50 protein-coding genes (1 of these 50 only partly in view) are annotated in these 57,671 nt (G+C 53.8%); 26 read left to right on the top strand and 24 right to left on the bottom strand.

The genetic code is table 11. The features are described from left to right. Positions 1 to 214: 214 nt before the first annotated feature. The 9 genes from J2I47_RS07335 to J2I47_RS07295 form a co-directional block, all read right to left on the bottom strand. Positions 215 to 937 carry a LytR/AlgR family response regulator transcription factor gene (locus J2I47_RS07335; RefSeq protein WP_229374379.1) on the bottom strand — a complete coding sequence of 241 codons (723 nt, stop codon included), beginning with the start codon at positions 935 to 937 and terminating at the stop codon, positions 215 to 217. Positions 938 to 942: 5 nt separating this feature from the next. After that, positions 943 to 2,352, bottom strand: coding sequence for a sensor histidine kinase (locus tag J2I47_RS07330; RefSeq protein WP_207363923.1), 1,410 nt, complete (start codon positions 2,350 to 2,352; stop codon positions 943 to 945). A gap of 68 nt (positions 2,353 to 2,420) precedes the next feature. Next, entirely contained in the window at positions 2,421 to 3,488 is a 1,068-nt protein-coding gene (locus J2I47_RS07325; RefSeq protein ID WP_207363922.1) for a GNAT family N-acetyltransferase, read from the bottom strand. 690 nt (positions 3,489 to 4,178) lie between these two features. Beyond that, complete coding sequence (locus tag J2I47_RS07320; protein WP_207363921.1) at positions 4,179 to 4,685, bottom strand: hypothetical protein; 507 nt, start codon at positions 4,683 to 4,685, stop codon at positions 4,179 to 4,181. A 449-nt stretch (positions 4,686 to 5,134) separates the two neighbouring features. Beyond that, positions 5,135 to 5,692 (bottom strand): DUF4256 domain-containing protein, encoded by a 558-nt coding sequence (locus J2I47_RS07315; protein ID WP_207363920.1) that lies wholly within the window; start codon positions 5,690 to 5,692, stop codon positions 5,135 to 5,137. After that, a complete protein-coding gene (locus J2I47_RS07310; protein WP_207363919.1) occupies positions 5,661 to 6,083 on the bottom strand; it encodes a DoxX family protein in 423 nt (140 codons plus the stop codon). Before J2I47_RS07310 ends, J2I47_RS07315 begins: the two co-directional genes overlap by 32 nt. A 99-nt stretch (positions 6,084 to 6,182) precedes the next feature. Beyond that, a complete protein-coding gene (locus J2I47_RS07305; protein ID WP_310587638.1) occupies positions 6,183 to 6,563 on the bottom strand; it encodes an SRPBCC domain-containing protein in 381 nt (126 codons plus the stop codon). A 6-nt stretch (positions 6,564 to 6,569) separates the two neighbouring features. Then, positions 6,570 to 6,893 carry an ArsR/SmtB family transcription factor gene (locus tag J2I47_RS07300; RefSeq protein ID WP_207363918.1) on the bottom strand — a complete coding sequence of 108 codons (324 nt, stop codon included), beginning with the start codon at positions 6,891 to 6,893 and terminating at the stop codon, positions 6,570 to 6,572. A 582-nt stretch (positions 6,894 to 7,475) separates the two neighbouring features. Continuing rightward, positions 7,476 to 7,868 (bottom strand): molybdopterin-binding protein, encoded by a 393-nt coding sequence (locus J2I47_RS07295; protein ID WP_207363917.1) that lies wholly within the window; start codon positions 7,866 to 7,868, stop codon positions 7,476 to 7,478. 432 nt (positions 7,869 to 8,300) lie between these two features. On the opposite strand from J2I47_RS07295, the gene J2I47_RS07290 reads away from it, so the two are divergent. The 8 genes from J2I47_RS07290 (at position 8,301) to J2I47_RS26840 (ending at position 21,876) form a co-directional block, all read left to right on the top strand. Continuing rightward, the gene (locus J2I47_RS07290; RefSeq protein WP_207363916.1) at positions 8,301 to 8,651 is read left to right on the top strand and encodes a winged helix-turn-helix domain-containing protein; all 351 of its coding nucleotides are present in this window, start codon (positions 8,301 to 8,303) and stop codon (positions 8,649 to 8,651) included. Positions 8,652 to 8,747: 96 nt separating this feature from the next. Further along, on the top strand, positions 8,748 to 11,309 hold the full coding sequence (locus J2I47_RS07285; protein WP_207363915.1) for a TonB-dependent receptor: 2,562 nt from the start codon (positions 8,748 to 8,750) through the stop codon (positions 11,307 to 11,309). A 773-nt stretch (positions 11,310 to 12,082) separates the two neighbouring features. Continuing rightward, entirely contained in the window at positions 12,083 to 15,298 is a 3,216-nt protein-coding gene (locus J2I47_RS07280) for a SusC/RagA family TonB-linked outer membrane protein (protein WP_207363914.1), read from the top strand. Positions 15,299 to 15,349: 51 nt separating this feature from the next. Continuing rightward, a complete protein-coding gene (locus tag J2I47_RS07275; RefSeq protein ID WP_207363913.1) occupies positions 15,350 to 16,801 on the top strand; it encodes a SusD/RagB family nutrient-binding outer membrane lipoprotein in 1,452 nt (483 codons plus the stop codon). 10 nt (positions 16,802 to 16,811) lie between these two features. Next, positions 16,812 to 18,164, top strand: coding sequence for a sodium:solute symporter family transporter (locus J2I47_RS07270; RefSeq protein WP_207363912.1), 1,353 nt, complete (start codon positions 16,812 to 16,814; stop codon positions 18,162 to 18,164). Beyond that, a complete protein-coding gene (locus tag J2I47_RS07265) occupies positions 18,157 to 19,071 on the top strand; it encodes a metallophosphoesterase family protein (RefSeq protein ID WP_207363911.1) in 915 nt (304 codons plus the stop codon). The genes J2I47_RS07270 and J2I47_RS07265 overlap by 8 nt, the downstream gene beginning before the upstream one ends. 445 nt (positions 19,072 to 19,516) lie before the next feature. Beyond that, positions 19,517 to 19,894 carry a response regulator gene (locus J2I47_RS07260; protein WP_207363910.1) on the top strand — a complete coding sequence of 126 codons (378 nt, stop codon included), beginning with the start codon at positions 19,517 to 19,519 and terminating at the stop codon, positions 19,892 to 19,894. An 806-nt stretch (positions 19,895 to 20,700) separates the two neighbouring features. After that, positions 20,701 to 21,876 carry a sensor histidine kinase gene (locus J2I47_RS26840; protein ID WP_207363909.1) on the top strand — a complete coding sequence of 392 codons (1,176 nt, stop codon included), beginning with the start codon at positions 20,701 to 20,703 and terminating at the stop codon, positions 21,874 to 21,876. Positions 21,877 to 23,234: 1,358 nt separating this feature from the next. On the opposite strand, the gene J2I47_RS07250 is transcribed toward J2I47_RS26840, so the two are convergent. Continuing rightward, complete coding sequence (locus tag J2I47_RS07250; protein ID WP_207363908.1) at positions 23,235 to 23,546, bottom strand: hypothetical protein; 312 nt, start codon at positions 23,544 to 23,546, stop codon at positions 23,235 to 23,237. Positions 23,547 to 23,866: 320 nt separating this feature from the next. Here J2I47_RS07250 and J2I47_RS07245 point away from each other — a divergent pair, with 320 nt between their 5' ends. Both J2I47_RS07245 and J2I47_RS07240 read left to right on the top strand, forming a co-directional pair. Next, complete coding sequence (locus tag J2I47_RS07245) at positions 23,867 to 24,301, top strand: Xre family toxin-antitoxin system antitoxin (protein ID WP_207363907.1); 435 nt, start codon at positions 23,867 to 23,869, stop codon at positions 24,299 to 24,301. Beyond that, positions 24,301 to 24,792, top strand: coding sequence for an RES family NAD+ phosphorylase (locus J2I47_RS07240; RefSeq protein WP_207363906.1), 492 nt, complete (start codon positions 24,301 to 24,303; stop codon positions 24,790 to 24,792). The genes J2I47_RS07245 and J2I47_RS07240 overlap by 1 nt, the downstream gene beginning before the upstream one ends. A gap of 202 nt (positions 24,793 to 24,994) precedes the next feature. Here J2I47_RS07240 and J2I47_RS07235 read toward each other — a convergent pair whose 3' ends face one another. Beyond that, on the bottom strand, positions 24,995 to 26,566 hold the full coding sequence (locus J2I47_RS07235) for a sensor histidine kinase (RefSeq protein WP_207363905.1): 1,572 nt from the start codon (positions 26,564 to 26,566) through the stop codon (positions 24,995 to 24,997). 238 nt (positions 26,567 to 26,804) lie between these two features. Between J2I47_RS07235 and J2I47_RS07230 the strand changes: the two genes are divergently transcribed. After that, positions 26,805 to 27,602, top strand: a complete 798-nt coding sequence (locus J2I47_RS07230; protein WP_207363904.1) for an IS5 family transposase — start codon at positions 26,805 to 26,807, stop codon at positions 27,600 to 27,602. A 138-nt stretch (positions 27,603 to 27,740) separates the two neighbouring features. Here J2I47_RS07230 and J2I47_RS07225 read toward each other — a convergent pair whose 3' ends face one another. The 5 genes from J2I47_RS07225 to J2I47_RS07205 form a co-directional block, all read right to left on the bottom strand. Continuing rightward, positions 27,741 to 28,193 carry a QcrA and Rieske domain-containing protein gene (locus J2I47_RS07225; protein ID WP_207363903.1) on the bottom strand — a complete coding sequence of 151 codons (453 nt, stop codon included), beginning with the start codon at positions 28,191 to 28,193 and terminating at the stop codon, positions 27,741 to 27,743. Positions 28,194 to 28,214: 21 nt separating this feature from the next. Next, positions 28,215 to 29,552 (bottom strand): ethylbenzene dehydrogenase-related protein, encoded by a 1,338-nt coding sequence (locus tag J2I47_RS07220; RefSeq protein WP_207363902.1) that lies wholly within the window; start codon positions 29,550 to 29,552, stop codon positions 28,215 to 28,217. A gap of 377 nt (positions 29,553 to 29,929) precedes the next feature. Continuing rightward, on the bottom strand, positions 29,930 to 30,724 hold the full coding sequence (locus J2I47_RS07215) for a polyprenol monophosphomannose synthase (RefSeq protein WP_207363901.1): 795 nt from the start codon (positions 30,722 to 30,724) through the stop codon (positions 29,930 to 29,932). Positions 30,725 to 30,826: 102 nt separating this feature from the next. Next, positions 30,827 to 32,149: a protoporphyrinogen oxidase gene (gene hemG / locus J2I47_RS07210; RefSeq protein WP_207363900.1), complete on the bottom strand. Its 1,323-nt coding sequence runs from the start codon at positions 32,147 to 32,149 to the stop codon at positions 30,827 to 30,829. Next, positions 32,149 to 32,544 carry a DUF4296 domain-containing protein gene (locus tag J2I47_RS07205; RefSeq protein WP_207363899.1) on the bottom strand — a complete coding sequence of 132 codons (396 nt, stop codon included), beginning with the start codon at positions 32,542 to 32,544 and terminating at the stop codon, positions 32,149 to 32,151. Before J2I47_RS07205 ends, hemG begins: the two co-directional genes overlap by 1 nt. Before the next feature lie 190 nt (positions 32,545 to 32,734). On the opposite strand from J2I47_RS07205, the gene J2I47_RS07200 reads away from it, so the two are divergent. From J2I47_RS07200 to rnhB, 4 genes are all read left to right on the top strand, one after another. Continuing rightward, a complete protein-coding gene (locus tag J2I47_RS07200) occupies positions 32,735 to 33,610 on the top strand; it encodes a DUF58 domain-containing protein (protein ID WP_207363898.1) in 876 nt (291 codons plus the stop codon). Positions 33,611 to 33,872: 262 nt separating this feature from the next. Continuing rightward, the gene (locus tag J2I47_RS07195) at positions 33,873 to 34,613 is read left to right on the top strand and encodes a hypothetical protein (protein ID WP_207363897.1); all 741 of its coding nucleotides are present in this window, start codon (positions 33,873 to 33,875) and stop codon (positions 34,611 to 34,613) included. Positions 34,614 to 34,655: 42 nt separating this feature from the next. Next, positions 34,656 to 35,678: a vWA domain-containing protein gene (locus J2I47_RS07190; RefSeq protein ID WP_207363896.1), complete on the top strand. Its 1,023-nt coding sequence runs from the start codon at positions 34,656 to 34,658 to the stop codon at positions 35,676 to 35,678. A gap of 102 nt (positions 35,679 to 35,780) precedes the next feature. Further along, positions 35,781 to 36,356 (top strand): ribonuclease HII, encoded by a 576-nt coding sequence (gene rnhB / locus J2I47_RS07185; protein ID WP_207363895.1) that lies wholly within the window; start codon positions 35,781 to 35,783, stop codon positions 36,354 to 36,356. A gap of 28 nt (positions 36,357 to 36,384) precedes the next feature. On the opposite strand, the gene J2I47_RS07180 is transcribed toward rnhB, so the two are convergent. From J2I47_RS07180 to J2I47_RS07165, 4 genes are all read right to left on the bottom strand, one after another. Then, positions 36,385 to 38,868: a hypothetical protein gene (locus tag J2I47_RS07180; RefSeq protein ID WP_207363894.1), complete on the bottom strand. Its 2,484-nt coding sequence runs from the start codon at positions 38,866 to 38,868 to the stop codon at positions 36,385 to 36,387. After that, on the bottom strand, positions 38,792 to 39,616 hold the full coding sequence (locus J2I47_RS07175) for a hypothetical protein (protein WP_207363893.1): 825 nt from the start codon (positions 39,614 to 39,616) through the stop codon (positions 38,792 to 38,794). The genes J2I47_RS07180 and J2I47_RS07175 overlap by 77 nt, the downstream gene beginning before the upstream one ends. 293 nt (positions 39,617 to 39,909) lie before the next feature. Continuing rightward, positions 39,910 to 40,560: a DUF4230 domain-containing protein gene (locus J2I47_RS07170; RefSeq protein ID WP_207363892.1), complete on the bottom strand. Its 651-nt coding sequence runs from the start codon at positions 40,558 to 40,560 to the stop codon at positions 39,910 to 39,912. Positions 40,561 to 40,662: 102 nt separating this feature from the next. Continuing rightward, positions 40,663 to 42,135, bottom strand: a complete 1,473-nt coding sequence (locus J2I47_RS07165; RefSeq protein ID WP_207363891.1) for a gluconokinase — start codon at positions 42,133 to 42,135, stop codon at positions 40,663 to 40,665. 72 nt (positions 42,136 to 42,207) lie between these two features. Here J2I47_RS07165 and J2I47_RS07160 point away from each other — a divergent pair, with 72 nt between their 5' ends. Both J2I47_RS07160 and J2I47_RS07155 read left to right on the top strand, forming a co-directional pair. Continuing rightward, complete coding sequence (locus J2I47_RS07160; protein WP_207363890.1) at positions 42,208 to 42,744, top strand: DinB family protein; 537 nt, start codon at positions 42,208 to 42,210, stop codon at positions 42,742 to 42,744. Then, the gene (locus J2I47_RS07155) at positions 42,741 to 43,526 is read left to right on the top strand and encodes an alpha/beta fold hydrolase (RefSeq protein WP_207363889.1); all 786 of its coding nucleotides are present in this window, start codon (positions 42,741 to 42,743) and stop codon (positions 43,524 to 43,526) included. The genes J2I47_RS07160 and J2I47_RS07155 overlap by 4 nt, the downstream gene beginning before the upstream one ends. A 57-nt stretch (positions 43,527 to 43,583) precedes the next feature. On the opposite strand, the gene J2I47_RS07150 is transcribed toward J2I47_RS07155, so the two are convergent. After that, a complete protein-coding gene (locus J2I47_RS07150) occupies positions 43,584 to 46,517 on the bottom strand; it encodes a TonB-dependent receptor (RefSeq protein WP_207363888.1) in 2,934 nt (977 codons plus the stop codon). Between the two features lie 165 nt (positions 46,518 to 46,682). Further along, positions 46,683 to 47,762, bottom strand: coding sequence for a medium chain dehydrogenase/reductase family protein (locus J2I47_RS07145; protein ID WP_207363887.1), 1,080 nt, complete (start codon positions 47,760 to 47,762; stop codon positions 46,683 to 46,685). Between the two features lie 95 nt (positions 47,763 to 47,857). On the opposite strand from J2I47_RS07145, the gene J2I47_RS07140 reads away from it, so the two are divergent. From J2I47_RS07140 to J2I47_RS07130, 3 genes are all read left to right on the top strand, one after another. Further along, positions 47,858 to 48,451 carry a Crp/Fnr family transcriptional regulator gene (locus J2I47_RS07140; protein ID WP_207363886.1) on the top strand — a complete coding sequence of 198 codons (594 nt, stop codon included), beginning with the start codon at positions 47,858 to 47,860 and terminating at the stop codon, positions 48,449 to 48,451. A gap of 438 nt (positions 48,452 to 48,889) precedes the next feature. Continuing rightward, complete coding sequence (locus J2I47_RS07135) at positions 48,890 to 49,126, top strand: UPF0175 family protein (RefSeq protein WP_207363885.1); 237 nt, start codon at positions 48,890 to 48,892, stop codon at positions 49,124 to 49,126. Beyond that, positions 49,127 to 49,609 carry a PIN domain-containing protein gene (locus tag J2I47_RS07130; protein ID WP_207363884.1) on the top strand — a complete coding sequence of 161 codons (483 nt, stop codon included), beginning with the start codon at positions 49,127 to 49,129 and terminating at the stop codon, positions 49,607 to 49,609. A gap of 74 nt (positions 49,610 to 49,683) precedes the next feature. Here J2I47_RS07130 and pyk read toward each other — a convergent pair whose 3' ends face one another. After that, entirely contained in the window at positions 49,684 to 51,123 is a 1,440-nt protein-coding gene (gene pyk / locus J2I47_RS07125) for a pyruvate kinase (protein ID WP_207363883.1), read from the bottom strand. Between the two features lie 215 nt (positions 51,124 to 51,338). Between pyk and rpmH the strand changes: the two genes are divergently transcribed. From rpmH to J2I47_RS07095, 6 genes are all read left to right on the top strand, one after another. Continuing rightward, positions 51,339 to 51,506, top strand: coding sequence for a 50S ribosomal protein L34 (gene rpmH / locus J2I47_RS07120; RefSeq protein ID WP_207334598.1), 168 nt, complete (start codon positions 51,339 to 51,341; stop codon positions 51,504 to 51,506). A gap of 146 nt (positions 51,507 to 51,652) precedes the next feature. Next, a complete protein-coding gene (rnpA, locus tag J2I47_RS07115; RefSeq protein WP_207363882.1) occupies positions 51,653 to 52,117 on the top strand; it encodes a ribonuclease P protein component in 465 nt (154 codons plus the stop codon). 118 nt (positions 52,118 to 52,235) lie between these two features. After that, entirely contained in the window at positions 52,236 to 53,888 is a 1,653-nt protein-coding gene (locus J2I47_RS07110) for a S41 family peptidase (RefSeq protein ID WP_207363881.1), read from the top strand. A 110-nt stretch (positions 53,889 to 53,998) separates the two neighbouring features. Further along, a complete protein-coding gene (tsaB, locus tag J2I47_RS07105) occupies positions 53,999 to 54,688 on the top strand; it encodes a tRNA (adenosine(37)-N6)-threonylcarbamoyltransferase complex dimerization subunit type 1 TsaB (RefSeq protein WP_207363880.1) in 690 nt (229 codons plus the stop codon). A 64-nt stretch (positions 54,689 to 54,752) separates the two neighbouring features. Further along, positions 54,753 to 55,952: an acetyltransferase domain-containing protein gene (locus tag J2I47_RS07100; RefSeq protein ID WP_207363879.1), complete on the top strand. Its 1,200-nt coding sequence runs from the start codon at positions 54,753 to 54,755 to the stop codon at positions 55,950 to 55,952. A 113-nt stretch (positions 55,953 to 56,065) separates the two neighbouring features. Beyond that, a complete protein-coding gene (locus J2I47_RS07095) occupies positions 56,066 to 56,308 on the top strand; it encodes a hypothetical protein (RefSeq protein ID WP_207363878.1) in 243 nt (80 codons plus the stop codon). Between the two features lie 40 nt (positions 56,309 to 56,348). Here J2I47_RS07095 and J2I47_RS07090 read toward each other — a convergent pair whose 3' ends face one another. Then, a protein-coding gene (locus tag J2I47_RS07090; RefSeq protein ID WP_207363877.1) for a TonB-dependent receptor crosses the window boundary here: on the bottom strand, positions 56,349 to 57,671 show its 3' portion. Its footprint extends 1,098 nt past the window's final position; the window shows 1,323 of its 2,421 coding nt (coding positions 1,099–2,421); its start codon lies off the right edge, out of view — the gene reads right to left on this strand; it ends in the stop codon at positions 56,349 to 56,351.

Below are 57,671 nucleotides of genomic sequence, written 5' to 3'. Positions count from 1 at the left end.
AGCAGGATATATCCTATTTTCATCTTATAGCATTCTCAGATATAGAAGTGATTTTCCTGATGCATCATTTTCATTGGTTTGTAAGCGATTTGTGAAATTGTTTTGCGTCTGAATGTTGAGAGGCGCCAATAAAGCAATCATTCGCTGTCTGGGCTCCACAAACTTGTTCAAAGATTAACAGGCAAGCCCTAAAAAACGAATTAAGTTCAATCACTTACTTCTTCATGATCTTAGTTCCAATGGAGTTTATGAATTCTTTACGATAGGTGTCGCCTATAGGTATTTCGTGAAGCTTTCCCTGTCGCCGGATGCAGAGGGTATCCTTATCGATGACCTCAGCTTTGCTTACAGGGATGATATACGATTTATGAATGCGGACGAATTGGTTTTTTGGTAAGCGGGTTTCAGCATCGCTAATCGTCAATGGTGAGTTAAAACGGTCAGTTTCGGTGTAAAACCAGATACCGTTCCGTTCGCTCTCAACCCAGCAGATGTCATCAAAATCGACTCGCTGTAGTTTGCCTTCTACCCGTATGAACATATAGCTGTCAGTGGCCGAAGCATCATCTCGTATGGATATCCCCAACAACTGTTTTGCTCGTTGAACGGCTTTCATAAACCGCTCGAACGAGTAAGGCTTATGGAGAAAATCAATGGCGTTGTATTCGTAGCTTGGTAGAGCATATTCGGGATAAGCCGTAGTGAAAATATAATGTTGCCTATCACCCATAATGCGGACGAAGTCCAAGCCATCGATATCGTAGTTGGGCATTTCCATGTCCAAAAAAATGACATCAACTTTGTCCGTCTCCAAGTACAATAGAGCTTCGTTGGGGTCGGTAAAAAAGGCCTTGAGCGATAGGGTTGGCACCTTCTCAATGTATCGGCGTAATTGATTGACACAGATTTCTTCGTCATCAAGGATTAAGCAGGTCATAGCCATTAATTGTAGATGATTAAATGACAAGAGAACGTGTCATCGGTTTCGTTGATATCGAACGTGTAATTACTGTAAGCACGCTCCAGCCGTTGCCGGGTGTTTTGCAGTCCGATGTTCGTGCTCTCCACACGCTTCTTTTTGTTCTTCAGGTTCTTTGTAAAAAAGTCGATGCGGTCTGCCTCCGCCGTTACGTCAATAATAAACGGATGGGCGGGGTTCGTCATGTTACCGTGTTTGAAGGCGTTTTCGACTAAACCAATCAGCAGGAAGGGAAGTATATTCTTAGTCTCGACGTCGCCACTGACAGTGAAATTCATATGCATCGGATAGCGTAATTGATGCAGGCTGATGAATTGCTGCATATAGTTGATTTCATCGGATAGCCTTGCCGAATTGAAATCCTCGCGCATACTGTACCGCATGATTTCGGACAGTTTAATGATTGACTCAGCCAGTTCAGGATCAACCTCTTGCGATTTAATGTAGAAGTAGTTTAGCGTATTGTACAAAAAATGCGGGTTGACCTGAGCTTTTAAGGCCTTAAGTTCAGTGCTGAGGGTTTCCTGCTGCTGCAACAAACGTCGTTCCTCAGCCTGTTTAGTTGCAGCAATGGCATCCTTAATGTCGTCGGTAACCTCCGGTATAATTTTGAACAGATCGAGTGCGATGCCCGCGAAGAAGTAAGCGGTCGCGGTAGCTACCGTAATAAAAATAAACCATGTGTTGAAGTAGCGCGAGGCCTGCGGCGGATTGAGATGATTAGCGTTGAGTACCGCCTGTCGATTGAGCGCCCAGACTTGCTTTTGCTCCAAGGCTCTTTCGTACCGAACAGACTCATTCGGTGTCAGGTAGTTAAATCGGTAAGAATAGCCCAATTGGCCGAACGTAACGTATGTTAATATAGCCAACACAATGACCGACCAGGTCAACATAACCGTCCGCCCGAGGATCATAGCGGATAGAACAATCAGCGAGTGGGCTAACGCAAAATCGGTTAGAATAGCATCCGTTGATGGATTTCCAATGCCCATCATGTTGGCGGTGCTCATCAGCATTACTGATAACACGCTTATCCAGCGTAAGAATCGCTCAATGCGAGAGTCACGTTGCAGGCTTGAAAAATCAAACCGTTTTCCCAGAACGGTTAATCGGTTGTCCCTCAAGCTCAGGAAGGCGTAGATACCTGAGATAAGGTTGGCAAACCAAACAAAGCCGTACACGAACCACAGCCTGCTGTCGGGTACGTAGGAGCCGGTAGCCAGTTTCTCGCTGATGAGAAAGATCGGTGTTAAGGCCAGGTACGTTGTGTTGATAACGTAGAGCAGTCGGCGCTGAACGTTGGAGAAGGGCTGGGTTAATTGCTGTCGGGAACGTTCGAGTAACTGCTTGAGCGAAGTTTCAGCTTGGTTCATAGTCAGCGGTCTATTGTTAATCAACTAATTGGCCGAGGTACGTGTCGATAACCAGCTACTGATTGCTCTTAAGCATAATCAAAATTGGAAACGTATACCGGATCTTTCCCCGGTATAATCGTTGATGGTAGATCGACTGACTTAACCATGACGTGGGTGATTACGTCCGGCTGAAACTGACTTAAGAGGCCCATCCGTCGATGGTTGAGCAGTTGTGTGAGCGGATCATTCTCGTCAATTTGCCACATGGCCGTGTGTGCGTTGAAGTGCGCCAAAACACTTTCCAGCAGAGTTGGTAGCAGTTCCTCCCGGCCCTTTGCGATATAAACGCCCTCCAGCGTTATGAACGTCTGCTTTGCGGGATTGAAGAACCGACGCAGACCAGGTAAGAAAGGAGCCACGTTCCGAAGTAGCGGTCCTAGCTTGCCAGGGATGTGCACCAATTTCCAGAGAATAGGATTTGCCTGCACCCCGGCCAGAATCTGACCATCTTCTTCAAGTGTGAAGTACTGGCTTTGATAGTTGATATTTAAAAAGTTTTGAAAGCCATATTCCGCGTATTGAGCTTGTACTAACTCTAAGACACGAGCCGGATCAGTTAAGGAGGCTACGTTAAACCGGGCATCAACCTTGGGTGAAAAACGCCTGAACATGAATGTTTTCAGTTGCGCAACCGACGTGAAGTTCTGCCGTAGGGAAACCGCCATCGAGCGGGTATTTTTGGCTTCGATATACGAATACAAGAGGTGGGGGACCGGTAAGTGCAGATTGATATAATTAACAGCAACTGTTTTCAGAAGTCGCCCGTAGCCTTTACCTTGATAGTCTTCCCGAACAGCAAGGTAACGTCCGTAAAAGCCAGCAAACGAAGCCGTTGGAAACCCGATCAGCCGCTGGTCTAAACAATAGAAACCAATCAGCTCCTGCTGGATATACAGGTGAAAAAAATAGGGATGATGAAGCTGATGAATCTTAACCTCTTGGCCCGTTTGGCGGTAACGTACCCCATCCGTTCCGTACGTTGTTTGTTGCAGCAAAGCAACCGCCCGTTCATCCGCTTCCGAAGACACGCATAGCGACAACGAGCCATACTGGTACAGGATCGCCTGTTCAGACCCAAACGTTTGAGTTGACATTGCTCTTATTTGTGTATAATGCGATCTTAAATATAGTAATTCAGTAGAGTATTGGGCAACCCTCAATTACCAATAAGTTTTTGTTGTGAAAATTGAGGCCGGGTTTGTATCCCTGGAAGTACTGTTTGTCCTGAAAACAGGCCGAGACAGCACGTATGCCGTTCAATAATTCTTTTTGTGCGTAGAATTGTCTCAGGGCTGGGACTATGCGATGACTGCAAATAGCTCTAATTGAGGTTACAACCGCTGTCTTGATGCATGGCGTATTCTGGGCGATTGTGCGCCTAAATTAGATCAGTTCATCGCTGAGTTGCCCGTATAACTTACTTACTCAACCGTACTGATAAACATGGAATCCCACATTTTGGAATACAGAAGCGCAGCGTTTGACGTATGCCAGTGTAGTGTAGAGGTGTGCAGGACAATGAATGTGGTAATTGCAACAGAGAGTAGCGACGGAATCGAGGTCACCGAAAACGTTGAAACCATTGCCAACGAGGTGGTTCGGCAGTTCGATCTGGACCCGCGTCGGCTGTTTTTCATTGAACGTTATTACCCCCAAACGTCCTTCGAAAATGTCAGCTTAGTAGAGTTCTGTCTAGACGAAGGGGCGGCACTGCGAAATCCTCAACGATTTGAGTTGCCGCCCTCCGTCCTAAACAAGATCGTCGCGTTAGGTACCGGGCTGGATTACAAACGTCTCAACACCGTGGTTACGGTTGATGAGGACGAACTGCCTGGTATAGGCTGCTGACGAGTCAGCCGTAGGTTATTCCCATCGCGGATAACACCGTAGTCGGTGGTTGTGCCGTTGGGGGCCGTGAGTGTCAGCGTACCGCCGTTTACGCCCCAACGCGCCCCACTAAAACCAGCGAACGAACCCGCATCGCCCGCGTTCCGGCAAGTTGCTGGATTGTTGATGGCCGATGAACCGTCAGCGTTCAGGGAAAGCGTAATATCTGAGAGGCAGGTCGTACCGGTGAGCTGCTGATAGAAGGCAGCTACGTCGGTAACTGTACCAAACGGTGGCCCAAGGACGAAGCCAGGTTCTGCCGTGATCGCGCTGACTTTAAATTGCTCGGCAATGGCGGTAGGGGAGGGGTCATTTAATTTGAAGCAACCGAGCACCGTTAGTATACCAGCATTGAAATAATAGGTACGTACCTGATCAATGCGTTTAAAAAGATGAAGGCGCATAACGTTCGTTTGAAAAAGATCAAACAAACGGCCTCTTCGCTAAGCTCAGTGTGTCAGTGTTCACGCTTTGTGTCGTCAATCTGCTCGTGCTTTGTGTCTTGGAACGCTGAAAAGCCTTATACAACTTGGAAACGGGCATCATTTGCCAGAAAGTCCGTTTATTCAACACAAACGACCTTTCTGGCTGATCATTGGGTCGACACTTAGTAGCACCTCAATCGTGCCGCTGATAAACTTGTCACTGTTCAGAGGTAACCTCATCCGTTACTAGCTCACTCACTAACGTACTGTATAGTAAGTCGAGTGTACCGAAATAATCAGCTTCTGAAAAAGCCGCACCAGCAGAATCTGAACACGGCTTTTTGGTGGCCGTGGTTGTACTGGCGAAATCACCCTTTTGGTCAGGACGCCCCCTCGTGATGGGCGTTGTTGCGGCTAGCCACAGGCACTTAAACTTTTAGTGAGCTACGGAACCCCCGGCTACCGTAGTAAGAGTCTGCTCCGTTGTGATAAACAAACACATGACCGTAGCGAAGATCCCCAAACAGCGCCCCGCCAAGGGCTCGGATGTCAACCGGTGTTTTGAGCCAACTCGACGTTTTTGAGTCGAACTGGCCCAGTTGCTGCAACTGACGGTATTCGTCTTCAGACAACAGGTCAATCCCCATATCCGAAGCCATTTCCGTGGCACTATGCTCAGGTTTGTGTTCCTTTCTTGACGCCAGGGCTTGCTGGTCATAACAAAGACTTCGGCGGCCTTTCGGGGTTTCAGCCGAGCAATCAACAAACCGGTATTCGCCCGTTTGGGTATCGTAGCCAACGACGTCCGGCTCCCCGCCGGTACGCTCCATCTCGTAGAGCGACCACAGTTTCTGGGCGTTGGCCTCCAGCTTAGCTAGTACATTAGCCCAGTCTACGGCAGTATGACGATGTTTGTTTTTGTCAAAACGGGCAGTTAATACCTGAAGCAGTTCGTCATGCTGCTGTGGAGACAGTCGCTTGTTCATCGCGTTGGAATGGATTAAGTGAGCTTACTTTTCGGTCGGCAGGTCGGAACTGCCACGATACCACAATCAGGCTGAGCAATACCAGCGAGGGTAGCACGGCCGTCACTGATTCACCCGTAGCCAGGTGAGAAGTGGCTGCGCCTGACATGACAAAGAAAAAGCCCGCGTAAGCCCATTCTTTGAGCAGTTGGAAGCCTGGAAGTAGAATCGCCACGGTGCCAAGCAGCTTCCCGGTGCCAATAATGGTCAGGAAATAGAGGGGATAGCCTAAATGAGTCATGATAGCGGCATACCCCGCTGTATGAACTACTTGCGCCACCCCTTGCGCCACCATGCCAACAGCTAACAAGCCCGTGGCTACCCAATAGATGAGGTTATATCTTTTGTTCATCGTTCACTTCGTTTACGTTGGTCAACAATTGCTGCAAGCGATTATGCGCCTGGTTTAATCCCTGCGCAAAAGGCATCTGTACCAAGTGATCCCGGTCGGCTACTGACCGGACACGATGTGGATGCTGAGTTGGCTGGTGTGGGCGGTAAGTGGCTCAAAGGCCAAAAACTCAAGCTGAACGGGCAGTTTGACCGCCGACGCGTTTTGCATCTCAAACGTCCGCGTAATTTTTTGATTGGGGACAAACTCGTGAATGACCCCACTAAAACCGTGTTTGTTTCCCGCCGGATCGGTCGTTTCAAACTGCCAACTGCCGTGCTGCTTACTATCCAATCTGAGCACTTTCGTACCCATCCACTGTTCGACCAGCCTTGGCTCAACGTGGGCTTTGAAGAGCAGCTCTACGGGCAGATCGAAGGCTCTGGTAATGCGTAGTTCTTGCCGGCCAGCTTGGGCCTGAATGGTCGTTTTCGACTCCATAGGGGTCTATTCAGTTGCTTGGTAGCTTTTCATGAGCGTCTCGAGCTTGCTGAACCGCTCCTCCCACAAGGCCCGAAATGGCGCGATAAAGTCCGCGATCTCTTTCATTTTCTGAGGATTCAACCGGTAAAACATTTCGCGACCGTTTTGCTCCTGCTGGAGCAGTTCACATTCGGTGAGGATTTGCAGGTGTTTCGACACGGTTGGCCGGGCGGTGTCAAAGTGGGCGGCGATGGCCCCGGCAGTCATGGCCTGGGCGGTGACCAACAAGAGGATAGCCCGGCGGGTGGGGTCGGCAATGGCCTGGAACACGTCACGTCTTAACTGCATTATGTAGCTATTTGACTACAAATATAAGCGTAGCTATGTGACTACGCAAACGGCCAGTCTTATTTTTTAGGTGAGTAGGCGTTGGCCGCCAGCGGAGTGATCAGCCATGAACTTGGGCACGTTTGGGTGCTGGCCAAGGGGTAGTTAAAGCGGTACGAATAAGGCTCAATGACTCGACGTGCTGCGCAGGAGATTGCCGCCAGTGCGAAAGCGATGATGGTATGGAAATCAAGATGGGACAATGATACTGTCCTAAAAGATCAACCCCTCACAGTAGGCTAGGCCTCTTGAAAAGTGATCAACATCGTTCCGAAACCGACAAGTTTTGCCGTACCGTTGGAATTACCTGCTTATTTTTCGATGCATTTTGGCACTAATGGAGTGGAGTGGAGTGAAAGTCATCCGCTTTGTCTTCTTTTCCTTTTACTCAGTGATGCCATCACAAACTGAGCGTTGGCCTCGACTGTCACCCGGAGTGGTTTCGCCAACAGCCAACTCGGCCAGCCGGGCAGTAGGACGACCAGGTTTTTCATCAGCCGGTAGGGGAGGCAACGGGTTGATGGGACGTCGGCACGGGGTCGTTTACTGAGTCACGCGTACCTCAATGACGTTGCCTTGCCAAATCCTGCGGGCGGGCTTTTTCTCGCCGGGCATAATGAGCCGGTAGAGTCCAGCCCCGGTTGGTAAAGGCGAACTATTCACCCGGTCGGCCAGCAAAATCGTCCGACTCGTAAAGTCTGGGGCTAGCTCGGGCAGCGCCAGCAACACCTGGTAGCCGTCGACCGCTTTGACGACGTACTTCATCAGGTTGGCACCCCGTAAGTCACCACCCACGGTAGCCCCCGCCTGCTGGAATAAATCGATGAGGGGAATGCCGCCGTATTGATGCTCCTTGCTATCGCGGTCGGTCGCCTTTGCCTCGTGGTGGGGCATTGAGTGTAAATCACCTACCTGGAGATTGAGTGGTCGGGTCACCTCACCCGTAAGGTTGTACGGTTTGTGCCTAACTGGTCTTGACGCTGACCAGTAGCCCCAGCCCCATGACAAGCTTGCAACGACAGGATGCCAGATGGGCAGAGAGACTTAGAAGGGACCGATCAGGGTTCATGGGTAGAGGTTGGTGTTGCCGAGAAGAAGTCGGATTGCGGGCGCCTGAAAACAGCGTGGTCGCTATAGCTGCTCAAATATAACGATCGGATGGCTTAACAAAGTATGGTTCGTCAGCAGGTTGGTTCCGCATACCGTTTCTGAATCGTCGTGACAGGAACCCCTAGCCAGTTTACTGGTATCGCGGTAAACTAAACAGCCCAAGTGTGTCCGTAGTAGGCGGTTAGCAAATAGACGATACATTCGTCCCGCTTTAGAAAGATAGATGCGTGTTATCAAGCACTTTGACCACTAGTTGTGATGAACAAACTAACCCTGAATGGCCGCATATGGCTGGAAACTACTTCGGAGAAAGGGACCGAACGCTTTATGGGCATTGGGCGGCTGGAACTGCTGGGGCATATTCAGCGGACAGGCTCGATCAACCAAGCGGCCCAAGCCATGCATATGTCCTATAAACGAGCCTGGACCTTGGTGCATTCGATGAACCAACAGGCCGACCACCCCCTGGTAATCACCCAAACCGGGGGCGAGAAGGGCGGTGGCGCTGTGGTAACAGCCGAGGGCGAGACGTACCTGACCCACTATCGGGCGATACAGGAACGGTTCCAGCAGTTTTTGCGCGATGAATTAGCCCGGCTGCCAACTTGAAACGCCTCGCTTCCTCCGTTACTCCGCTCAAATCATGGGATTTTGCCCCATTCAACCGCCCAGAGGGTTATATTTGTTTGGAAATAACGACCGTCTATGAACTATCTTTTCCTGGCTCTGCTGCTGACAAGCGCCCCATTACAGGCGGCGATCCTGCCTGACAGCACTATCACCCCCAATGATTCGCTAAGCCGCATTCAACTCAATGACGTGGTGATCTCGGCTTCCCGCGTATCGGAAAGCATTCTCCAATCACCCGTCAGTATTGAGGTGATCGATGCCCGGCGCATTCAGCTCTCAGCCCAGCCCTCTTATTTCGATGCCATTGAAAATCTTAAGGGCGTTCAACTGCTCACCTCTAGCCTGGGTTTTAAGGTCTATAACACGCGGGGTTTTGCCGCGACCACCAACGTTCGCTTCGTGCAACTCGTCGATGGGCGCGATAACCAGGCCCCCCACATTGGCGCACCCATTGCCAGCGCGCTGGCCCCGTCGGACTTAGACATTCGCCAGGTGGAACTCGTGCCGGGCGTGGCCTCAGCGCTCTACGGCCTGAATGCGCTCAACGGCCTGGTCAACGTGCTGACGCGCAATCCCTTTGATTCGCCGGGGTTGAGCATCGGGCAAAAAACAGGCCTTAGCCACGTGGACGATGCCGCCGTTGGGGCCAAGCTCTATGCTGAAAACTCGCTTCGCTACGCTCATGGGCTGAGTAATCGCTTCGCTTTTAAAGTAAACCTGATCTATCAGCAGGGCTACGACTGGGTGGCCGGCAACCGTGATGATCTCAACCCCAATGGCAATGCGTCGCTGGGGCTGATGGGGGGGGATAACCCGGCCTACGACCCAGTCAACGGCTACGGCAACGAAGCGGCCAATCGACGCACGCTGACGCTGGGTGGCAAACGTTACAGTGTGGGTCGAACGGGGTATTATGAAGCCGAGGTGACCGACTACCGCCTGCGAAACCTGCGGGGTGATATCGCGCTACACTACCGCTTTTCGCCCAGGTTTGAACTGGCTTACACCTACCAGGGTGCGACGCTGGATAATGTCTACCAGCGCACCAACCGCTTCCGGCTCGACCACTACCGGCTCGATCAGCACAGCCTGAGCCTGACTACCCCATCGGTGCAGATTCGGGCCTACCAAACTCATGAAAACACGGGCAACGCCTACAATATCCGCTCAATGGCTGAGACCATCGACAAATCATTCAAGACGGATAATGGTTGGTTTACCGATTTCACCAACCAGTTCAATATTGATACCAAAGCTGGTGTACCGGTGCCCGATGCCCTGCGCGATGCTCGTGCCGTGGCCGACAAAGGCCGCCCGGTGCCGGGTACGCCAACCTTTACTGACCTGATGGCCAAGCTACGCGCCATCAACAACTGGGACATCGGGGCGGCCCTGCAGGTGCAGTCCTGGATGTATCATGCCGAAGGACAGGCGGAACCCACGCGGATGCTCTGGCAACGGTTTCGCCAACAGACGGGCCTGACGATGCAGGCTGGGTTCGACCTTCGGTGGTACGTGGTGTTTCCCGATGGCAACTACTTCATCAACCCCACCGAGCCGGGCCGCAATCTGGTATATGGCAAAACGGGCGGCTTTGTGCAGCTCAGCCGCCTGTTTTTCGACGACAAGCTGAAGGTAGCGGGGTCGCTGAGGCTTGACAAAAATGACTACTTCGATGCCCGGCTGAACCCCCGGCTGTCGGTGGTGTATTCGCCCACCGATGCGCACAACATCCGCGCGTCCTTTCAGAATGGTTACCGGTTTCCCTCGCTCTTTGAGGGCTTTACCAACATCAATTCAGGGGGAGTAAAACGGGTGGGTGGTCTACCCATCATGTCGCAAGGTATTTATGAAAATGTGTACTTGGTCACCTCCATCAATGCCTTTCAGGCGGCAATCACGACGGATGTGAACACCAACAAACTCACGACAGATCAGGCTATTCAGAAAAACAAGGGGCTGTTGAAACAAAGCCCCTACACCTACCTGAGACCCGAACAGGTTAACAGCCTCGAGATGGGTTACAAGGGGTTATTCGTTCGGCAACGGCTATATATGGAGGTCGACGTGTACTATAGTGCTTACCAAAATTTCATTGCCCAGGTGAATGCTAACCTGGCCAAAGGCAAAAATCCCGATTCGCTGGTTTACTATTTTTCTTCCTCAACGACCCAAGATCGCTACCGGCTCTGGACCAATTCGCAAACGCGGGTCTACAACTACGGAGCCAGCGTAGGGTTACGCTATAGCCTGACCCAACATTGGTCAGTAGGAGGCAATGCCTCGTTTGCCCGGCTTGACCGGGCCGAAAACGGCGACGGGCTGGAAAGCTCATTTAATACCCCCCGCTGGATCACCAATTTGAGTGTCTCGACCAGCAACCTGTGGCGGGGCCTTGGCTGTTCGGTCAACTACAAACACCAGGACGCGTTCTTGTGGCAGTCGGAACTGGCCTCGGGCACCGTGGCGGCCATCAACACGCTGGATGCTCAGGTCAGTTATCGGCTCCAAGGGTTACGCCTGTTAGTGAAGGCCGGTGGCACAAACCTAGCCAATAAACCCTACTACAGCTTCATCGGAGGCCCGGCGGTGGGTGGGCTTTATTATACGAATCTAGTCTGGGAGCCTAAGTTGTAAGCCGATGCATCGGCCCAAACCTGGCCGGGGTCAACGGGTTACGTGGGTACGATGCGCTATGATGATATTAGCACCGAGTGCCCTGCTCTGGCTGCCTGGCTCCCGTCGCTCGTTGCTGCTGACAGACGGTCCGCCGTTGCCGTGTAGGGCTGTCTTTGGTCAGGCGCGTGACCTACTCAGCCTACGTCGGGCCTGACAGGCACTACGCCAATTTCAGGTGCCTAAGCGCTCGATGAACGGATTGTAGCAGGACACGCCCCAGAAAAAGTGGTCAAAATCGCCTTAAAACGTTCGAATTTCGCTGGGCTGGAAGAATCACCTAATCGACGAGGTGGCTAAGGCCCCCAATCAATAGTACCCACCATACAGCAAAGCCAGGGAAATTCGTATGGCACTCCTGGTTCTGGTATATTAACCTGAGTCTGTTTTGTGATAAGGTCACCGGGGCCGTATGCCTCCATCATGCTTTTGGGCATAGTGTTCGGCAACGGCTTGAGCGTGGATATCGGCCAGGTTGTGATGACCGCAGACGACCAACATACTCAGGGCTTCTTTTGCCTGATTGCTCGCTTCATCAAATAAGCTGTCACCCGTTTGTCTACATCAACTCAGATCCGACAACAGCACCTTTTTCGAATTTCACCCGGACTAATCCCTCGCTGGAGCTAATCGCTATTTGACTAATTAGCTCCTTCGCACCCATCCCTTCGCATCTATGGTCCATCGTATCCCGTAAATTGCCATAATTTCTTTTCTTAACTACTTCCCATTTTATGCGGTTATTTTTACTGATCATCCTTCTTTCCTGTTTATCCGTCACGTCGTTTGCCCAGAAACTGACCGGGCAGGTTGTCGACCAGGCGTCGCAACAACCCATTGTGGGGGCCACCGTGCAGGTAAAACGCACGCAAGCAGGCACGCTCACCAATGCCACAGGCACATTCACCCTGACTAATCTACAGCCAGCCGACGTCCTGACGTTCTCTTACCTGGGCTACCATTCGCAGGAAATTCAGTATACGGGTCAGACTAACCTGCTTGTCGAATTTGCGGAGGGGGTTTCGCTCGATGAGGTCGTCGTAACGGCGCTGGGACTGGAGCGCAACGCCCGAAGCCTGGGCTACGCGGTTCAGCGAGTCGATGGCCGACAGGTCAGCGACGTGAAAGCGCCCAATTTTCTCGACAATCTGGCCGGCAAGGTGGCGGGGGTCATGGTCACGGCCGGCTCAACGGGCGTGGGGTCATCATCGCGCATTACCATCCGGGGCGAATCGTCCTTCACCAACAACAATCCTCTCTTTGTCGTCGACGGTATTGTGATCAACAACGCCACGGTGGTCAACCGGGTTAACGACGATGCCAACGGGTTTCAAGAAATCGATTTTGGCAATGGTGCCATGGAGGTCAACCCCGACGATGTAGCGGCGGTATCAGTGCTCAAAGGCCCAAGTGCGGCCGCCCTCTACGGCACCCGTGCAGCCAACGGGGTTATCCTGATCACGACCAAAGATGGCTCGTCGGCGGGTAAAGGCATCGGTGTAAGCTTCAATAGCACGTTCTACACCGAGCGGCCATTTCAGCTGCCCCGCTTTCAGAACAGCTATGGGCAGGGCAATAGTGGCGCGTTCAAGTACGTCAACGGCCTGGGCGGGGGCGTAAACGACAATATTTCGTACAGCTATGGCCCCAAGCTGGACGCGGGTGTGCTGACTCCGCAGTACGACAGCCCCGTGACCCTACCCGACGGACGGGTGGTGCGCGGAGCCGACACGCAGGTCTACAGCGGACTTCCGATCACCCCGACCCCGTTTGTGTCACACCCCAACAACCTAAGCGATTTTTACCAGACGGGGCATACGGCCATCAACAACCTGGCCATTTCGGGCGGCTACGATAAAGGCAGCTACCGGCTCTCCTTCACTGACCTGAACAGCCAGTCGACCATACCGGGCGTTGATTTGAAACGCAAAACATTGGCCGCCCGGTTGCAGTTTGAGCCTATCAGGAGGCTGAAAGTTAGCTCATCCATCAACTACATCAACAGTGGCAGCGACAATCGCCCTGCCACCAAGTACGGGTCGGAAAACATTAATTACGCCCTAAGTGCCTGGCTGGGTCGGCAGACCGACGTCAACCCCATGAGGCAATACTGGCAGCCGGGGCTGGAGGGTATTCAGCAATTTTCCTACAACTATACCTTCTTTGACAACCCGTACTTTTCGCTCTACGAAAACCGAAACTCGTTTAACCGCGACCGGCTCATCGGCAATCTGGCCATCACGGCTGGACTAGCCACCAACCTGACGCTGATGGTGCGGAGCGGCATGGACTACTCCAGCGAGAACCGCCAGTTTCAGCGGGCCTTCAGCAGCAACCGTTTCAAGAGTGGGGCTTACGCTGAGAACGCCGTTTTATTCCGGGAGATCAATACCGACTTCTTATTGAACTACACCCGCAGTCTGGGCCCGCTCTCGCTCGACATAGCGGCTGGGGGCAACCGCATGGACCAACTGGCTTCGTTCGATCAGTATCAGGCCCTGACGCTGGCGCAGCCGGGCGTATTCAAACTCACTAACGCGGCCTCGCCGGTGGAGGTCTATCAGCAGCGTGGCCGCAAGCGCATCAACAGTTTGTATGCCCTGGCCAAACTAGGTTTTAAAGATGTGCTATTTGTCGACATCACTGGCCGCAACGACTGGTCAAGCGCGCTGGCCACACCGACATCCACGGCCAATACGGCCTTCTTCTACCCGTCGGTATCGGCCAGCTGGGTGTTGTCGAATCAGTTTAGACTACCCGCTGTCGTCTCCTTTGCCAAAGTACGGGCAAGCCTCGCCAATGTCGGCAACGACACCAATCCGTACCAGACAACAGGCGTGTTCAACGCCCGGAACCCGGTTTTTTCGCAGCCAGCCTTCAGCGACCAGAGTATCATCGCCAATACTAACTTGAAACCAGAGTCGATCACGTCGGTTGAAGTAGGGGCCGACGTCCGCTTCTTTAACGACCGGCTGGGTTTCGACCTGACCTATTACAACGCCCGTACCAGCAATCAGATTCTGTCGCTGCCCATTGCCATCCCAACGGGCTACAGCGAACGGGTCATCAACGGTGGTGAAGTGCGGTCGCAGGGTGTCGAGGCCGTGGTCACGGCGATGCCGATCCAGACGAGCCGTATCCGATGGAACGTCAGCTTGAACTTCAGCCGCAACCGGACCACCGTCGTGTCGCTTCCCGAAGAGGCCGGCACCCTGACGCTGGGCTACAACCGCATCTACGACAACGTGAACCAGACCGTCTGGTACCAGGTGCGGCAGGGCGACCGGATGGGCGATATGTGGGGGACGGGCTACCAGCGTAGTCCCCAGGGCGACTTCATTGTGGGCAGCAACGGGCAGTACATGGCCAACAACACACTCAAGAAGCTGGGTAACTACAACCCCGATTTCATGCTGGGTCTGTCGAACCAAATCAGCGTGGGGAACTGGAACCTAGGCTTTCTTGTCGACTGGCGGCAGGGCGGTGTGCTGGTGTCGCGCACGCTGGCCCTGGCGGGCGTAGCGGGTCAGTTGATCGAAACGGCTGACCGGCCCGATGCGGGCATTATAGCCAAAGGTGTGGTGAACAGTGGCACGGCTGAAAATCCGAACTACCAGCCCAACACCCGTGCCATTCCGGCCGAAACTTACTACCGGATGTATTATGACCGGAACCACGAGGAGAACAGCACCTACGATGCCTCGTATGTAAAGATGCGAGAACTGACCATCGGCTACTCGGTGCCCCAAACGGCCTGGCTGGCCAAAAAGCTGGGTATGCAGCGGCTGACGGTGGCGCTGGTCGGACGGAATCTGCTGGCCCTCTCGCACATCCCGCATTTTGACCCCGAGCAGACCTCGTTCCAGCAAAATCAACTCCAGACGGGCGTCGAGGACATGACCTACCCGACTACCCGCAACCTGGGCGTGAAACTAAGCGTGAATTTTTAAGCCATACGACCACCCAGGCAACCGGACTACCGGACCACTGACTAAATGACCATGAAACGGAAACTATATAGCATCTTCCTGCTGACCGTACTAGCTGGCTTGCTGCCCGGCTGTACGGACAACTTTAAGGAAATCAACACGAACCCCAACGCGCCGGTCGACGTGCAGCCGTCGCTTCTGTTCCGCAAAATCCTCTTCGATTACGGCGAACAGATGTCTTACGAAGCCTTCGTGGCGGGCAACCTGCTGGGGCAGTACTTTACGGCCATCGACTTCAACCTATTCGACCGGCACAGCCTAAGCGAGCCGCAGTACGGCGGTAATCCTTGGCCGTTTATGTATAGTAATCTGCGTGATAACGAAATTCTGCTGCAAAAAGCACGCGCCAATACGGCTTTCGGGGTATATGAAGGACCGGCTCTGATCATGAAAGCCTACATAGCCGCCATGCTGACGGACCTCTACGGCGACGTTCCCTACAGCGAAGCGCTACAGGGAAAAACGGGCGTGATTACGCCCGCCTACGACCGTCAAGAATCCATCTATACGGCGGCTGGCGGCATACTCGACAACCTCGACAAGGGTATTGCGGCCATCAACACGTACAAAGGGGCTACGGTCCTTAACGGCGACATCCTCTACGGGGGCAACCTAAGCAAGTGGATCCTGTTTGCCAACTCGCTGAAAATTAAATCGCTGGTACGCATTTCGGGAAAAGTAGACGTGAAAGTGGCCTTGCAAAAAATCGTGACGGAAGGCAATTTTATTAAGGCGAATACAGACAACGCTGTGTACCGGTTTTCGCTGACGCAGCCCAACAACTTCCGTATGTCGGCGGCCCGTATCGGCGATTATAACCTGTTCATTATGGCCAAAACCAGCGAGGAACTACTCACCGGACTGGGCGATCCCCGGATACAGACGTATTTTCGATCAACTTCTGCCAAGCCGGGCACCTACAAAGGTCTGTTGAATGGGCCGGATGCATCGAAACTATCTATTTCCGTTGCCGACTACTCGCTGTCAGGTGCTATCTTCCGAGAAGCTTCAGACCGGTTGTATGCCAATTTCATGACCGCTAGCGAAACCAGTTTCCTACTGGCCGAAGCCGCCGAGCGGGGCCTGGTATCCGCCTCGGCGAAGGCCCTGTACGAACAGGGCATTACCCAGTCTTTCGACTATTGGCAGACGACATTGCCGATGGGCTATTTGACCAGCAGTAAGGTGGCTTACGGCCAAAATGGACAGAACCCGCTTGAGCAAATACTGACCCAGAAATGGCTGGGCAACATCAACAACGGTTACGAAGGCTGGACCGAGTACCGCCGGACGGGTTTCCCCCGCCTGAAAACGATCTCGGCCAGCCTCAACAACGGGCTGATTCCTGTCCGGATGCCCTACCCCGGCACAGAAAGCGCGCTGAACGCGGTGCAATACAAAAAAGCCGCTGACAAAACCCAAAACAACAGCATCAACGTTTCCGTATGGTGGGCTACCCGCTGATCACCCCCGCATGAGTACAACCCTGTTGCAGTGGGCGTTGGTCCTGGCATCCAGCATTACGCTGTTTTTCGTATCACCTCTGTCCCGGACGGCGCCCGAATTTTTCAGAGGTGCCCGCAAAGAGCGGACCCCGAACACGGTTTTCCTCACGAGTAGCCTGGTTATTTCCTGGCTGTTTGCCAAGTCGATTACCAATGCCGCCAACCTGGGCCACAGCTTCGGACTGGTGGGGGGCGTCGCCTACGCGGGGTATTACCTGTCGTTTCTGGTGGCCGGTTTCGTGATCGTGTCCATGCGAAACAAAGGGGGCTACTGCAGCATCCACCATTTTCTGGCCTCGAAGTTTGGGCGTAGTGCGGTGGTAGTTTTTACGTTCCTGATTATCATACGGCTTTACAACGAAATCTGGTCCAACACCATCGTCATTGGCTCTTATTTCGGCGTACAGGGTACGACCGATTACTACGTAGCCATCGTGGTGTTTACCCTGCTGACGCTGGCCTACACGCTGAAAGGCGGCATGAGCAGTTCGATCATGACCGACGTGATTCAACTGTCGCTTTTTGTGGTGTTGCTAACGGTTATTTTGGGCTTTATCCTGCCAGAGTACGGGGGTAGCCTGACCCCCTTCCTGAGCAGTGGACACTGGGAGTTGGGGCAGGGCGTCGATCTGCTGCTGGTAGCGCTGGTTCAATGTTTCAGCTACCCCTTTCACGATCCGGTGCTCACCGACCGGGGGTTTATCTCCGATACGCGCACCACGCTGAAGTCGTACCTCTGGGCGGGTGCTATCGGCGCGCTCTGCATTCTCTTCTTTAGCTTCGTCGGCATCTTTGCCAAACTCAACGCCCTGACGGGTGAAGCACCGGTGGCCGTAGCGCGGTACTTTGGCGTACCCATGCTGCTGCTGATGAACCTCATCATGGTTACCTCGGCCTCATCGACCCTCGATTCGGCCATGGCCTCATTTTCCAAACTGATCAGTATCGACCTGAGCCAAGCGGCTGTGCCGAGCGTATCGAGGGGGCGGTGGGCCATGTTGGTCCTGACGGTACTGGGTACGATTCCGGTGTTCTTCAACCCCGCTATTCTGTCGGCTACCACCATCAGTGGCACGCTGGTGCTGGGGTTGGCACCCGTGTTTTTGTTCTGGCATGTGCCCGTGCCGCGCCTGGCCTTTCACCTGTCGGTGGTGGGTGGGCTGGTGCTGGGCGGCTTGCTGACGCTGTTTCCCCTGCCCGACGCCCTGCGGTTGGGTGAGGGTAAATACGGGGCGCTGCTCAGTGTGAACCTGATCACGACGGGTTTTTGTTTCGGGGTATTCGGGCTCTGTACTGTTTTCCGAAAAAAGACCGATGACTGATAGCCTGTACACCAAAGACCTCGCCACACGCAGGGGCAGGCTGCTCGTTTTCGGGGGGGCATACTCCAACCTGCAGGCACTGGAGACGCTCAGAGGCATTGCCGGTCAGCGTCAAATTCCAGCCGATAATATCATCTGCACCGGCGACATCGTGGGCTACTGCGCCCAGCCCGAAGCATCGGTACAGTTTGTGAAAGACTGGGGTATCCACGCCATCCAGGGCAACGTAGAGCAGAATATCATCTGGGGCGAAGACGACTGCGGCTGTAACTTCGCTGAAGGGGGGCGGTGTGATCTGTTCGCCCGCAGCTGGTTTCCCTACGCGGTTCAATCCCTATCGACCCGATCGGTTGACTGGCTGAGTACGCTGCCGCTTCACCTCTCCTTTTCGTATGCGGGTAAGTTGGTAAGGGTGTTGCACGGGGCAGCCACCGATATCGCCGATTTTGTGTTCGCGTCGACGCCCTGGCCGGTGAAAGAAAAGAGCTTTGCCGCTACTGGGGCCGAGGTGATCCTGGCCGGCCACGCTGGATTACCGTTTGCTGACCGGCGGGCTACCGACAGGGGCGGCGCTCGTTACTGGCTCAACGCGGGCGTCATCGGGATGCCCGCCAACGACGGCACTCCCCGCGTGTGGTATCTGCTGCTCGATGATACCGATGGCCTATTCAGGTACACCTTTCACGCCTTCACCTATGACAACCGTACGGCTCATCAGCTGATGGTGGCCAACCAACTTCCCGACTCCTACGCCCAGACACTCCTAACGGGTATCTGGGACAACTGCGAGATTTTACCAGAGGCGGAGAAGGCTCTACAGGGCCGGGCCATTACGCTGCATCAGGAAGCTAACGAGCCGACCTTGGTGGCAACTACTGAAGCAGGCTACTGTCCGGTTGCCCGTTGATTCACAACCAACTATCAAACAGCCCGCTGAAGTCAAGCGAGAATAAATTAACATTAAATTAATCAAGGGCACAAACAACGGACCTAAGCCCTTATATACAGGCAGAGGGTCGGCTGTGGAATGGGATGGGAAACGGGTAAATAAGTAAATCCTGTAGAAGGCATCTGTGCTATTGAGCAAGCAATGTCGGAAATTACTCACTAAATTGATGCCAAAGTTCTTAGGTGATCCGTGTAAAGGCGCACAAAGCTGGTAGCGATTCTAGCAAGAATATAAAAGTAAAGGTAACGGTAGCCTGTGATCACACGTACTCACAAGTTCTCAAGCAAGGTTTCCCCACAAAACACCTACCCGCAAATTCAATGGCGCAGTGATGGTACTATGACAATGAATAACTTTGTTTGCTTGGGTATTTATGCGAGAGAGCTTTTCCTGTGCTACTTCTATGAAATCAATTTGGCGGGTTGATGATGATCACCAAGAGCATACCCCTTTCAAAGCTGTCGTTACCCAAACCGGAGCCACGCTACCCATTAGTAGTTTCTTTAATGGCTCTGCTTTGCTGGAGGCCCTAACGACAACGGCTCCGTTGTCGGACTTGATCATTCTCTACTTGCACATGCCCCGTATGAACGGGCTGGAAACCTTACAGGCTATGGGCAGAAATCCTGCCTTTGACGATGTGCCTATCGTACTTAATTCGGCATCGGCTACTCCTAGCCTTCGAGCGGTTGCTCAGCAGCTCGGCGCGGAATGCAGAATCAAACCGACCACCTTGTTGGCCATGAGAGATTCAATGCACTATTTGTTACAGCGATACTAAATGTGAAGGCTTCAAGACCAGCTTAATGAGCTATAAGATAAGGAACTGCGGTTGATGGAAAACGAAACTATGTGTTATTTGGTAGACTTGCCCGCTTAATATATGTTTAGGCCGGCATTATCGTCGAGTGCCTTGTCTGATGCCCATATTACACGTTTAATAACTGCCCACATGCAGTGGCGGGTAGAGTAGGGTGAGTCAGATCGCCGTACTGATTACGGGCTGGTTCACCTCAATATGCTGGTAGTAGCGGGGTGGGGGTAGTCCCCGCCGATCCTGATTGGCCGTGCCGTTACCCAGTTTTTCTCCCAGGCTGATGCCAATAAATTGATAGCCTGCTTTAGCGATGTTATGGATAGGGGACAGATTACCCGGTCTGTTTTGAGTTACCCACCGCTCAATCCTGTGCCATTCCCAGCGTACGCGGTACTGATTACCCCGCTAGCTAACGGGGTGATGCTGTCTTGGGGAGACCTACCCTCGATCGATTTTCCGTGTCCATCTACTCGTAGTTGCTCTCCGACCCTTCGGTATGGGCCTTGGTGGACCCTGTATTGGGCACGGCTCAACAGCCTGCTGACCTTCCTAAGCTGATTGGCTTAGCCTCCGCTTCAATACATGACGATAGTCAAAAAGGGTGAGCGGCTACTACACATAGGGACGATCTGAAGTAGCTTGTCATGGGCCTAATTGTAACGGCTAACAAAGCGGAAGGTCTCGTTCATCCGTCATCGGCATATAGCTAGTTTCAACTGGGTATTTTTCGAATTATATTTATCCAATTATGTACTCAACTGGTTAGTTAAGTGGAAGAGCAAGACTTTCAATTCCGGCAATTAGCCGACTTTATGCCCCAACTAGTTTGGACAGCCCGGCCCGATGGCTACGTGGACTATTACAACCAGCAGTGGTACGCTTACACAGGCTTCGAGGAAGGCTACGGCGACCAAAGTTGGTTACCCTTGCTTCACCCTGATGATGCGCAGCACTGCCTAGATACTTGGTACAATTCGGTCTGCACGGGAGAAGCTTACGACATTGAATATCGCTTCGTCGATCGAAAGAAACCCGGGACTTATCGTTGGTTTCTGGGGCGCGCTTGTCCGATTAAGGATAAAAGTGGACAAATTGTCAAGTGGTTCGGTACCTGCACCGACATTGATGAGCAGAAGCGCCGAGCAGCGCATTTAGAGCAACTCGTCGTGGAGCGGACTCGTCAACTCGATGAGGCTAATGCGCAGCTGACGCGATCAAATGAACAACTCCAGCAGTTTGCTTCCGTGGCTAGTCACGATTTGCAGGAGCCCTTACGCAAGATACACACCTTTAGCAAGTTGCTCCTTGAGCAGTATGCTCATGGATTGGGTGAGGAAGGCACTGACTTGTTGTTGCGCATGCAACGAGCGGTGGAGCGGATGGCTGAGCTGATTCGCGCCATTTTAAACTACTCCCGACTAACGGCTTCTCCTTACCAGCTTGCTCCTGTTGATTTAGGAAAGGTGGTTGCTGAAACTCTAGCAGATCTAGACCTGATCATTCAGGAAAAGCAGGCTGTCATCGAGCTATGCGCCTTGCCGAATGTGCCAGGTGATCGATTTCAACTTCGGCAACTCTTCCAAAATTTATTTAGCAACGCTTTGAAGTTTCAACCAGCGGGCGGCCGTCCCCTTATTCGCGTAACGATTCAATCGGCTAATCCGCAAGCTTTGGCCATCAATTCGTCGATACCTGTTGAGGGCAAGGAACCCGCTTACTGGGAAATCGGAGTTTTAGACAATGGTATTGGTTTCGACGGGCAGCACCGGGATCGCATCTTTTCCATGTTCGAGCGGCTGAACGGTCGAAGCCGTTATGCGGGTAGTGGTATCGGGTTGGCTATTTGTAAACGAATTGTCGAACACCACCGGGGGGCTATTGCCGCTGAGAGCCAGCCTGGTGCCGGTGCCCACTTCAAGATTTACTTGCCAGCCTTAGATAGTTGATCATTGCCTAACCCTTAGTTGGTGCAGAGAAAAGCCAAGAGGGTATTATCAAGTATAATGGAAGGGAGAAAGGAAATTGTTCCCTTGTGCAACTCTCAGGATCATAGCTAGCTTAGCGCTTCTAAACAAGAGTGATTAGCCACCCTGCATCGAATAGCTCCCGACCGCTGGTACCAAAAGCCAAATTCGGTCCTCGAATTAGTGGAAATTATCCGTTGGCATGTGCCTGTACAGCCCTGGAGTATAACACCTATTGTATCGGCCGTAACAGCATTGACCTCAGCTAGTACAAACCTCTATGCTATTAATGCTCAGCTTGCTTGAAAAGCAAACGCAAACGGCAAAAATACGCCTTGTTTGATGCGGCTGTCCACGTTTCTGACTCAGAGCAGGATAAGCCCTAATTAGATACGCAGCTCGTTGGCCACGCCAAACGCTAGCTGACCAAAAAGCGCGATATAAAGCCATTGGCTGAAACAGACGTCAGTACTGCCGAGGCGCAACCGACCAAGGATTAGGTTAATACACAAACAACCGTCCAGGTCCCTAAACTGAGCCGTGTTGCTGAAAGATTGGAGCTTTTCTATCTGTAATTATGCTGTACTTATTTATCTTGAAGTAAAAAATCAATCGACGTTTATCTCAGAGTAATAGTTAACTTGTCTTGTAAACGCACTCTCTATCCATTTGGTGAATCATTGGTCTACTCCTTTTGAGCATACTGAGAGACAATCTTTTGAGGATTTTTATGCCTACTATGCCCCTAGACTATGGGGCCTTGTGCAAAAAACTAACATAGCTCAATGCCAATCTGAGACGATCTTAATTAACACGCTTGCGCAAAGTTGGGATATGTTCAACAAAGAGCCGGCAGTAATTGAAGACCACTTTTTCCTAAAAATACTCAACATTGCCTATAGGGAAGGCTTACCAACCAACATGTTAACCCCAAGTGTTTTCCACCAGTCTCAGTAGCAGTGGAGTAGTACTCGCTAGGGGCATAGTGGATGTGTTGGTTGGATCCATTCCCCAAACCCCCAAGGTTTTCCTAAGGCATTAGGCCACCCCAACTGTCCGGCAAACGCCAGGTGAGCCGCGGTGTTCACCTGAGTAGTTGGCGGCTCCGCTTCCTGGCGGTTTAATCTAGGTACCTATGCCTTCTGAACAAGTTGAACGGGGGAATGAGGCCATTTTACGACAAGTTCATGCATGGCTGAGGCTGGTAGTAGGACAACTGAACTTACTATCCCTAGTGGGCTGTCGTCGCTGACAGAGCCGAGTAGGCAACTTGAAAACCCGCTCTTTTACCGGAGCGGGTTTTACATTTTATGGGGTTGGGTTGTAGACGCACTGTTAGGTTAAAGGATTTTTTTGGGAACCAGCCCACTAACTACTAGGTGGGCTAATTGCGCTTTGGCCGCGTCTAGAGTACGCCCCCCAAGGGGATAGATCGCCATACCTTCGTCGATTGCTTCAAGCTCTGGCAAGAGCAAATCCCAAAGCTCATCGCTGCCTTTCCACAGAATGTATCTATTCTCCAAAGAGCCCACTTCAGCCTCGATTTGAGCCAATACTTCATTAGCCAAGCTATAAACTGACCAGCCCCCCAGTAAGTCTTCAATGACTAAGACAGAGTCCTCAAGGTAATACTGGTAACTTAGTCGATTCATAGGTTGGCTAGAAGTGTGTACCTACATAGTTAGCCAAATTTAAATACTTCCTGAAGACTAAGATTAAATACGCCTTAAACTTGAGTCAATCAGTTGTTATCAATTAGTTAAGCGCACTACTCATATGATTTCAGCTGTCATCTGAATACACTAACAATCAGTCGATGTTTCGTGACACTCAACCGCTACTCACAAACCCAATTGGTTAGGTTATACAATAGGGATAATCGTTTGTACAAGACTCATGACACATTTCGACTCAAAAGCGTGTTACTTTGCTATCAAATGATGCTGCACACGTGGATCATTGCCAAACTGTAATGCATACATCAACTTACATACCACCTCAGCCCACTGCCAATGCCGTACCAGTGGGTAATCGGTTGAGTGCCCTCCAACTCATTGACCGCTCCCGTCAGGGCCTAGTGGGCACCGAGGCCGGGCACATCGCTAGCCTATTGGCCATCACCGACAAAGAGATGGCCCGACTACTCAACCAGTCAGTGGCCACGTTTCACCGCCAAGCGAAGGCGGGACGACTCGATGCCGCCACCTCTGAGCGCCTGTTGCTGTTAAACCAACTAGCCACGTATGGGGCTACTGTCTTCCAAGACCAGGGCAAGTTTACCCGCTGGCTGCGCCGCCCCCTGCGCCTGTTAGGCGAGCGTACCCCGCTGGATCTACTGGATAGCCTAACGGGCATTCAACTGGTCGATGATATCCTAGGTCGGATTGAGTACGGGGTCTTTAGCTGATGGCCATCACGCTGTACCGCATTCAGACGGATAGTCATCGAGATACGATCTTAGACGGGGTGGGTGCTCAGTTGCGGGGCGGTCGCTGGAATGCCAAAGGGCGGCCCATGGTGTATACTGCCACCACACCCGAACTCTGCTTCTTAGAGTACATGGTGCATCTGGAGGGGACGGCGTTAGCCGATCTGCCACCGTTGATCCTCTGTGAGATCCGAATACCCAATGACTCCATTACGTTCCTGACTGCCGAGCAACTGCCTGTAGGCTGGGACGATCCCCAGGCCACTCCGATGTCCTTACCCGAGTTTGCAGAACATCAATTTAGCCAGTATCAAACGCTATGCCTGGCACTGCCCTCGGCAGTAGTACCACTCACCCCTTCGCGGAATGTATTGCTCGATCCGCTACATCGGCATCGACTGCACTGTGAGATAGCCTCTATTCATCCCTACCCCATCGACCCTCGTTTGCCAACGGCAACCCTACGATGAGCGGAGAGACCGCTCAGTCTTCGCAACTCATTCCTGGCTGTCCTACATCAATCACTCTTTTAATCAGGACACATCAGAAACCTACAATTGATAACTTAACGCAGCAAATCGACCCACTTGACAACGGTCATGAGTAGTGCCTGTCAGGTTATTAAGTTTATAATTGACGATAGTGGGTGACGTCCGAAAAAGACCTGACCGCTCACGCGGGCAGGTATACCAGAAAGGTAGCACCCTGGCCCGGTTGGCTCCGGGCTGTAATAGCGCCATAATGATGTTCAACGACCCGCTTACAGATCGACAAACCGATGCCACTGCCCTCATACTGGCTTCGCCCGTGTAGCCGCTGAAAGAGGCCGAAGATGCGGTCTACGTATTTCTCATCGAAGCCGATGCCATTGTCCGCTACAGCGATCTTCCAGTAACGAGCCGGGCGATGGGTAGGCTGCCTGAGCTGGGTTAGTCCATCCGATACCAAGCCGACAGGTAAGTGATCGATCGTTACGAGTTGACTCGACACGTGAATGCTGGGAGATTGGTCGGCCCGTCGGTAACGTAGTGCATTGGCCAACAGGTTCTGAAAGAGCTGGCCCAACTGCATGGCATCACCTTCTACGGTCGGTAGGTCGCCAATGCTAACAACCCCTCCACTGCCGTCAATGCTGTGTTCCAAATCGGTGAGCACCTGGCTGGTGACTGCCGACAGAGCCACGCGTTTGAAGGCAGGCTTCTGAGCCGACAAGCGCGAGAAGGCCAGCAGGTCCCGGATCAGCCCCGACATGCGCTGGGCGGAGGCCTGCATCCGGCGCAGGTAATCCTGCCCCTGCTCATCTAAAGCCGGTCCGTACTGCTCGAGCAACATCGTACCAAAGCTCTGTACTTTGCGTAGCGGTTCCTGGAGATCGTGGCTGGCGACATAGGCAAACGATTGCAGACTTTCGTTCGACCGTCGTAGCTCGAGGATAGACTGCTCCTGCTGGACCTGAAGCCGTTTGATTGCGGTAATGTCAGCGAACGAAAGCAGCACCCCGTTGTCCTCCAGGGGCGATACCACAATGTCGAACCAGCCTTCAATCTGGTCATGGTAGTAGGGCACCTCCATCCGCTGCACTTCGCCCGTCCGGGCCGTATGGAAGTAGCGTTCCAGCAAGCCCGACGCTGGCAGAGCGGGAAACAGGCTTCGCAGGGTGTTGCCCTGCATAAACTCGACCGATCGGCCGTTGATGTTGGAAGCCGCCTGGTTGGTCATCACAATCCGTAGATCAACAAGCTCGCCTTGAGCGTCCCGGACCGCTTGGCAGGCCATTAGTCCGCTCATGGAGCCATCAACGATCCTTCGCATCTGCTCGGCCGTTGCTTTGGCCTTTAGCTCGGCCCGCTTCAGGTCGTTGATCTGGGTGTAGGAGACACTCAGGTAGGCATCCTGGTAGCGTTCGACCCGGGTGAGCAGGTAGTTGTCCAACCCTTCACCCACATAACGATCCTCCCACTCCTGGGCTTCGCCGGTCTGCAACACCTGCTGATAAGCAGTCCAGAAGCGGGTGTGCTGGACTTGGGGAAACAGGCTTAGCAGCCGCTGGCCCAGCATCTGCTCGACAGTCAGATGACTATCGAGTGCCGAGCGGGCACTCACATAGCACCAGATCAGGTCGGCTAGCTGGCCCCCGGCCTCGTAGACCGGCTTAAAGATGACCACACCTGTGCGCTGGTCTTCGAGCGTCTTGGTGTAGAGTTGGTAGAGCTCCTGGTAGGAGAACGTGAGCGAGGTGGGCATTTACACTTGGGTAAAGCAACGTTGAACGAGAGAAAGCGCCGTTAACCAATGGGGGTCGTTTAGCCTGACAAGATAATTCAACCGACGTCGTATATATATGGACTGAACCGCCTTTAATCCAAGATTAACCCGGTAACGGGTTCTGAAATCTTTAATAAGAAGCTTGCTTAAGAGCGTGTTGGGAAATTGTAAAAAGCTGGTAGTCAGGTCAACTTTGTAGCGACCAAGCAACAAAGACATGACTCCTCAGTGGATGCCACTGACTGACTACCAGTGGGCAGCAATTTCGCCTTTTTTTGATCTGCAACGCAAGCGTAAACACGACTTGCGCCAAATTTTAGATTGCATTTTCTGGCTGTTGCGCACTGGTTGTCAGTGGCGTAATCTGCCGCCTACCTGGCCGCATTGGCAAGCCGTCTACTACTATTTTGACCAGTGGAAGAAGGCAGGTTTGTTTGAGCGTATCAACGCAACGGTCAATCAACTTGACCGTCAGCAAGCGGGTCGAGCCCCGTTGCCTTCAGTTTTGTGCATTGATACACAATCCGTTAAGTTAGCTCCGTTGATCTATGAATATCGCGGTAGTGATGCCCACAAACTCGTCAATGGCCGGAAGCGTACCTATGTGGTGGATACACAAGGGAGGTTGTGGGTCGCCGATGTGGATGCCGCTAATGTTCACGATGGCACCCTAGCTGTGCCGCTCATTGTCAGCATCTTGTGGCGGTGTGGGGAGCGGTTAGAGAAAATCTTTGGCGATCAGGCATACAATGGGGTCTTTGCCAGCGAACTAGCTGAGTGGAGCGTCGATTTTGAGAAAGCGTCACGTCCCGAATCGACCCGGGGGTTTGTACCCGTTGCCAAACGCTGGGTTGTTGAGCGGAGTATTAGCTGGACAAATTTCTTTCGACGTATCGTCAAAGATTATGAATACACGGTATCTTCCTCTGTCAATTGGTTATATCTAGCCAATATTCAGGTCATGTTGCAGCGTATTCAGCTACGACACCAAACACAATTCCCCAACATGCTCTAAAGGTGGCCGATTTATAGTCGACTTTGTTTTTGGCATCTGCATTAACCAGGTCCATTAAATCGTCCTGAGCGAGAACAGTAAAAGACCACGAGCAGAAAAATATGATTAAATATGTTTTCATAATGGCTGCTGGTTAGCTTACAGATTTACGGTCAATACAGTCCCCGTTTGACTTACTTTGTAGGTTGTCAATGCTCTGGATGCCACAGTGAGGGCTTTGCCGGTATTGTCAAATGTGGCTCCGTGTGCTGAGCACGAAAATTTATTAGCGACGTAAGAAACTTCCTTCCTGCCTTCGTGCGTGCACACCAATGTCACGGCCACGTAGCCGTTGTCGCTGGTGTTGGCAATAACAAGGTTGTTGGCCGTATCTACGTGAAAACTGCCTTTGTTGAGTAATTTGGCATAGGCAGCCGTGCTCATGTCGTAGGTAGCCGGGCCGCCAGCGTTGGCTGGGGCAAGGTCACCTTCGTTGGTGCAGGAGGACAGCGAAACGCCACAATAAACGGCCATCAGGCTTGCGCCTGAAAAACCCATTTTTTTCAAAAAGTCGAAACGACTTAATTTTTGTGCTTGATTAGTTGCGTTCATAACCGGTTAAAAGAGGTGGGTTTACTTTTTGAATTTCAAGACTAAATCCGTATGAATAGCGTGCTGATTATTTGATTGATCCCAGACGGCAAAACCAAATTGCTGATCGGTTAAACTTGAAAAATCAATATCCTGCTTGAGCACGTCTTTTGTTTTCAGCGCACGCTTATATTCAACTACCCAGCCCGAACCCGTGTGCACAGCTTTGCAGGTAATGTCGGCCCGGCCATCTATCAACGGAGAAGCTATATAACTTGGAATAACTTTTGGTCCGATGCCACCCGTAACGGCATCACCAATGCGCTGATAATCGGTACCAACAGTTGGGTCGATACTGCCGCCGTTATATGATAAAATACCTGTTGAGCTTACCTTCGTAATTTTTACGGCTCGATTGCTCAGCGTATCGGAGGCAAGAACGTAATAAGCATTAGTTGCATTAGGAACAACCCACATGGGAACGTTGACAGCCGCCCCCGTTCCATCTAATTTTAATGACTGACGATTATTAATAGTACCCTGTGGTTTTGCGGCCGTATAAGTAGGCCGGTTTGGCCACGTTGTCGATGTTCCCGACACAACAATATCATCCACGTGCCGACCGTTGGCATTGCCGCCCGTTAAATTGGTGACGGCTGGCCCTCCGGCCCAATCCTGGTAATTATCGTCCATCTGGTCGAAGATGACGTCTCTGCCCAGGTGCCCCCACCACATATCTATCTTTTCATTGATACCACCCGTATAATGATTGCCGCTGGTGGCATTGGCGCGCTGCACCGCCGGGGTAACAGAATAGTCGAGATAAGGAGTAAAAACGTGGCAACTCGCGTAACAGGTTTGCGATACAAATTTTGGCGTCGATGCGTCGATATTCCATAACATGGCAATTTTATCTTCGCCAAAACCAATTCGGGTCATTACCCCATTTTGGTCAAATGACTTACTGGTACCCTCCTGCGCCCATAACTTTGTTGCGGGATTAAAATACCAGGGCGTCACCTGCACACTTTTCGTATTGTCGGCATACTCGGCCAGGAAATAGATCGTATTGTCGTCATACAGCGCCCGTAATGTAGTGGGCATTTTATCATTAATGTAGCCCGAAAATAGACCGTTACCGGGATCAGGTACGGTAGGCGTAAGTTTCAGCATGGGTGCAGTAGCCCAGGCTGCCTCTATACTGCCATCTATGGCGGGTGGCGTAGTTGTTTTTATAGCAACCAGTTCGGTGGTGGAACTCTGATCTTTTTCAACTACTGGCGCAACTTCCTGGGTCTTATACTCACAACTTGCATTGTAGATAAGCAGAACAGTGAACGAAAAAAATAGTAGAATTAAGCGGCTTGAGGAAGATTTCATGGTTGATCACGGTTAAAGGTTAAGCGGTTGGGCCAAGTTTAACAAAGTCCTGAAAAGCGAATGGCATGAGGAAAAAATACTAACCAATATATCAGTAACTACTTAAGCACTGATCAACCGCCTAGTACGGTATGGTTGTTTTATGGGTTGCGTTATTTGAAAAAATAAATGTGAACGGTACTATGTATACGCTTGCCTGACTTGTTGATAAATAAATACTATACGCTTGACTAATAGAGGTAAACAGCCATCCGATCCGTGGTCGGGTGGCTATTGCATTGCCGAGAACAGTAAGCGGGATGGACGCCAGGCGGATTGGGTAGCTGGCTGCTTACACCCAGGGCACCGGCATAGACTACCAGTATGTATGACTGGCGCTACGCTACTTCGGGGGTACCAACGGAAGCGTTGGCCGGGGTGGCCTTCTGAGGAATATAATGCCGGAAAAAACTGCCCAGCTTCATCTGGAGAACCCCCAGAATAGCCTCTTTGAAAATCTTCGACGACATTTTTGATTCGCCTCGGGTGCGGTCGGTGAAGATAATGGGCACTTCGGTGAGGTGAAAACCGTACTTCCAGCAGGTGAATTTCATCTCGATCTGGAAGGCATAACCCACGAATTTGATAGGGTTCTGTAACAGCACATGTAGCACGTGGGCGCGGTAGCAGACAAAACCCGCCGTGGGGTCCATGATGGGCATACCCGTAATGAACCGGACGTATACCCCTGCACCATACGACATCAGCACCCGCCCAATAGGCCAGTTTACTACGTTCACGCCTTTGATGTAGCGCGACCCTACAGCTACGTCGGCGCGGGGCGCATTGGGCGTCTCGTCGGCGCAGGCCCGGTAGAGGCGGATGAGGTCGTCGGGGTTATGCGAAAAGTCGGCGTCCATCTCAAAGAGGTAGGCGTAGCCCCGCGCCAGTGCCCACTTGAAACCGGCAATGTAGGCCGTGCCAAGACCGAGCTTACCCCGCCGCTCTAACAGGTGCAATTGATCCGGAAACTCCTGCTGTAACGTCTTCACCACCAACGCCGTACCGTCTGGCGAACCATCATCCACGATGAGCACGTCAAAGGGCACGAGCAACGAAAACACGCGCCGGATAATGGCTTCGATGTTCTCGATTTCATTGAACGTGGGGATGATGACGAGGCGGTCAGTCACAGCGGAAAAGCGTTTAAAATAAAACAGTGCAGACCTCAAAATTAGTGCAGGCAACTCGTTAAATAACGTTAAGCACTTTGCCCGGCACCAACAATAACACGCTCACCCGGCAAATAACGTTCTTGCCTTGCTGATGCAGTCGGAGAGCGACACGCCACCGTACCAGTTGGCGCAAATGAAGAGCTGTTGAGTGGCTAAATTGGGTACTAACTGCTTTACGGTCAGTAGCTTATTGTCGTACTGAGGAATGGCGCGGGGCCACGGAAACGACCGCTGAAAAACGGGCTTTGTGGCTCTGATGCCAAATGATTCGGTCAGTTCCCCATGCACCCGTACCCGTATCTGGGCTTCAGACAGACGGGCGCTGGCAGCACGCTGGGGTTGAGCACCCCCCACAAACGTAGTAAACAGCACTTCGTCGGCCGGACAGCGGCCGGGGAAAATCGAACTGCTCCAGATGTGGCCTGCCGCAAACCGGTCTTCAACGGCGGGGTTCAGACCACCAAACCCGTTGAGAGGATGAGCCACGTCGGCACGTTTGTAGGCGGTATGCACGGCCACCATGGGGGGGTACTCTATTTGTTGCAGAGCCGCCGAAAAATCCGGAAAATAGCCTTCCAGCAGGTGGGCCGCGGCATCGGTACTAACAGCCAGCACCAGCCGGTCGACGAATTGGCTACCCGTAGCGGTATGTACCGTCCAGCCTTCGCCGGTGCGCTCAAGGTGAAGAACGGGGCTGTTCAGGTGAAGCTGCGTGAGCCGGGCCGCCAGCGCGTTGGGGAGCATCTGCATGCCTTCGCGGAAACTAAACGACTGCCGCCGCGCGGTTTTGCCCTGATTCTTTATCAGCCCCCGCAGCACCGAGCCGTACTCGCGCTCATACTGCAGCAGCACCGGAAATGTTTCCGACACCAGCAGCCGTTCGGGGTCGCCGGCGTAGATACCTGCAACGAAGGGCCCCAGCGCAAAATCCACGATTTCGGCCGAGAAACGCCGCCGGAAAAACTGCCCCAGCGTTTCGCCTTTGGGGGAGGTAGTCTTGTTGCTCAGTTCGCGGAAGACTTTCCATTTTGTTTTCCAGCTAAAAAAAGGCCCCAGCAGCAGCGCGGAGGGCGTTCCGGGCAGTTCGCGGTAGGTACCATCGCGGAAAATAAACCGTGATTTGCTCACGTCGTTGGCAAAGACAAGATCGGGCGTGAGGCCCAGCCCGTCGAGCCAGCCGAGCAGGTCTTCATCACCCAGGAGTGAGTTTGGTCCCAGCTCGCGGAGGTAGCCAGCTCCAGCTGGACTAATATCCCGCACCGATTTAATATAACCGCCGGGTTGGTCAGTGGCTTCCCAAAGGTGATAGTCCTGTCCGTTCCGTTGAAGTTCGTAGGCCAGCGTAAGGCCCGAAATACCCGCACCAACAATACCCGTCGTCATCAGATCATGGGGCGCTTAGGGGGATTTTTCCGCAACTCTTCTTCCCTTTTTTGCTGCCCTTTTTTCAGTTTTTCAATCACCTGCTCATAGATACCAGCCAGTTCGGCGGGATGCGATGAGTAGTAGACGTAGCTCTTCGTATACGTAGCCGTATCGACCTGCGCTTTGGCGAATACGTTGTTTTGCAGGCGCTTAAACACAATGGCCGCCGAATCGCTGTTACCGATGTTGAGCTTGCCCACGCGGGCCTCGGCCATGTGAATTTCGGCCAGAATGTCGGCCATCTTGGCGGGGGAGATCAACTTGGCGGGGGCGGCACCCAACTCGTTTTTAGTCGACCCGCACTGCATAAACAGCGAGGCGGCACACAGAAAAAGGGCGATTTGGCGTATCATAGAGAAGAAAAAAGATGGACATTGGATACTGGATAGCTGACCACTAACGGTGCTGGCGCAGTTGACCGGCAAAAAGGGCCAATAGCCAGCGTCCACTGTCCGGCGTCTTCATTTACTTTTACCTAATAACCCTCGCCGCTGGGCAAAACGTTTGCGTCGGGGACCTAAAAATCGTTAACGTTGCCCAGCTATGGATGATTTTCTGGTCAAAGTCCGCGAGTTCGAGATCCGGATCCGCAAAGCCGTCAACTCCCAGTTGAAAGGTAATTTTCGGTCGGTGTTTAAAGGGTCGGGCCTCGAATTTGCCGATTTGCGGCCCTACCAATACGGCGATGATGTACGGGCTATCGACTGGAACGTGTCGTCGAAAGGCCATGGCGCGTTTGTGAAGGTGTTCCGCGAGGAGAAAGATCAGACCGTCTTTTTTGTGGTCGACGTCAGCGCGTCGCAGCAGGTGGGTACCTACCAGCGGTCTAAACTCGATACCACCAAGGAGGTGTGCGGGGCGTTGGCTCTGTCGGCGCTGCACGAGGCCAGCCACGTGGGGCTATATTGCTTCTCGGACCAGAAAGAGCAGTATCTGAAGCCTGCCAACACGTTGAAACAAGGCTACCAGCTTGTGACGGCCCTGGGTAAATTGCAACCCGAATCGGTGAAGACCAACGTGGCCGAAGCGCTGCTGTTTACGCTCAATGTGCTCAAACGCAGAAGCCTGGTCTTTGTCCTGTCTGATTTTATTGATACGGGTTATGAGCACAACCTGAAGGCCCTGGCCCGCAAGCACGATTTGGTGGTGATTCATTTCTACGAACCCCGCGAGGTGAACCTGCCCAAACTGGGTATCATTCCGGTGTATGACAACGAGGCGCGGCGAACGGTCTGGATCAACACGTCGTCGGCGCGGTTTCGAAAGGCGCTGCACGATCAGTTTGCCCAGAGCCGCACCCGCCTCGAACGCCTTTGTCGCCAATATGATGCCGACTACGTACCCCTCGACGCCCAGGCTGATTTCGTGCCCACCCTCGCCGAACTGTTCAGAGCACGGAAATACCGGGGGAGAAGGTAGGGAATGTACGATATACAATGAACAATGAATAATGGGCGGTGCGGTTTGATAGCCAATGAGTAGAGAACGAGCCTTATTGCATACTGTTGATAATCAGAAGATTGTCGCGTGTCTCCGCCTGGCAATAGGTAGGCTGTGGTTCATTATACAGTGTACATTTTTCATTTTACATTCCTCTCAGGCGCAGCCTGTCGGCCACTTTCTAACCGATACTATTGAACTGGGTCGGCCGTTTCAATATGCACTTACGGTACGGCACCCCGTGACGCAGGACGTATTTTTTCCCGATACCGCCCGGCAGTTTGCGCCGTTTCTGGTGCAGAACGTGGCCGTTTTTCCTACCCGTACCCAGGCCGACGTCAGCACCGACAGCGCCGTGTACACGCTCGTTTCGTTTGAAGTGAGCCGGGCGCGGGTGTTGCAGGTGCCGGTATATCTGGCCAACAAGCAGGATTGTACCGCCGTGCTGTCATTGGCCGATACCGTATTTTTGCGGTCGAGCCTGCCCGTCACCAACCGGCCCGATACGCTCCAACTGGCTACCCGTACCGAGCCGGTGCCGCTGCCGCAACAGTTCAACTACCCGTACCTGGCCCTGGTGGCAACGGGGGTAGGGGTGTTGCTGGGGGCTATCTACATCCTGTTTGGCAAGGCCCTGCAACGACGCTGGCGACGTTTTCAACTGGCCCGACGACATGCCCAGTTCCTGAATACCTATAACCGGCTGACCCGCAACCTAGGCCCCGAATCGACCCAGGAAACGTCGAATGAAGCCATTGTACTTTGGAAACAGTATTTGGAAACTGTTGAAAATCAACCCTATACGTCACTGACTAGCCGCGAAATTGCCGAACGCATTCAGGATGACCGTCTGGCTGATGCCCTCCGCGAAACCGACCGCATTGTCTACGGCGGCTCCTTCACCGACCAGTCGCCCCTGGCCCTGCGCACCCTCCGCGACGTGGCCGTAAATGCTTATGAACGAAAATTAATTAGTGAATGAGTTTCTTAATGATGAATGATGAAACTCATTCCTCTACCCCTTATGCCCTGGTACGCATTTTATTGGTTTCTGCCGTCTACATGGCAAACGTTTCAGTTTGAACACCGCTGGGCTTTATGGCTTATTCCGGCGGTGGCGGGGCTGTTTGCGTTGCGTCAGGCATTTGGCAAACGGGGGCAGCAACAGCTACAGATGTCGCTGGCAGGGGCGGTGGGCACGCCGGGGCGCTGGGGACGCTTGTTAGGTTATCTGCGGTTTGCCGTGCCGCTGAGCCTTTGGGCGTCTATCGGCTTTCTGCTGGTGGCCCTGGCTCGTCCCCAACTGGTGCGGCAGTTGCGGCAGGAGGAATCGGAAGGCATTGATATCATGCTGGCTATCGACGTGTCGTCGTCCATGACCGAGACGGATTTAAAGCCCAACCGGCTGGCGGCGGCGCGGCAGGTGGCGCAGGGGTTTCTGGCTGGTCGGCGAAATGACCGCATTGGGCTGGTGGTCTTTGCTGGAGAAGCCTATTCGCTGTGTCCCCTTACCACCGACTATACCCTGCTCCGTCAATATATCCGCGACCTCAGCCCGGCCCTGGTGCGCACCACCGGCACGGCCATCGGCGACGCCCTGGCGCGGGGTATCAACCGCCTCCGCGATTCGCCCGCCAAAAGTCGGGTGTTGGTGCTGCTCAGCGACGGCGACAACACGGCCGGTAACCTCGACCCACTCACGGTGGCGCGACTGGCCACGGGCTTCAACGTACGGCTGTATACGGTGGCTGTGGGAAAACGCACTGCCCGGACAAGAGACACACTCAGCACAGCCGGGCAGTTTGACGAGGGTATTTTGCAGACTATTGCCAGCGTAGGGAGGGGGGCCTTTTTCCGGGCTACCGACGCCGGGCAGTTGAAACAGGTGTTTGCCCAGATTGACCGCCTCGAACGAGTGCCGGTGCAGGTGCGCACTTACGAAGACATTCAGGATCAATACCGTCCGTATCTGTATTGGGGCGTAGTGTTCCTGCTTGTCTCGTTGTTGCTGAAAAACACGGTGCTGGGGAATAGTCTTGAAGATTGATTGATGAAAGTTTACGGATAGAACGCGGATTTTTATGATGATTATGATTCATTAAGATCTTATAAATCATAATCATCATAAAAATCCGCGTTCCCCTTGCTCATGCTAAAATCACACCACACTCCTAACATCATCGAAGCTGGCCTTGACGAAGTAGGACGGGGATGCCTGGCGGGGCCGGTGGTGGCGGCGGCGGTGATCCTGCCACCCGACTACACCCACCCAACCCTGACTGATTCAAAGCAGCTCACCCGCAAACAGCGCGACCGGATTCAGGCCGACATTCGCCGCGATGCGCTGGCCTGGGCCATTGCCGACGTGTCGCCCGCCGACATTGACCGGATCAACATTGCCCAGGCCAGCTACCTAGCCATGCACCGCGCCACCGACGCGCTGACGGTGAGGCCCGAACACCTGCTGGTAGACGGCAACCGGTTTGTGCCGTACCCAATGGTGCCGCATACCTGCATTGTGAAGGGTGATTCGCTGTACCTCTCCATCGCGGCGGCCTCTATTCTCGCCAAAACGTACCGCGACGAACTGATGGAACAACTGGGACTTGTCTTTCCGGCTTACGGATGGGCGCAAAATGCGGGGTATCCCACCGCCCACCACCGCGCTGCCCTCCGCGAACACGGAAGTACGGAGCACCACCGGCTGAGTTTTCGGCTGCTGTAGGGGCGGCCCGAATCGGTCGTGGCCGTTCCTACTTAATTATGTCCCGATACAACGCGCAATGCGTTTCCATGTCCCTGGCAAAGCGGGTGTTGAGGTATTGCTGCCGGAAGGCCGTTGCCTGACCGCTGTAGTCGCTTTGGGCGATCCTGTTCATTTTTTCGGTGAACGCCACATCATCATCCGCCACGTAGGTACCGGTTTTTTCGCGCTCGGCTTCGCGGCGTACGCGCAACGCATCGTCCAGACAGCGGGCGGCCATATACGTAGCTTTGGCGGCTAGTTCGGGCGTTTTTGCCTCTTTCGCGGCCTGCTCAAAATGGGTCTGGGCAATGCTGTTTGTGTAGTAGGGATCAGCGAGAGCGCGGGCCATATCGGCCGGAGAGGCACCGTAGAACATGGCTTCCCCGGCACTCCAGCGGCGGTGGTTCAGGAGCCAGGCGTTGCCCCAGTAGCTGAGGTTATACGCCCCGCAGCCCAGTTCATAATGCAATTGCGCTACGTCGTCGCCGGTCTTGTTGGCGGCCCTGGCCTGTTTGGCTTTGGTTTGTAAATCGGCCATGCGCCGGACAAACTGGAGGGGTGAATAGGGCGTTTTGGGTTTGCCTTCGTCGGGCATCTTTACCGTAAACGGGTTCACGGTCATAAACTGGCTAAACGCTTCGTTCTGCCAACTGGCGGGTTTTACGTTGGCAAACGCCACTGCCGCGGCCTCGTAATTGCCCTCGGCCATATGGCGTCTGCCCAACAACTGAAAGGCATAGTCGGCATCGACCCCAGCGAGCTTAACCAGCCGTTCGTCGAACTCACCGGCGGGGCTGGCTACGTACTCGGTTAGAGCCTGTGCGGCCTGCGCGTTGGTGGTATCTTCCAGCGCCGTGACTTCGCCGCCGTAGCCATAAAAAAAGCCGTCGACACCCCCCGCCGAAAGCACCCGTAGCACAAACGCTTTAGCCAGATTTGGCCCCGACACGGCCGTTTCGGCCTTTTTCGAGCTACAACCCGACAGCCACCCGCCCGACGATTTGCCCGTTTCGGCAACACCCAGATACCGGTTGGCCATCTGCTGACTCGCCGCCGTGAGCGCGTTGGTAAACCGGAAGTTCACTTCAAAAGGATTGTAGTCTTCCCCTTTTTTGGGCGCAACAGCTTCTTTAAACTGCGTCAGGTAGCTCACAAACTGCGTTTCGGATGTGGCATCGGGAGCGCCCGGCTGCGCCGACAGCAGCAGCATCTGTTGCAGGGCAATTTGCTGCGCCAGCGATTTGTTGCCGTTGGGCTGTTTGGCGGCTTCGTCGAGGGTGGTTTTGGCGTTGGTATAATCACCGGCGAGGTAGTGGAGGTAGGCGGCGGCGGTTAGGTAGAAGGCGGGGTTGCCCAGGGTCGTGTTTTTAGCGGCATCCTGCGCAAACGCCAGCAGCTTCTGCGTGTAGTCGGGCAGCGACCGGCGGCGGTTTTCAAAAGCAACGGAATCTGGCCGGGTCTGGTCGTCGACGTAGCCGGGGTACGTTTTCTGGTCGAAATAATACTCGTTGCGGTTGATCTCGCGGGCGAAAACCAGTTCGTTGAGGGTGTTTTTCGGGTCGAGGGCCACCATTTTTTCCAGCAGGGGCAGGGCATCCTGCTTGGGCTGGATGGCGCAGACAGCATACACGGCCAGCCGTTCGGCATCGGTTTTGGCCAGGTCAAGGGCTTTTTCGGTGAAGCGCAGCCCATGTATGCGGAGACTGCGTTCGGCGGCATGGCGACGGCTGGGGCAGTTGGCAAATACCTGAGCAAACTCGAATAAGGCCCGGTCTTTTTCGCCCAGCGACAGCAGTGCCCCCGCCTGTCGGCACCGTGCCCAGCCGCTGATAAACGTTTTGTTTTTCAGGGGCTGAATCAGTTGCGCATAGTAGTGGCGGCTGTTGCTGTAATCACCGGCTTCGTCGGCCAGTTTTACGGCCTGAAACGCATACCGTTCTGCTAAAAATGGATCGGCAGTCGCTGTTGCCAGATCACGGGCCTGTTTGGCTAGCTTCGCCAGTTGTACGGTGTCGCCTGGTGTTCGGTTCCACGGGTCGCCCGCCGGTTCTGCGGCCTGGACATCGAAGGCAAAACGAAGGTAATTGGCCGCTGACGGGTTGCTGTTCGCCAACCGTTCCAGCAGTTGCTGACCTGCCAGCGAATCAGTTAATGCTTTGGTAATCTGGCTGTTGGTATATGTAGCGCCCAGATACGTTGCCCAGGATGCTGCGTTCGCCATCGTCGAGAGCGAATCGTCCAGCTGCCCATCGTCGAAGCCAGCATAGTCAGAATTGTAAAGCAGTGGGGTAAAAAGGTAAGCCCGGTCGTCGGGTTTGATGGTGGCGGCTTCGGGCTGGAAAAAACTTTTGAAGTACGATTCGTCGCTCGACGTGCAGGCGAAACCGATGAGTATAGCGATCAGCAACAGCGGTCTACGGAGCTTGATCAGGCGGTGATAAAATGAGCTTTTTGAGGGTAGCAGGGGGGTAGGCATTGAGAACGGCAGCATCGAGGTGGTAGAATGTAAACGTACGTTTTTGATCTGGCAATTGCGCCAGAACAAGCGCTTTGGCTGCCTCTAAATCCACTGGCCGGCAGGCTTCTGTGCGTAGCAGATCGCCCCTGCGCAGCGAGATGCCCAGGGCCATGGTATCGCGGGTTACCACAAAGCGCGTGGAATCGGGTTGGGGAGTAAGTGCGGTTTGGGCATGCAGCGCATTCCCGTCTACGTTGTTGAGCAGTGTCATCACCCGGTTGTTGCGGAACACCACCGTCCACCGAAACAGGGGCAGGGCCAGATCGAGCGGGAGGGGGTAGCCGGGCAGGTAGGGCGTGTAGCGACGCAGTTCGGTCAGGTCAAGGATGGAATTGCGGGTGCCGGGGCGTTTCCAGTCGGTCATGTTGTAGGCCATGAGCATACCCCGCGCCACGGGCGGCACCCCCGTCTGCGCCACAAATTTCACCTGATGTAGCCGGATTGTGGCCGACAACGGCACCTTGGCCTCCTGCTGAATGGCGCGCAGTAGTGCAAAATAGCGGCTTCGGCTGCTCCGTGTCCAGTCACAGTCAAGTTGAATTTCCTGATACGGAATACACTGTTTTGCTGCCATTTGCTGCACCTTCTGCACCAGCTTCCGGGCCAGCGCCGGTACACCCGTAGGCGACAGGTGCAGCAAAGTTTGGTTGGTGATGAACACCACTGGCACTACCTGCGCTACGGTTGGTTTTACCCGAAAAATCACCATTGCTTTGGGCATGGCTTGCTGAGTCGCGTCATCCCAATCGACATCGAAAAACCGTACGTACAATGTATGGGTGCCTGTTTCGCGCAAAACGATACTGTCAGACGGGGTAGGGGCGAAGGTGCTTTTCCAGTGGTAAAACGCAGGCGTCGGCGGTGTTAGGTGCCGCGTTTCGGTCTGACAGGTGAGGAGGATGAATGTACAATGAATAATGAACCATGTACAATAAGGTCCGACAGGCCGGTTTCGCGTAGTCCAATCAGAGCGCGAAACCGGCCTGTCGGACCTTATTGTACATGGTTCATTATTCATTGAATATCCTCAATTCCCTTCCCCTCGTCCAGCGCCTCAATTTTGCGTTGGTCGCCTTCGGGGAGTTGCAGTGCCCAGCCCATCGACCCGGCGAGCTGGTACATCATGTACTGAATCTGATTGTTGGCAATGCGGGGCAGGTCGCTCTCCATGGCGCGGGTTTGCATGGCCTGTTTAGCGTCGTCGAGGATACTGGTATAGGTCTCGCTGCTAAAATGATTCAAAATGCCCGACTGTATGTCGTAGAACTTATAATCGGTATCAATCGACAGGATTTCGGGTTCGGGAAAGGCTTCCACCACCAGCGTTTTATCGCCGGGCTGGCCTCCCGTGGCTTCGGGCAGACGAAACCGTACTTTCTGGAAATCGAAGCCTACCAGCACCTTCGACTTGGCGATGATCATAGCCTTTTTGGGGTCGCTGAACACGTACAGGAACGTCTTCTGATCCTGGTAATTATAGATCTCCGAAAAGTACCCCTCGGCCATGACCACCTTAAACACCTTTTCGATCCGCTCCAGTAGCAATGTCGACTCGTGGCGCACGTCGGTAACGGCCGTAGCTGGCTTTGGGCGCAGCAGCGTGGTGAGGCCAACGCCACCCGCCACGCCAACCGTGAGAAGCAACAGGGTATTGAGAAAATCCATGAGTGGTACGGGGGTCTATTTTTGGGGAAGATACGGAGAAAAGGAGGAGGGAGGAAAGGATCGTAGCCGATCAGGATAGGGCATCTTGACCAGCCCCTGGCCTCACCCCCCAATCAAGGCCTCGAACTGTTTGTACTGCTGCTGATAGCCCTTTACGGTGGCGGGGTTGGGGGTAAATGTCTGCCCAAAATGAACTGTTTTAGCCAACTCGGCCAGGGTCGTGGGCGGTTCGGCGAGGGCGAAACGGGCCATCATGGCCGCACCGATGCCGCTGCTTTCGTTGCTGGCATTGAGCCGTACGGGTACCCCAAAAATGTCGGCCATCATCTGCACCCAATAGGGCGATTGGGCAAAACCACCGTTGGCATGAATCACGCGGGTGGGACCGGCGTGGCGGGCCAGCAACAGGTCGATACGGCGGAGGTTGAACAGCACCCCTTCCAGCGCCGCCCGCGCCATGTGCGCCGACGAGTGGGCATAGTCTAAACCCCGAAACGACCCTCGCACGGAGGCATCCCAAAGCGGTGCCCGTTCGCCGTGCAGGTAAGGCAGAAACAACAGCCCATCGGCCCCTGCTGGTATGTCGGCGGCTTGTTTAAGTGCTTCATCAACAGGCAAGTGCAGTAGTTTCTCTGCTACCCATTGCAGTACGTTGGCCCCGTTGTTGGTGGGTCCGCCCACGGCATAGAGCGTGGGCTGCTGCCGGTTGCCGTGATGCAGCATGTAGGAAAACAGCCGGGCCTGCGCGTCGCGGATGGGGCGCGGACTGGTGCGCCGCACGGCCCCGCTTGTGCCGATGGTGATGGTGGTAATGCCCGGCTCCAGTGCCCCCGCCCCCACGTTAGCCAAACACCCGTCTGAGGCCCCGATGACCAGCGGAACCCCCGCCCGAAGGCCCGGCATTGCCCCATTGGCCGGAGGGTTGTAGGGCACTGTATGGGTCGTATCGACGGGGGTCGATAGCTGCTCAGTATGAACGCCTGCCAGCGTAAGGACGGGCGTGTGCCAGACGCCCTTCGGACTGTTGAACAGGCCCGTTGCCCCCGCCATGGCGTAGTCGATTTCGTAGCGGCCAGTCAGCTTCCACCAGATGTATTCTTTAAGGGAAATCCAGCGGGTAGCGCGTTTCAGCAGACGCGGGTTTGTCCGACCAAACCACGCCAGCTTACACAGTGGCAACATGGGGTGAATAGGCACGCCGATACTCTGGTACAGGTCGGCATGGTCTTTTTTGATCGTTGCAGCCTCCTGCACCGCGCGGTTGTCAGACCAGATCAGGGCGTTGGTAAGAGGCTTACCCGCCTCATCGACGGCCAGCAGACTGTGCATGGCCGTGCTGAAACAAACCCCCGCAATAGTCACAGAATCAGGCAGCTCTTTGTCAAGTTCAGTCATGGCTTCCAGCAACAGGCCCCAAAGCTGATCCGGGTTTTGTTCGGCGAAATCCGGCTTTGGCGACAGCGTTTCCACGGGTCGGGCGGCGTGGGCCACAATGGCACTGCTGCGGGCGTGAATGGCCAGTGCTTTCAAATTGGTGGTGCCAATATCGACGCCGATGTAAACGGAGGTGGGCATGAGCATACGCTTTATCAATAGCGCGTTGTAATGAAACGCGAAAAACGGTAATTAGTCAGAAAATTCGCCCCTATGAATGCCATTGACCAACTCCTGCACGACGTAGCCCTTGCCCGAACGCGCTACATCGATGCCGTTGCTAAACTGACCGAAGAGCAGGCTCACTGGAAACCCGCCGCCGAAGTGTGGAGCGCGGTTGATAATACCGAACACCTCTACTGGGCCGAACACGGGGGTATTTGGGGTATGTGGCGGGCTTTCCACGCCAAACAGGCCGGTACGCCCGTCTGGACGGGTGAATTGGTGCACAGGGGGTTGCCTATTGAAGAGATTGTGGCCCGCACCTGGCAGCCCAAAGAAGTGGTACCAGCCATTGCCGCTCCGCGCATGGGTGGTCCGTCGGCGTTCTGGCTGTCGGCGCTGGCGAGTTTGCAGCAGCCGCTAACGGACCTGGGCCACGCCCTGGTCCACGAAGATTGGGAAACGCTCATTCATCCGCACCCCATCTCCGGCCCTCTCGACGTTCGCCAGCGGTTCGAGTTCCTGCGTTTCCACATCAACCGGCACTATGATCAGGTCATGGTGCTAGGGTTACCCTCACATTTATGAAAATCGTTTTGCTTCTTCTGCTGACCCTGCCCACGCTGGCGCAGATACCCTACGGCAACAATGCCAAAGTGGGGAAATACTATGCCGTAAACAGGGTAAAGCTGTATGTGGAAGAATACGGTGCAGGGAAGCCGTTGCTGCTTATTCACGGCAACGGGGGTAGCCTGAACGATTTTAGCAAAACCATTCCCTACTTCGCCAAAAGCCGCCGTGTCATTGCGGTCGATAGCCGGGCGCATGGCAAGTCTGTTGACCCTGGCGATTCGCTTAGCTTCGAGATGATGGCCGACGACTTTGCGGCCCTGCTCACCACGATGAAGGTCGATTCGGCAGACGTGATTGGGTGGAGCGACGGGGGTATCAATGCCCTGTTGTTAGCCCTGCGCCACCCCCGGAAGGTACGTCGGCTGGTTGCTACGGGCGCCAATATCACGCCCGATTCAACCGCGTTGGTGCCGTCGCTATGGAAACAGCAGCAGAAGGCTTATACCCAAAACAGGGATAAAGTGCTGACTACGGCGAAAGAAAAGAACGACTGGAAAGTGTTTGTTCTCGACGTGCTACAGCCCAACATTCCGTTTACAGCCCTGCAGGCTGTTCGTTGCCCGTCGCTGATTGTGGCGGGCGACCGCGACGTGATCGTGGCGCAGCATACGGTGGCTATTTTCCAGCATATTCCCCACGCCCAACTCTGGATTTTACCCGACAGCGGCCACGCCACGCTCATTGACCACGCCGACGAATTCAACCGCAAAGTCGATCAGTTTTTTAAGGCCAGGTAGCCGGGCGTCTGCTGCTCACCACCCGAAAGCCGGAAACGGTGAGCAGCAGAACCGGGTCTAGAAGCTGTAACTGGCTCTGGCGAACACAAACCGGCCATTAAACCCGAATTGCTGCACGGCGCGACTGTAAACAAACCGCCCGTTGGAGGTATTGTCTAAAGCACCACTGTAGCTCTGCGACGCAAGGCCCGACAGGTTACTGGCATTGTTGCGCGGGTTGATATAAAGACGGTCAGGGTACACGTCGAAGAGGTTATTGGCCCCCACCTGAAGCTGCGCAGCTTTGGTCACATTGTAGCTCACGGTCAGATCGGTAATCCATTTGGCCGAAAACGTCTGGTCGTTTTCAAACGGATAATCCTGGCCCGCTACCTGCGTGCGGTTACCATTGGGCAGGTAAGGTGAGGTGGGGCTGAGGTACGTGACCTCGCCGAACCGCACCGACCGCGCAAACACATTCCAGCGACCGAACGCATAGCCCGCACTCAGGTTGATTTTGCTGCGGGGCACCGAACTCTCGAACCGTGACCGTTCCTGCCGGTCGAACAAACTATTCGCCACCGCCGTGTTGCTCGACAGCTCGGTGGGTACGGCAATGTTGGTGACTAGTGTCTTGTTGAAATTGGCGGCGACGCTCAGTGTCAGTGTGTTAGCGCCAAATCGTATCCGTTCGTTCAGGACAATGTCGATACCGCGCGTGGTGGTGTTAATGGCATTGGTGAAGAACTGCACCGTATTGATGTTGGCCACCTGCGCCGTGGTGCCGGTGGGTTGGGTAATGACCTGAACGGGGTCAACGGTGTTCAGAATCTGGTTGACCGTACCAACGTTCAGGTTGCCCGATTCGCGGTTGAACTGGCTCGAAAACACAATCCGGTTCGTGATGTCGATCTGGTACGCATCTACCGTAAAGGAGAAGCTACCCCGTTTGCCGGTCAGGCCCAGGCTGTAGCTTTTCGAGAGTTCGGGCCGCAGACTACCCACGCCAAACAAGCCCACAATGGGGCTGTCGTTGTTTACCGTCAGCACCTGCCGCGGTACACTGTTGACAAACTGCGTGCTCTCGCTGTTGAAATACCGCTGGTGCAGACTCGGCGCCCGGAAGCCTGTGGCCACCGCCCCGCGCAGGGCCAGGTCTTCAATGAGCGACAGGCGACCGGTGGCTTTATACGAGAAATTCGGCCCAAAATCGCTGTAATTCTCGTAACGGCCTGCGGCTTCCAGCAATAGGCGCGGTCCCAGTTCGGCCTCCACGTCGGCATACACGCCCGTGTTGTTGCGCGACTTGTTCACCGCATTCGACGGCTTGTAGCCCGGAAAACCCTGCGCCCCTGCCGCGTTGTTGCCCCGGAAATTCTGCCCGTCGGGGAAACCGCGCGAGTACGACAGTTCTTCACCCGGCGTGATGCGGAAATTGTCGATCCGGTGTTCGACGCCAAACGCCGTGTTGATGCCCCGCGACGTGCTGCCCCCCAGCGCAAACCGGCGGCTGATGTCGAGGTTGCTGGTGTTCTGCGCAAACTGCAACGTGCCCGCATAGAACGACGACGGACTGGTGCCCAGCGGTAGCGACGCGTTGAGGGTGTTGCTGATGTCGAACCGGATGCTGTTGCCGCCGTAGGTGTTGCTCAGGTCCCACCGCCAGCCGGTACCAAACTGCCCTTTCGCACCCACCGACCCCGATATGTCGTATACGTTGGTGTTGATGAGGGGCAGGAAACCGTTCGGGTACAGCGTCAGATCACTCTGCGTAGCCTGCGAGGGCAACCGGTAAAAAGCCGCGCCGGTACCCAGTTTGTTGGTCAGGCCCGTCTGAAAATACACGTCTGTCTGGGGGCTGACCGCAAACTGCCCATTAGCCATAAACCCGATGTTGCGTAGTTGTGCATTGCCCACCCGCATGTTGTTGCGGTCCAGCCCCGCCGCCTGCGCTTTGGCGTCGTCGGTGGTTTTAAGCGCGGCATACCGTACCTGGAAGTCGGCATCTGTTTCGGTAGCTCCCCGCGTCGGCAGAGTCGAGTAGAGCAGTGGCCGTGTGTCGATGCCGCCGCGGTTGGTGGCTCCCCGGTCCAGGTATTGCGCCCCAAAGCTGACAAAACCTTTCTGCCCGATCTGGAAACCTTTGCTCAGATCGACCTGCACCGTTTTGCCATCCGTAAACGACTTGTTCAGTTCGTTACTATGGCTGGCCGACTGCCCATACTGTGCTGACACGCTCCAGGGCGTATTTTTCTTTAATACAATGTTGATCACCCCGGCAATGGCATCCGAGCCGTATTGCGCCGCTGCCCCATCGCGCAGCACCTCGATCCGTTCAATGGCTGCCACGGGAATCGCGTTCATGTCGGTACCTACCGTCCCCCGGCCAAAGGTGCCGTTGATGTTCACAAGGGCCGTGTTGTGCCGCCGCTTGCCGTTTACCAGCACCAGCACCTGATCGGGGCCCAGGCCGCGCAGAGAGGCTGGGTCGATGTGGTCGGTACCATCGGATACGGCCTGCCGGTTCGAGCTAAACGAGGGCGCAATGAAGTTCAGAATCTGCGTTACGTCGGTTTGGGCGTAGGAACGCATTTCTTTCGCGCCAATCACATCGACGGGCACCGGCGTTTGGATGTTGCTGCGGGCGGTGGCGGCGCGTGAGCCAATGACCACCACTTCGTCCAGACTGGCCAGTCCTTCGCCCAGCGACACGTTGACGGTCGCGTTGCCCGACTCTGTCACGGTGACGGGGCGTTCTATGTTGTCGTAGCCCACAAAGGAAAAGCGCAGCGTATACGTACCCGGATTGAGCCTGATGGTATAATTCCCATCGGCATCTGTAGAAGCCCCCGTGTTGGTACCGACCACAAAGACGGTCACGCCGGGCAATGAAGAATTGGTTTTGGTGTCGGTCACGCGCCCCTGCACGCCCTGCGCGAAGCCCACGGCTACGCTGAGAAGCCAAAGAAGAGCAACTGCCCCCCACCGGCCTGGTTTGTAATGAAGTAACATGGAATAAAGCGGTTTGTATTCAGTTGTCGCCATCCGGAAAAGCCGGACATCGGTATGTATCAACCGCCGTTAAAAACCGATTAGTTTCATGTCTAGTGAGTAAGTGGGATTTACCGAGCCTAGGGATTTTGAGATACTATACAATTATTGCTTGGCTTTCATAACCTACTCCTCATGCTTAGGCAGCAAAAGTACTTTGCCATAAACGGTGCGCGACTCAGCAAGTTGCATGGCTGCAGTGATCTGTTCCAAAGGAAAGCGGGCGGCTATTTTTGGGGTGATTGCTTCTTCAGCCAGCAGGTTCATCAGCTGGGCGAAGTCGTCGCGCAGGCGGGTTTGAAAGGCCTTGCTACCCCGCCCGGCCAGGATGTTGTAGAAACCGACTTTCCGTCCGTTGGGCATCAGAGTCCACCAGGTCAGTTTAGCCAGTAGCGCAATGAATTTTGGCACAATCGATTTCGTACTGTTCTTGGCCGAGGCAATGGCATAGCACACCAGCGTACCCCCGGATTTAAGCAGGCTAAACGACCGATCTACACTCGCCCCACCCACATTGTCAAACGCCGCATCGATACCGTCGGGGGCAAGTTCACGAACGCGTTGAACCAGGTTTACATCGTTGTAGTCAACGGGTGCTACACCCTGCGCCCGGAGGGTGTGGTGGTGCCGGGGCGAGGCCGTGCCAATTACCCGGACACCAGCGTGACGAGCCAGCTGCGTTAAAATGCTGCCCACGCCGCCGTTGGCACCATGCACCAGAATGGTCTGTCCCCGCCGAACGTTAGCCGTGCGGTGGAGCATTTGCCAGGCAGTTATACCGTTCACCACCAGTGTCTCGGCATCGGCGGGGTTAATACCCACAGGAACGGGCAACAGGTCACTGGCGGCAAGCAGGGCATAGCTGGCCCAACCCCCGGTTTTGGTCAGAGCCGCCACGCGTTGGCCTATCAATGATGCTTCAACACCGGGTCCAACGGCGGCAACCGTGCCTACAAGGTCATAGCCCGGCGTGAACGGAAATTTCGGTTGGCCCGGATACCGTCCCCGGCGCATCGACTGTTCGGCGAAGGAAATACCACTGGCCTCGACCTGAACAACCACCTGCCCCGCCGCCGGGTGGGGGAGGGTGTGGCGCTGGAGAATAAATTCTTCGGGTTCAACAATGTGGGGGAATACCACCTGCTGGCTAACGAAAGTAGCCTGGCTAGTGTTCTGGGTGCTGGGAACTGCGCTGATTGTGCTCATGCTGTTGCTTTGTTTTTGTTGAATTACCCGACAAAGCTACCTGGGCGCCCAGGCCCAATTCGTTGACGATGGTTAAGAAATAGATGCCTCACACTATGCAAGAGCAACTTGATATCCTGCGTATGTCCATGTTGCAATGGATACCCCTCGACGAAGCCCTCTGGACCGACCTGCAACAGCGCCTTCAATACCGTACCTATCAAAAACGGGACGTGCTGGTGGCCGAAGGGCAGCTTAGCCGGGAAATTGCTTTTGTCGTTCGCGGGGGATTTCGCTACCACAAGGCCATGGACGGCGAGGAGGTAACCACATACTTTTCGTTCGAAAACGATTGGATAGGTGCTTACGCCGATTTTGTTCGACAGTCGCCAAGTGAGGTGACTATCGAGGCGATGGAAACTGGTGAGGTGCTGGTGTTAGGCTACAACGACATGCAGGCTATGTACCAGAGGCACCCCCTATTCGAGCGTTTCGGTCGGCTCATCGCCGAACACCTGCTGACCTGTTTCGGCGACCGAATGGCGAGTCTGCTGCTGAAAACCCCGGAGGAACGGTACGAAAAGACGCTGGCCGACAACCGGCACTATGTTGAGCGTGTACCGCAACACTACATTGCCTCGTACCTCGGCATCCGCCCCGAATCGCTCAGTCGTCTCCGCAACCGAATGATGCGCAAAGCCGTTTTGTGAATATTGCCTAACGAAAGTAGACTGAAAGTACATTGTACGGTAGCAGGTGTACGGTCAAACATATCCCCGTAAATTTAAAGTTTAACTTTAAATTTACGGGGATAGAGAAAGACAAAAACTCGGGCTGCTCAAGTCAATAGGTCAATCCACAATGCTGAGCTTGACGGTGTTGGTTTTGCCATGCTGAGACAAGGGCATGCTTAGGAGTTGATAAACATATCGCTTAATTCAAGCGAGCCCTAGGCAATGGGGGTTTTCTTGATGCTCTCGACGGTCCGATCAATCGTAATGTTGGTTTACGGATAAAGGGAACTGCCCGTACGCTATAAACCGACCTTACTTTACTGACCGTTCTACTCAAAGCTCAGCGATCAATTCGTCTTATTGAAGGTTGTATATTTGATCAATTCATAATCAGCCTGTATCCAGACGCTTACTATGACTATTACTATTCCTGACGAACTCATTGAACAGGCACATCTAGCACCCAACGAGTTGCGTACCGACCTCGCCGCCTATCTCTATGAACACCGTCGGCTCACACTTGGACAGGCCCGGCGTTTAGCAGGTATGGATTTGCTCACCTTCCAGCATGAACTGGCTAATCGAGACATTGTCATTCAGTTCGGGGTTGATGATCTGGAAAAAGACATGAAAAACCTGAAGATGATCTAAATGCTGGTTGTTAGTGATACGTCGCCTATTACGAATCTCCTTCAAATTGGCCAACTAGCGCTGTTGAGGCAGGTTTTCGGGCAGGTTGTTATGCCCCAGACGGTCTACGATGAACTTAGTGAATTACCATACCAACAGTTGTTGATTGACAGTGAGCCCTGGTTGGTAGTAGAAGTACCAAACCAGTTAGACCTTGTTGCCAAACTTGCAGCGGAACTAGATCCCGGCGAAGCCGAGGCTATTGCATTAGCTGTTGAGTTGAGAGCCGACTACCTGATCATTGATGAGTTGAAAGGTCGCCACGAAGCTGAGTTGCTTGGTTTGCGGATCGTCGGATTGCTCGGGGTTTTAATTCAGGCAAAGCAGGCTGGCTATATCGTAGCAGTAGAACCGCTGTTAATGGATTTACGGGCGAAAGCGGGATTTCGTATTCATCCAACATTATACAAATGCGTCCTGCAACTGGCAGGAGAATCAGCCTAGGCATCATTCGTTGTATTCTAAAAAGGCCCCGCAGACAATCTGCGGGGCCTTTTTAGAATACAACGAATGGTAGGTCAATCCACAATGCTGAGCTTGACGGTGTTGGTTTTGCGTTGCTGAGACAGAGGCATGCTCAGGGTGTTAATGAAAATATCGCCTGATTCGAGCGAGCCCTGGGCAATGAGGGTTTGCTTGATGCTCTCAACGGTCTGATCGACGGTGATGTCGGTTTGGGGCGTGAAGGGAATCACCTGTACGCCCCAATACAGACCCAGCACGTTGCGCAGGCGGGCATCGGGCGAGAACACGAAAATGCTCGCTTTAGGCCGGTGGTGGCTCAGCCGTACCGCCGTGTAGCCCGACGTGGTAATGCCAATAACGGCTTTGGCGTGGGTGTCGCGGGCAAGGCGGCAGGCGCTCATCACCACATTGTCGTTCAGCACGTTTTCGCTCGGAAAATCATTCACCTGCGTGTGGTAGCGGTAATAGATCTTGTCGGTGCTGGCCTCTACGTTTCGAATCGTGGCCGACATATTTTCAACCGCCAGCACAGGGTATTTGCCCGACGCTGTTTCGGCTGAGAGCATCACCGCGTCGGCACCGTCGAGCACCGAGTTGGCCACGTCGTTGATTTCAGCGCGGGTGGGGCGGGGGGCATCGATCATGCTTTCCAGCATCTGCGTGGCCACAATCACGGGCTTGGCGGCCCGGTTGCATTTTTCCACCAGCATTTTCTGAATCATGGGCACCTCTTCGGCGGGGAGTTCCACACCCAGATCACCACGGGCCACCATGATGGCGTCGGTGGCGGCAATAATCTCGTCGATGTTAGCGATGGCTTCGGGCTTCTCGATCTTGGCAACTACGCGGGCCAGCTTGCCCTTCGAGGCGATGTAGTCTTTGATCTCCAGAATCTCCTGGGCTTCCCGCACAAACGAGAGGGCAATCCACTCCACGTCGTGTTCCAGTCCGAAATCAAGATCGGCCCAGTCTTTTTCCGTCACCGAGGGCATCGACACTTTCGTGTTAGGCAGGTTTACCCCTTTTTTCGACTTCATCGGCCCGCCGTACACCACTTCGGTAATGACGTCGGTACCATCGACGCCTACCACTTTTACTTCTAATTTTCCGTCATCCAGCAAGATACGTTCGCCGGGGCGCACGTCGCGGTACATCCCTTTATAAGGTGTGCTGACGCGGTTGGCCGTGCCAATCATTTCGTCGTTGGTAAACACCAGTTGCTGCCCGGCTACAATCTGAACGCCATTGACGGGGTCTTCTACGGCCCCAATGCGAATTTTGGGACCCTGTAAATCCTGCAACACGCAGAGATTCATGTTATGCTCTTCGTTGATTTCGCGGATGCGGGTCAACCGTTGCAGGTGGTCTTCGTGGGTGCCGTGCGAAAAGTTAAGCCGGAATACGTTGACGCCCGCGTGGGCAAGGGCCAACAGCTGGTCTTTGGTGTCTGAAGCCGGACCAACGGTGGCAACAATCTTTGTTCGTTTAAACATGGAGTAACTGAAGAAAGGGCTGATGCTGAACGTATCGTCCGCAAAAATACGGTTTGTCCGTTTGGTTGTTGGTGTGTTTGTCTGTTATCTGCTCAACAGACCAACAACCAAACGGACAAACGCACAAACAGTTAAGCCTCTGTTTTGCCTTCTCGATTCAATCTGCTATTTTTGCGCACTCAATTCAGGAACAGGCATATTTACCGAATCATACAATGAAAAGAACGTATCAACCATCTAACCGCAAGCGCCGCAATAAGCACGGCTTCCGCGAGCGGATGTCGACGCCCAACGGGCAGAATGTATTGGCCCGCCGCCGCGCCAAAGGCCGTTGGAAACTGACCGTTTCGGACGAGAAAAAAGGCAACCGGTTTAAGATGTAACTCCAGAGACCGGTTCGCCGGTGCGGCAACCCTTTGCGTTTGAGCCGCCAAACACTAAGAGGCGTTATCGAGTCACTGCTTCGTGATTTGGTAACGCCTCTTAGTGTTTGGCATGTTTGGCAGACCAGTTTTCACAAACAGTATCCATGCGCTTCACCTTCCCCAAAACCGAACGGCTGACCAGCAAGAAGGTCATTGACCAGTTGTTTCACCGGCCAAAACCAGGTGAGCCGACTCCGATACGGGTGAAAAGTGGGTCTACGGTGCCGCCAGAGACATTTTACTTGTTTCCATTCCGGGTCATCTATTTTCGGCAGCCTACGTCAGTATTACCAACAGACGGCACTGCCAAAGAGATCACGCTCGAAACGGCCCCACCGCAGGCAGATACGTGCCAGGTGCTATTTAGCGTACCCAAACGGACGTTTAAAAAAGCCGTTGACCGCAATGCCATTCGTCGGCGCCTTCGGGAGGCTTACCGGCTCCATAAGCATACGCTAACGTCCCCGCCTGCTTCTATCGCGTTTCTCTATACCGCCAAGGCTAAGATTTCGTTTGAAGAGATAGAAAAAGGTATGAAATTAGCCTTGAAGAGAATGTACAATGCATAATGAACAATGTACAATGCGTTACCGATTGTCAGCCTCGCGTAAGATTGTACTGTGTTCAAGCAGAGCCACATCTGCAAACTGCATTGTACATTGTTCATTATACATTGTACATTAGGTTATGAAGCTCCGCAAAAAGATTATACTCGGTGCCTCGGCGCTGCTCGTTGCGGGCGGCCTGACGGCCTATAAACAGGACGACCGCTTTTTCGAGATCGCCCGCAACCTCGACATCTACGCCACCATGTTCAAAGAACTGAACATGTATTATGTAGACGAGGTGAACCCCAACCGGATGGTGAAAACGAGCATCGACGCCATGCTGAAATCGCTCGATCCGTACACGAACTTCTACGCCGAAGACGATATCGAAGATTACATGACCATGACTACGGGCCGTTACAACGGCATCGGGGCCATGATTGGGTCGCGGCAGGACAAGAGCATCGTGATGATGCTGTATGAAGGTACCCCCGCCGAAAAATCAGGCCTTCAGATCGGTGATGAGATCGTGAAAATTGACGGAGTCGACATCAAGGCTCGTCGCGACGTAGACCCCAGCAAGCTCCTGCGTGGGCAAACAGGTACGGCCGTGAAGCTGACCGTAAAACGGTTCGGCCAGAAAGACCCCATCGACGTGTCGGTGATGCGCGACGTGGTGAAGATGACCAACGTGCCCTATCACGGTATGCTCAACGACGAGGTAGGCTACATCGACCTGAAAGATTTTATGGCGGCGGCAGGCCGCGAAGTGAGGGCGGCGTATCAGGACCTGAAGGGTAAGGGAATGAAAAAGCTCGTGCTCGACCTGCGCGAAAATCCCGGCGGGCTGCTCGATCAGGCTATTGATATCTCTAACATCTTTATCCCCAGAGGGTCGGAGGTGGTGACGACGAAGGGAAAGGTGACCGAGTGGAACAAGTCCTACGCCGCGCTCTCGCCCGCGTTGGATACCGACATGCCCGTAATCGTGCTGACCAACAACCACTCGGCCTCGGCAGCCGAGATCGTGTCGGGCGTGATCCAGGACTACGACCGGGGTGTTCTGATTGGCCAGCGGACGTATGGCAAGGGCCTGGTGCAGACCACGCGGCCCCTGTCGTTTGGTACGCGGATGAAGATCACCACGGCTAAATACTACATCCCCAGCGGACGGTGCATTCAGGCCATCGACTATAGCCACCGCAACGCCGACGGCAGCGCGGGCAAAATCGCCGATTCGCTCCGCACGGCCTTCAAAACAAAAGCCGGACGACCCGTTTTCGATGGTGGCGGCGTAACCCCCGACATTGAAATCGAGGCTGTTACCCCTACACCACTTGCCCAGAGCCTGACAAGCAAAGGGCTAATTTTCGATTACGCCGTAAAATACCATCACGACCACCCCACGATTAAGCCCGCCCGTGAGTTTCGCCTCACTGACGCCGAATATCAGGATTTTGTGAAATGGGCCGGTGATAAAGAGTACGACTACACCACGCAGGTAGAAAAAGACCTCGGCACGTTGGAAGCGTCGGCCAAGAAAGAGAAATACTTCGACCAGATTCAGGATCAGTTGAAAGCCCTGAAATCGAAAATGTCGCACAGCAAAGATGCGGATATGAAAACCTTCCAGGCCGAAATCAGGACGTTACTGGAAGGGGAAATTGCCAGCCAATATTACTTCCAAAAAGGCCTTAAAGAATCATCCTTCGGCACCGATCCCGACCTGAAAGCCGCCCTGAAGCTCTTCGGCGATATGGCCCGGTATGAGAAGATTTTGAAAGGAAAATAAGGTGAATGCACAATGAATAATGTACAATGTATAATGGCTTCGCGCTCAGATGCTCCGGCGCGAAGCCATTATACATTGTACATTATTCATTGTGCATTCATGGCTCCGCCATGATACTCTCCCTCGACACCTCCACTACGGTTTGTTCTGTGGCCCTGCATACGCTGAATGGGGAGCTACTGGGCTGCTACGAACTCTATACCGAACGCACGGCTTCGTCGCGGCTGACCATGCTGGTGCAGGATGTGGTGGCGCATACGGGCCGTACCCTGGCCGACGTATCGGCCATTGCCGTAGCCAAAGGGCCGGGTTCCTACACAGGTCTGCGGATTGGTGTGTCGACGGCCAAAGGACTGTGTTACGCCCTCGACAAACCGCTGATCGGCATCAATACACTGGCCGCGATGACCGAGCAGATTCGGGCTTTCTACGCTCCCGAAACCTTGTTTTGCCCCATGATCGACGCCCGGCGGATGGAAGTGTATTGTGCTGTTTATGAGCAGGGTGGCCCGGAGTTAGTGGCAACGAATGCGTTGGTTCTGGATGAAGCTTCTTTTGCCGATTTGTTAGCCAATAACCGCGTTGTTTTCCTGGGCGATGGGTCTGATAAAGCACGTGCAGTACTCACGCATTCCAATGCAATTTTCCCCGATGTGCCTGTCCGTCCTTCGGCCCGTACGGTGGGTACGCTGGCCGTAGAGGCATACGCCGATGGCCGGTTCGAAGACCTGGCGGCTTTTGAGCCGTATTACCTCAAAGAGTTTATGACCACCAGGCCAAAGCAGCAGGTGAGCGTGTAAGTAAGCACGAATAGTGTGGTGAGTTAAGGTCAATGCTAGCCTTATTCCGTTATTTAGGATTGCTATGCAAACAAACACGACTTTAGCGCACCGCATTGTTGCCATTGATACGGTACGGGGGCTGGTGATGCTGGTGATGGCCATTGACCACCTGCGCGACATGCTTCACCTACCTGCCGTCACCCAGGACCCTACCAACCTGTCTACCACCACAGCGGCCGTCTTTCTAACACGTTGGATCACGCATCTCTGCGCCCCCACATTCGTCTTTTTATCGGGTACGTCGGCTTACCTATCTCTCCGAAAACGCACCGAACAGGGGGGCACAACAACCAACGCCCCGGCACGGCACTTCCTGTTTAAACGAGGACTGGTGCTGATTGGACTTGAATTGACGCTCATCAGTTTCGCCCTCTGGACCGACTGGCAGTTCCGGTCGTTGCTGCTTCAGGTCATTTTTGTCATTGGCATAGGGCTGATTCTGTTGTCGTGGCTGGCCAAACTACCTATACGGTGGCTGGCCGTGGCGGGGTTGGTCATTATGTTTAGCCACGACGTGTTCACGCTTGCACCACCCTTCGTGAGCACGCCAGCGCGGTTATTATGGGCACTGCTGTTCAGAACCGACGTATTTCCGTTTAGTCCTCACTTCATGCTCTTGGTGGGATACCCTATTATTCCCTGGTTCGGAATTATGTTGCTGGGCTTCGCTTGTGGACCCTTGCTGAGCCAAGCAATCAGCTTCCGAAAACCGCGTTTGCTGCGCCTGGGGGGACTTTCACTGAGCGTTTTTGTTCTACTTCGTTTTCTGAATTTATACGGTGATCCGGCCCCGTGGGCTGTGCAGAAGACGCCGCTGTTTACCGTGCTGTCATTTATCAACGTAAGCAAATACCCGCCCTCGTTGCTGTACGCAGCCCTGATGCTGGGTATCATGTTTTTGCTGCTCTGGCTCTTCGATGGGGTCGATAATGGCCTTACCCGCCTGCTGACGGTATACGGTAAGGTGCCGCTGTTCTACTATCTGTGCCACTGGTACCTGATAAAGCTGTCAATGTTCATCATGATCTGGGCGCAGGGTTATTCGCTCCGCGATATGCCCATTGGTCCACTCAATTTTGGCCGTCCGCCGGGGGCAGGGGTTTCACTGGGCGTGATGTACCTGATCTGGCTGGTGTTGATTGTACTGCTTTACCCCGCCTGCCGCTGGTATGCTCGCTACAAAGCGGCTCACCCGGAAGTAGTCTGGATGCGGTACGTGTAGACGGTCTACTGCCCTCGGCTGCCTACTGTAAAAGTCGTACGCTCAGAAAGTGTTGACCGTCAATACTTTTTGTTACGTAACGAGTTATAGCTGACGAACAACATCTCAACGCTATGCAAACTATTTTCCAATTAGAAGCAAACGAACTCAATGAGCAGTTTGTGCAACGCCTGCGTACCTTTTATGCGGGCCATAAAGTGAAAATTACGGTGGAAGAAGAGGCTATTCCAGTGTCAATGTCGGGTCTGATGGCCACGCCTACCAGCATAATACCTACAGCCTACCAGCCCCCCCGGACTCCGCAGGATGCCGAGGTCAACTCCCTGACGAGCAGCCTGCTCTTTGGGAGGTCTTAACGCCACAAGTTGTGAAGGCTAAAAGGAAGGCGAATCCTTGTTAGAATTTGATGCTGAAACCGGCGTATATGCTCCGCCCAACAGACGGAATAATACCTGGTCCTGGGTATTCGTCTGTCCGTTTGGTGAAGTAACGGCGGTCGGTCAGGTTATTTGTGCCAAACCGCAATTGGTATGTTTTAATCCGCCACGTGGCCGACCAGTCAAGTACGGTATAGGCAGGAATTAATCCGGCAACGGCGTCTTCTGAAGGTTGTATGCTGTTGTTGGCATCGCTAAACTGCTGACTTGTATAGCTGACCAGAAGTGTAGTAGAAAACCCCCGATAGCCCGCTATCAGGCCTGTTCTGTTGATAACCGCCGGCGCATAGTCAACATACTTACCCTGAAATTCACCCGATGTATACCGGGCGTCGATCAGCGCCAGCGAATTGAACACGCTCAGGCTGTAGAGACTGCCTCGTGCAAAAGCCTTCACGGGGTTGAATTCAAGGTATGATTCAAGGCCTTTGTGTGCGCTGTTGGCTACGTTGGTACGGTAGGGGAACATGGTGCCGTCGGGCGCAGTCCGTTCAATAAGCCCAATGCGGTTAGTGTACTGGAGATAAAAAACGCCCACGTCGAAGGTAAAGTAATCCCGCACATAACCTCGGTAACCCAAGTCAATGTTATAGCCTCTTGCGTCTTTCAGGTTGGGGTCAACGCTGGCAATAGAGCCAAAGGGAGTCAGGTTAGCATAATCAACGGGTCGGTAAGCCTGTGACCAGTTGGCGTAGATATTGGTTGTAGCCGATGCCTTGTACTGTGCGCCAACGCCGGCCAGCAGAATGTGCCGTTTTTTAGCCTGGTCTACCTCAACATCCGGCTCCTGGTTATCGGCGGGCGTGTAGCCTTTCGCCGTCGAATAGAGGTATTCGTAACGCAAGCCTGGCGTTAATGACAGGCGGTTGAGCCGTAGCGTGTTTTCGGCAAAGAACGCATAATTGGTGGTCGTGAAGTGTAAATCATATTCATACCGGGGGTCAAGCAGGGTCATGTCAAAATCGGTACCGGTTGTACCTAAACCGCCACCCTGCCGGTGCATGTTGCCCGAAAAAAAGCGCATACCGGTAGCCAGCGTACTCTGTAGTTTGCCAAGCTGAAAATCGTGCAACAGGCGGGCTTCGGTGGTAGTACTCAGGAATGATTCGCGTTGCACTTCGCGATTTACGTACTGGTTGGTTAAGGTGCTCACCGAGTCAATGGCGGCAGGTCCTCCGTCTTCATTGCGCCACACCAGGTTGCGAGCGCTGGCGTTGCCGGTGGTCTTAACAGTCAGTTTTGTCTGGGGCGTAAACTGATACGTGAGTGTAGCGGCCAGCAC

It is taken from the genome of Fibrella rubiginis, from assembly GCF_017353185.1.
Taxonomy (GTDB): Bacteria; Bacteroidota; Bacteroidia; order Cytophagales; family Spirosomataceae; genus Fibrella; species Fibrella rubiginis.
Note: the sequence above shows the minus strand (reverse complement) of the source record. Positions and strands in the feature narration are given on the sequence as shown.

Excerpts from the sequence above, each read along its gene's own strand:
- J2I47_RS07290 (WP_207363916.1), top strand. The coding sequence starts at position 8,301 with ATGAACAAACTAACCCTGAATGGCCGCATATGGCTGGAAACTACTTCG.
- J2I47_RS07175 (WP_207363893.1), bottom strand. The coding sequence starts at position 39,616 with ATGCCCAAAGCAATGGTGATTTTTCGGGTAAAACCAACCGTAGCGCAG.
- J2I47_RS07160 (WP_207363890.1), top strand. The coding sequence starts at position 42,208 with ATGAATGCCATTGACCAACTCCTGCACGACGTAGCCCTTGCCCGAACG.
- J2I47_RS07095 (WP_207363878.1), top strand. The coding sequence starts at position 56,066 with ATGCAAACTATTTTCCAATTAGAAGCAAACGAACTCAATGAGCAGTTT.
- tsaB (WP_207363880.1), top strand. The coding sequence starts at position 53,999 with ATGATACTCTCCCTCGACACCTCCACTACGGTTTGTTCTGTGGCCCTG.
- rnpA (WP_207363882.1), top strand. The coding sequence starts at position 51,653 with ATGCGCTTCACCTTCCCCAAAACCGAACGGCTGACCAGCAAGAAGGTC.
- J2I47_RS07225 (WP_207363903.1), bottom strand. The coding sequence starts at position 28,193 with ATGAACGCAACTAATCAAGCACAAAAATTAAGTCGTTTCGACTTTTTG.
- J2I47_RS07275 (WP_207363913.1), top strand. The coding sequence starts at position 15,350 with ATGAAACGGAAACTATATAGCATCTTCCTGCTGACCGTACTAGCTGGC.
- J2I47_RS07140 (WP_207363886.1), top strand. The coding sequence starts at position 47,858 with ATGCAAGAGCAACTTGATATCCTGCGTATGTCCATGTTGCAATGGATA.
- J2I47_RS07320 (WP_207363921.1), bottom strand. The coding sequence starts at position 4,685 with ATGCGCCTTCATCTTTTTAAACGCATTGATCAGGTACGTACCTATTAT.
- J2I47_RS07190 (WP_207363896.1), top strand. The coding sequence starts at position 34,656 with ATGCCCTGGTACGCATTTTATTGGTTTCTGCCGTCTACATGGCAAACG.
- J2I47_RS07325 (WP_207363922.1), bottom strand. The coding sequence starts at position 3,488 with ATGTCAACTCAAACGTTTGGGTCTGAACAGGCGATCCTGTACCAGTAT.
- rpmH (WP_207334598.1), top strand. The coding sequence starts at position 51,339 with ATGAAAAGAACGTATCAACCATCTAACCGCAAGCGCCGCAATAAGCAC.
- rnhB (WP_207363895.1), top strand. The coding sequence starts at position 35,781 with ATGCTAAAATCACACCACACTCCTAACATCATCGAAGCTGGCCTTGAC.
- J2I47_RS07335 (WP_229374379.1), bottom strand. The coding sequence starts at position 937 with ATGACCTGCTTAATCCTTGATGACGAAGAAATCTGTGTCAATCAATTA.
- J2I47_RS07145 (WP_207363887.1), bottom strand. The coding sequence starts at position 47,762 with ATGAGCACAATCAGCGCAGTTCCCAGCACCCAGAACACTAGCCAGGCT.
- J2I47_RS07110 (WP_207363881.1), top strand. The coding sequence starts at position 52,236 with ATGAAGCTCCGCAAAAAGATTATACTCGGTGCCTCGGCGCTGCTCGTT.
- J2I47_RS07240 (WP_207363906.1), top strand. The coding sequence starts at position 24,301 with ATGGCCATCACGCTGTACCGCATTCAGACGGATAGTCATCGAGATACG.
- J2I47_RS07130 (WP_207363884.1), top strand. The coding sequence starts at position 49,127 with ATGCTGGTTGTTAGTGATACGTCGCCTATTACGAATCTCCTTCAAATT.
- J2I47_RS07285 (WP_207363915.1), top strand. The coding sequence starts at position 8,748 with ATGAACTATCTTTTCCTGGCTCTGCTGCTGACAAGCGCCCCATTACAG.
- J2I47_RS07235 (WP_207363905.1), bottom strand. The coding sequence starts at position 26,566 with ATGCCCACCTCGCTCACGTTCTCCTACCAGGAGCTCTACCAACTCTAC.
- J2I47_RS07245 (WP_207363907.1), top strand. The coding sequence starts at position 23,867 with ATGCATACATCAACTTACATACCACCTCAGCCCACTGCCAATGCCGTA.
- hemG (WP_207363900.1), bottom strand. The coding sequence starts at position 32,149 with ATGACGACGGGTATTGTTGGTGCGGGTATTTCGGGCCTTACGCTGGCC.
- J2I47_RS07315 (WP_207363920.1), bottom strand. The coding sequence starts at position 5,692 with ATGAACAAGCGACTGTCTCCACAGCAGCATGACGAACTGCTTCAGGTA.
- J2I47_RS07280 (WP_207363914.1), top strand. The coding sequence starts at position 12,083 with ATGCGGTTATTTTTACTGATCATCCTTCTTTCCTGTTTATCCGTCACG.
- pyk (WP_207363883.1), bottom strand. The coding sequence starts at position 51,123 with ATGTTTAAACGAACAAAGATTGTTGCCACCGTTGGTCCGGCTTCAGAC.
- J2I47_RS07330 (WP_207363923.1), bottom strand. The coding sequence starts at position 2,352 with ATGAACCAAGCTGAAACTTCGCTCAAGCAGTTACTCGAACGTTCCCGA.
- J2I47_RS07310 (WP_207363919.1), bottom strand. The coding sequence starts at position 6,083 with ATGAACAAAAGATATAACCTCATCTATTGGGTAGCCACGGGCTTGTTA.
- J2I47_RS07150 (WP_207363888.1), bottom strand. The coding sequence starts at position 46,517 with ATGTTACTTCATTACAAACCAGGCCGGTGGGGGGCAGTTGCTCTTCTT.
- J2I47_RS07180 (WP_207363894.1), bottom strand. The coding sequence starts at position 38,868 with ATGCTGCCGTTCTCAATGCCTACCCCCCTGCTACCCTCAAAAAGCTCA.
- J2I47_RS07135 (WP_207363885.1), top strand. The coding sequence starts at position 48,890 with ATGACTATTACTATTCCTGACGAACTCATTGAACAGGCACATCTAGCA.
- J2I47_RS07200 (WP_207363898.1), top strand. The coding sequence starts at position 32,735 with ATGGATGATTTTCTGGTCAAAGTCCGCGAGTTCGAGATCCGGATCCGC.
- J2I47_RS07250 (WP_207363908.1), bottom strand. The coding sequence starts at position 23,546 with ATGAATCGACTAAGTTACCAGTATTACCTTGAGGACTCTGTCTTAGTC.
- J2I47_RS07165 (WP_207363891.1), bottom strand. The coding sequence starts at position 42,135 with ATGCCCACCTCCGTTTACATCGGCGTCGATATTGGCACCACCAATTTG.
- J2I47_RS07155 (WP_207363889.1), top strand. The coding sequence starts at position 42,741 with ATGAAAATCGTTTTGCTTCTTCTGCTGACCCTGCCCACGCTGGCGCAG.
- J2I47_RS07260 (WP_207363910.1), top strand. The coding sequence starts at position 19,517 with ATGAAATCAATTTGGCGGGTTGATGATGATCACCAAGAGCATACCCCT.
- J2I47_RS07270 (WP_207363912.1), top strand. The coding sequence starts at position 16,812 with ATGAGTACAACCCTGTTGCAGTGGGCGTTGGTCCTGGCATCCAGCATT.
- J2I47_RS07305 (WP_310587638.1), bottom strand. The coding sequence starts at position 6,563 with ATGGAGTCGAAAACGACCATTCAGGCCCAAGCTGGCCGGCAAGAACTA.
- J2I47_RS07170 (WP_207363892.1), bottom strand. The coding sequence starts at position 40,560 with ATGGATTTTCTCAATACCCTGTTGCTTCTCACGGTTGGCGTGGCGGGT.
- J2I47_RS07265 (WP_207363911.1), top strand. The coding sequence starts at position 18,157 with ATGACTGATAGCCTGTACACCAAAGACCTCGCCACACGCAGGGGCAGG.
- J2I47_RS07205 (WP_207363899.1), bottom strand. The coding sequence starts at position 32,544 with ATGATACGCCAAATCGCCCTTTTTCTGTGTGCCGCCTCGCTGTTTATG.
- J2I47_RS07220 (WP_207363902.1), bottom strand. The coding sequence starts at position 29,552 with ATGAAATCTTCCTCAAGCCGCTTAATTCTACTATTTTTTTCGTTCACT.
- J2I47_RS07100 (WP_207363879.1), top strand. The coding sequence starts at position 54,753 with ATGCAAACAAACACGACTTTAGCGCACCGCATTGTTGCCATTGATACG.
- J2I47_RS07300 (WP_207363918.1), bottom strand. The coding sequence starts at position 6,893 with ATGCAGTTAAGACGTGACGTGTTCCAGGCCATTGCCGACCCCACCCGC.
- J2I47_RS07230 (WP_207363904.1), top strand. The coding sequence starts at position 26,805 with ATGACTCCTCAGTGGATGCCACTGACTGACTACCAGTGGGCAGCAATT.